Below are 57671 nucleotides of genomic sequence, written 5' to 3' on the forward strand. Positions count from 1 at the left end.
GAGAGGGGAAGGGTTCGGTGTCACAGTGGTCAAGGACAGGAACTACTTCGAATCCATATATCTCGGAGAACCCGGCAATGTCGTATTCGAGTTCGCGACGGACGGCCCCGGCTTCACTGCCGACGAAGATATGGAGTCACTCGGCTCGGCATTGAAGCTGCCGGAACAATACGAGCACAGGCGTCCGGAATACGAACGCTCGCTGCCGAAGCTGGAACTGTAATTTATGGACAGGATGCTCGATTTTTCCCCCGGGGAACTGACTGCGAAAGAGAAGAAGAAATTCCTGATCGGTTCGGTCATACCGAGACCCATTGCGCTGGTTTCCACCATGTCCGGTGACGGCATCGTCAATGTGGCGCCCTTCAGCTATTTCAACATCGTCACCTATGATCCGCCGATGCTGTCCGTGGCAGTGCAGCGGTCGGGCGGGAAAAGCAAAGATACCGCGAGGAATGCACTTGAAAGCAGGGAAGTGGTCGTCCAGATTGTGGACAGTGACAACGTCGCCATGGCGAATCTCGCTTCCGCGCCACTCGGGCCGGATGAGAGTGAACTCACAATATCCGGCTTCACCCGGACGGAGTCGGAAGCGGTACGCGTGCCCGGGGTCAGTGAGGCGAAAGTGAGATTCGAAACTGAACTCTATGATTCAATCCTCATCCTGGGCGATGACGGAGTGCCGACGACGGATATTTTATTGCTGAAAGTGAAGCACTATCATATTGATGAAGCGATATATAAGGACGGCTATATCGACCCGCTGAAACTCGGAGCCGTAAGTCGCCTTGCAGGCAATGACTATGCTGAAATAGGCAGGATGTTCACAGTGGACCGTCCTGAATAACCCAACGAATGGAGAGTGTAATCAATGGAACATATTTATAAAGAAAAGGAAAAAGGTGCACCGGTATTCGTACTGCTGCATGGCACAGGAGGCACGGAAAATGATCTCGTCCCGCTCGCGGAACTGCTGAATCCCCGGTACAACATCCTGGGAATCAGGGGAAATGTGCAGGAGAACGGCATGAACCGCTACTTCAAACGCCATGGTGAAGGGCAGTATGACTGGGAGGACCTGGATTTCCGCGGAAACGAACTTTATGAGTTCATCGTCAAGAAATCAGAAGAGTATGATTTCAAACTGGAAGATGTCGTATTCGTCGGATTCTCCAATGGTTCGAACATTGCGATACAGATGATGCTCCGGCAGCCTGGAACATTCAGGAAGGCGGCATTGTTCGCACCGCTCTATCCGGCTGATGTAAAAGAGAAACAGGACTTCAATGGGACGGAAGTATTCCTGTCACTCGGCAAGGGCGACCCGATCGTGCCCGAATCTGAGAGTGAGAGGGTCATCAGCCTCTTCGAAGACAGAGGCGCAGACGTCACGACCGCATGGGTGAACGGTCACAGCCTGACACAGGAAGTGGCTATGGAAGCTAAAAATTGGCTGAACAAGTAATATCACCAGATAAAGACTGAAATAGAAGCGACGCATAAATTTATATAAAGAGGAGTATATTGATATGATCCAATATTTACTGAATGCCTATGTAGGTAAAAGCATGATCGACGGCGGACTTGCCAAAGTGAAGAATGACGGACAGATGGGGGAAGAGTTTGAAAGTGAATTCAAGGTGGACAGCAACCAGATGAAGGTTGCCGGATATCTTGAGACGATCGGTTCAGCATTCCTGTTCGCTTCATTCCTGGGTAAGACATTCACCAGGATCGGGACAGTGATGATCAACACTGTACTGGGTGTGGCAATCTTCAAACACTATAAAGCAGGGCACGGTTATGAAGGCAGCAAAAATGCACTTAAATTCTTTGGTCTGAACACACTGAGCTTTGCAGAGACATTCCGCAGGAAGTAAGCGGAAACCGGTTGGATGAATGAAAATGCGCGGGGGCTTATTCTTTAAAGGGCATTAGACATGCAGATAAGGAAAAATGATTATATATATAGAAGCAGGGACCGGAAAATCCGGTCCCTGTTTTTTCGGTCATTCCGTCTTGAAACTGTACGACTTCGTCAGTTCGTTGTGGATCACAAGTTCATAATTTTCATCCCTGGCCACAGCGCCGCTCACGAGGAGATTGATCTCCTCGGTATGGAAATGATGCTGCATCAGTACCATTACGACAATGGCCGCCAGATGTATAACAAAGACAAGCAATAATGCAAGTTTGACGTTATTGTCCAGAAGTTGACTGATTGGGTTCATCGGAAAAATCGCTCCCATTTTGCAGTGAATTAAGTATGGTGATGAGTGTATCATAAGTGACTCTGTTCTCAAAAGCATACTGTGGCATTACCCGGGAAATATTTGAGAACCCCATGCGAACGCTTTCTTACTAAAGCTCTTCCGCTTCTATCTGTTTGCGCAGAGCACTGGTCTCTGCCCGCGACATTGGCTCAAGGTGGCCGTGGACATACGTGTCATAGTCTATCTGATCGACTTCATTGATGTAATGGTGGAAACGGTCGGAATCATATCCTCCGTCCAGTTTGTAGAAGTCTCCTGTGTCGGCATCACCTGCAAACAGCACTCTGTCTTCCCTGATGAAAGCGACGATGCCGTCATCTGAATGCGGGTTTGTGATGGGTGTTGCTTCCACGGTGACACCGCCCAGGTTGAAGGTGGCACTGCCATCGAATACAATGTCGGCCTGCACGACTCTGATCTCTGCGATGTCTCCGTATTCAATTTTGATATGGGTGTCACAGAATTCGCATTCTTCACCGGTGCGGAGGCGCTCAGCCATGGCTTCCTCTGTCCATTCCCATTCTGTCAGCGTGCCGAGTATACTGTCTGTCTTCTCGTGGGCAACGGTCAGCCCTGGGAACGCGTGCATCGCAAAAGTATGGTCCCAGTGCCAGTGGGTGATGAGGACAGCCTTGGGAGCAGGGAGGTCAGACGCACTGATTGCTCCAAGCATTGCCTTCAGATGGGCAGGTGAGTTGCCTGCATCAATCAGCATGCTGTAGTCCTCACCGTGGATATATCCAAGGTTCGGCCTGTCACGTTCTTCCTCAAAAGGCAGGATATGGACATGGGGAGAGATTTGAGAGAGCATATTTTTCACCACTTTTGTTTTATGTACATATTAACATACAGTGGGTAAAATATATCGTACTAAATTACTATAAATTCATTGACACATGCAGCCGTGATGATATATATTAAGCGGAACAACTTAATATTTCAGAATTTTCTTATCCAGAGAAGCGGAGGGACTGGCCCTTTGAAGCTTCGGCAGCAGACTTTTTAAGAACTGTGCCAATTCCAGTAGCGTATTGCTAGAAGATAGGAGGAAATCGGAGAATCTTATAATTCAGCCCTCTTTCTATCCATTGAAAGAGGGCTTTTTTATATCCAAAAACTTTTGACAGGAGGATTTATGATGACAAAAAAGCAGATTCACCTTAACGGATTCATCCAGAACTCGCCTTCGCCACATTCGACAGGATTATGGAAACATGACAAGGATAAGGGGACGGATCACAACAGGCTGGATTACTGGATAGATGCTGCAGAAACTCTTGAGCGCGGAAAATTTGATGCGATGTTCATAGCGGATGTGCTCGGCACATACAGCGTCTATGGTGGTACGCACGGGCCGGCTGCGAAACATGCTGTGCAGCTGCCCGCACACGATCCACTGCTCGTCATTCCTGCCATGGCTGCGGCAACAGACCATCTGGGATTCGCCCCGACGGTGTCAACTACCTATGCACAACCTTACTCATTGGCCCGTCAATTATCGACACTCGATCACCTGACGGAAGGCCGTCTGGCATGGAATGTTGTCACTTCGTATCTCGAGAGTGAAGCGGTGAATCTCGGTCTGGCTGAACGCCTGCCTAAAGAGATGCGGTATGACAGGGCGGACGAGTTTCTGAGAGTGGTCTACAGACTCTGGGAAGAGAGCTGGGATGACGGTGCAGTTTTGCATGACAGGGCGCACGATGCGTTTGCCGATCCAATGAAGGTGCATAAGATCAATCACGAAGGGAGGTTTTTCAATGTGCCCGGGCCTCACCTTGTCGAACCGTCCCCGCAGAGGACCCCGGTCATATTCCAGGCGGGCGCTTCTTCGCGCGGCCGGAATTTTGCCGCCAGGCATGCCGAGGCGGTGTTTACGAAAAACCATTCGCTCGAGGCACTGGCTTCCTATACTGAAGACCTGCGGCAACGTGTGGTTGCCCAGGGGAGGAATGCGGATGACGTGAAGGTATTCCCGATGATACTCCCGATAATCGGAGCGACGGAAGAAGCGGCTCACGCTAAATATGAGGAACTTCAGGAGAATGTGAGTTATGAAGGGACGGCAGCACTTCTCTCCGGGCACACCGGCATAGATTTTTCAGGCTACGACCCGGACCAGTATATCGAGGATATTGAGACGGAAGCCGTGCAGGGTAACCTGGATATGTATACAAAAGACCCCAACAGAAAATGGACACTCCGTGAAGCGGTCAAAAATCATGGTCTCGGCAACGGCACCGTAAAATTCATCGGCACGCCGGAAACGATTGCAGACATGATGGAAGACTGGGCAGTGCGCGGCGGAGCGGACGGCTTTAATATTGCGCAAAGCTATTCGCCGGGAACATTCCGGGAGTTCGTCGATCATGTCGTCCCCGAACTGCAGGCACGCGGCATCTACCGGACGGAATATGAAGGGAAGACGCTCCGTGAAAACATGTTCGGCCGCGGAAAGAATCTTATTGCGGAGAACCACCCGGCCAAAGCGGAAAGTACGGTTACAAAATTGACATGACGGAAAGGGGAATCATATGGAGCAGATTACGCTATATACATGGATAGGTTTTATCGCCTTCCTTCTGCTGATGCTTGTGATCGGCTACCTGAGCGCCCGCAGGATGAAGACCATCGCGGATTTTGCCACAGGTGGCGGAAAGCTGGGACCGTACGTACTCGGTCTGTCATTTGCGGCAACCTATCTGAGTGCGGCAACGTTTCTGGGCTACCCGGGATGGTCGTATGAATGGGGGTTTTCAAACCTGTGGCTGTTTCTCGCAATAATACTCGGCGGGCCGGTCGGTGTCCTGATGGTCGCGAAGAAGATCAGAAAGCTCAATACGACACAGAAATCCATATCCCTTCCCGACTGGCTGGGGGATTTCTACCAGAGTGATGTGCTGCGTGTCGGCACAGCCCTCATACTGCTGTTCAATATATTCTATATCGCCGCACAGTTCGTCGCCGGCGCCAAGATATTTGAATATCTTCTCGGCATGTCCTATACCGGCGGGCTCATCTTCATCACCGCAGTCGTCGTCGTATATGTGTTCGCAGGGGGAGCCATTGCGGACATCTACACGGATGCCATCCAGGTGGTCATCATGGCCGTTGCGGGGATTGCCGTCTTCGTATCCGGCATCGTCATCTTCTGGAAAGGCAGCATCACCGATACATTTTCGGGGATTTCAGCCAACCTTGCTGGACAGAATGAAAACCTCGTCGCCGTCTTCAATCCGGAATCACTGCATTTCTATTCCTTCGGTGCGGTCGTCGGCGCCATCACGATCCAGTGGGCATTCGCATCCGCCCCGCACTTGTTCAATAAGGTGCTCGGTCTCAGGAATGAGAAGGACCTCGGGAAAATGATAGCGACCTACGTGGCAGTCGCCACCCTGTGTGTCCTCGTATTGTTTGGCGGATTATACAGCAGGGCGGCACTTGGCGATTCCGCAGCTGCTGCCGATCTTGCGTTGATGGATTATATCATATGGGCATTTCCTGCCATTTTCGTAGCCATGTTCGGTGTGGTGATACTCGCAGCGGCAATGTCCACGACGGACGGGATCTTTGTGTCCATATCAACCGTCTTCGCCAACGACATTTTCCTGAAATTCCTGGTCAGACGCAAAATCGTGAAAGTGAGTGACGACAAAGCGCAGAAGATCGCCTTCAGGATCAGCAGGATGACAGTTCCCGTAATCGGACTTCTTGCATTTCTGCTTGTTCTTGAACCGCCGAAATATATGGGTGATGTCATGTGGATCGGCATATCCGGCATTGCAGCCGGGACGATGGGCCCGATACTGCAGGCGGTATACGCCAAAAGGAGGGCGCCGGCAAAAGCTGCCGAGCTGTCCATGTTCTGCGGCCTGGGGTCATATCTGCTGCTCTACTTCACAGGAGTGATACCGAGTACGATGACAGCAGGTGCGGTATCCACATTCATCGGCATTGCCACGATCAATATCGCCACGTGGGTCATCCGTCTGACTGACGGCAGGACCCATGCAGAGGAAGGGGGCGTATGATGTTTGTAAACGAAATGCTGACCATCTGGCTGTACGGGTCCATAGTTTCGCTTATGGTTATCAGCCTGTCACTCTGGAAGTGGTATTTTAAAGATTATTAGTATCCCATCTCAAATGGAGATGCCTCCCATCTTGTATAGTAATTTTACAACCCATATCTCCATGGAGTATGATTTCATTAACAGATGAAATGGAAGGGGAGGTAACATGAATAACCATTATGATGTAATTGTCGTCGGTGCAGGAGCGATGGGCATGGCTGCGGGATATTATCTGTCACAAAAGGGCATCGGGACACTGATGATCGATGCGTTCGATCCGCCGCATGAGAACGGGAGCCACAGCGGGGATACGCGCATCATCCGCCATGCATGCGGTGAAGGGCCCGAGTACGCGCCGCTCGGCCTGAGGTCACAGGAGCTTTGGGATGAACTGCAGGGGAAAACATCCGAATCGCTCTTCCGGAAGACGGGGGTACTGACGTTCGGCAAAAAGGGTTCTGAGTTTGTGGAGCAGGCGGTCACGTCCGGCCGCAGGTATGATATGAACATCGAAGCACTGTCGGCGGATGAGATCATGGGGCGTTGGCCCGGCATCACGCTGCCGGAGGATAATATCGGCTGCTACGAGCCTGATGCCGGGGTGCTCTTTGCCGGGAACTGCATCCGGGCGTTCCGCCGGCTTGCGCTCGAGAACGGTGCGGAACTCATGACGGATTCACCGGTGACGTCGATTGATGTCGAAACGGATTCTGTACGCATCTCAACCCGGGACGGTGTGTTCACTGCTGACAAACTCATCATCACCGCCGGCGCGTGGAATAAAAAAATACTCTCCTACCTGGACCTGGAAATAGCGATACAGCCGAGCAGGCGTGTCATCGGCTGGTTCGACTCCGAAGACCGGCTTTATGCAGCCGATAAATTCCCCGGTTTCATATGTGACATGCCGGGCGGGACATTTTACGGATTCCCGAGCATTGAGGGGACCGGCGTGAAAGTCGGCTGCTTTGATAACGGTGTGGACGGCGCGCCGGAGTATATGAACCGGGAATTCGGCGCATATGGGGAAGATGAGGCGGATCTCCGTTATTTCCTCGGTGAATATATGCCGCAGGCGAACGGGAAACTGAATGTCGGCAAAACGTGTATGTTCACCAACACACCGGATGAAGATTTTGTCATCGATCTGCACCCTGAATATGACCATATTGCGATTGCCGCCGGTTTTTCCGGACATGGCTACAAATTTTCCAGCGTGGTGGGGGAGATTCTGAGCGCACTTGTGACAAAAGGCGGAACCAGTCGGGACATCTCCTCGTTTTCAGCCGGGCGACAGGCGCTGTACCCGGATAAGAGCGGCATATGATATCCATCGGAGGCAGAGCTTTTCCATTGTGTTCCTGTGAAACACTACTGTATACTGACCTGAATGAAGATGACAGTAAAATCAGGGAGAAGGGGTATGATGGAGCTCAAGGACCTTCGGATATTCAAAAGCGTGGCTGCTGAGGGCAGCATCAGCAGGGCGGCCGCAGAACTGAATTTTGTACAATCCTATATTACAACGCGGATGAAGGCGCTGGAGGCGGAGCTTGATGCAGAGCTGCTTCTGCGTACCGCCCGGGGCACAGTGCTGAGCCCGGACGGTGAAAAACTGCTGAAACATGCTGATGGTATACTTGCTCGCGTCGATGCTCTGCACGAGGACTTTGATGACGGGTCGCAAAAAGGGAGCGTCACAGTGGGGACTGTCGAGACCATCACCAGACTCCCGGAAATATTGACGGCATACCAGCTCTGCAATCCTGAAGTAAATATATCCGTGTATACCGACGTGACAAAAAATATCACCCGCCAGATCATGAGCAGGGATATCGACTGTGCGTTTGTCGCTGATTTCACCGATCACCCGAATATCAACAAGATGGAAATACTGAGGGAGAGGCTGGTGCTGATATCGAATGCACCGGAAATTACGATGGCAGATCTAAAACAGAAACCCATGCTTGTTTTCAAAAAAGGCTGCAGCTACAGGGCGAAACTGGAAGAATGGCTGCTTGATGCGGGGATAGAGAAGACGAAGGTCAAGGAATTCGGAACGATGGAAACGATACTCGGCAGTGTAAGGGCAGGACTCGGCATAAGCCTGGTGCCGGAAGCGAGCGTTTCTGAACTCATTGAGACAGGCGCGCTCTACAGTTATGATATTCCAAAACATTACAATGACATCTCGACGGATTTCATCTGGCCCAGAGATTCCGGGAAGCGGGGAATGCTGGAAAGATTTGCTGAGACGGTACGGAAATTTAAAGATGCATGAAAATGCCTGTAATCTCCTTTTACACCAATATGTGTAAGAGGAGAATTTTTTTATTATCAGTTTAGAAATATACCTTGTGCTTTTCCGCCCAGTTTGGAATAATGGTCTAATAATTAGAAAATTGTAACAAAGAGGAAGGTGCACATGGAACACAAAAGCGCGAAGAAAGGGATATTCAATCGCTTTCTTGATGTCATTGAGCGGGTGGGTAATAAACTGCCTGACCCGATCGTACTTTTCATCATCCTGATGTTCACGATACTTGGGGCGTCTTTCATCGGCGGCATGATGAAATGGGAGGCGGTCAACCCGGCGGATGGTGAAACCATCCAGGCGGTGAACCTGCTCAATGGTGAAGGGATTGTACGTATCTTTACAGAAGCAATTACGAATTTCAGCGAATTTCCACCGCTCGGCATGGTGCTGGTCGTCATGATCGGTATCGGCATCGCCGAGAAATCAGGATACTTTGAAACGGCTATGAAACGCGCCATAGAAGTGTCTCCGCAGAAGCTCATACTGCCTGCCATCATCCTGGTCGGCATCATCGGCAATGTAGCGGGTGATGCAGCACCGATCATACTGCCGCCGCTTGCGGCGATGGTTGTGATGAAGCTCGGCTATCATCCATTCGTAGGACTGGTCATGGCGTACGCCGCCTCTCTCGGGGCATTCGCCGCGAATGTGATTCCGGGGATGACAGAGGCACTGGCGATAGCATTTACCGAGCCGGCTGCCCAGCTGATCGACCCGGAATACTCGGGTAACATATTGATGAACTACTATTTCACAGCAGTGGCTACATTCTTCCTGCTCTTCATCGTCTACTTCGTGACGAAAAAGATTACGATACCGAGGCTTGGTACATATGAAGGTGAAACTGCGGCCGACCAGGAACCGTTGAAAAAGGAGGAAATCACGGCCCTCAGATGGGCAAATATCTCAGCGGTGCTGACCTTCCTTGTTTTCATGGTATTTCTGATTCCGGAGAATGCGATTTTCCGTAATCCGGAAACGGGATCAATAATACAGGACTCCCCGTTCATGAATTCAATCATTTTCGTTCTGACGATACTCTTTTTCGTGCCTGGACTCGTCTATGGCCTGAAAGTGGGGACGATCAAGACGACAAGGGATTTCGGCAGCATGCTGGGTGATGCGATGGGCACGATGGGAAGCTATGTTGTCCTTGTGTTCTTCGCAGCCCAGATGCTGGCCTATTTCAACTGGAGTAACCTCGGTCCGATCATAGCCATAAAAGGTGCGAACGTACTTGAAGCTGTCAATGCCTCGGGGATCCCGCTGATCATCGGTTTCATACTGCTGGCCGGACTCATCAACCTGCTGATCGGCAGTGCATCGGCAAAATGGGCGATACTGGCGCCGGTCTTCGTACCGATGTTCATGCTGCTCGGTTATGATCCTGCATTTACGCAGATGCTCTACCGCATAGGTGATTCATTCACGAATCCTATTACTCCGATGCTGCCCTATCTGCCGCTGCTACTTGCGTTTGCACAGCGTTATGACAAAAATGCGGGGCTGGGCACACTGCTGTCGACGCTGCTCCCATATTCGATCGTACTCTTCTTTGCGTGGACAATCCTGCTTATCGTATGGTATCTGATCGGCATACCGCTCGGTGTCGAAGGGCCGATCTATCTGCCGGAATAATAAAATTTTGGAGGTATTATGAAAAATGAGTATAGAACAACAGATTGATAATGTGATGTCTGACGTTTTTGAATGGAGAAGGACGCTGCACAGGCATCCCGAGCTGTCATTCGAAGAGCATTGGACGAGTCAATATATCGAAGATGCGCTGAAGGAGATGGACGGCATCGAAATCAGCCGTCCGACCCCGACGAGTGTGCTGGGAATCATCAAAGGGGCGCATCCGGGGAAAAAGATCGGTCTCCGTGCGGATATCGATGCGCTTCCTGTAGAGGAAGAGCGGACGGACATTGATTTTGTGTCGGAAGTTTCCGGTAAGATGCATGCATGCGGGCATGACGGGCACACGGCGATACTGCTGGGTGCCGCGAAGATCCTGTCCGGTAATGCAGGCAGGCTGCATGGTGAAGTCTACCTTATATTCCAGCATGCCGAAGAGCTGATTCCCGGTGGTGCACAGGAGATGGTCGCAACAGGGCTGTTCGATGATCTGGATTTCATATACGGACAGCACTTGTTCACACCAGTGCCCGTGGGGAAAATCGGCATCACCAACGGGCCGGTCACTTCCAATTCGGACGGTTTCGAAATCATCATACAGGGCAGCGGCGGCCATGCATCCCAGCCTGAACTGACAGTCGATCCGGTCAATATCGGCGTGCAGATCATCAGCCAGTTCCAGGCAATCGTATCCCGCATCACATCGCCGCTCGATTCTGTCGTCATCTCGACCACGAATTTCCATGCCGGGAGCGCAAAAAATATCATTCCGGATACAGCAGAGCTGTCGGGCAGTGTCCGGACTATCAATGATGATACACGGCTGCTCGTCCGGGAAAAAATGGAGAAAGCTGTGAAAAATATCTGTGAAATGTACGGTGCGACATATGATTTCAACTTCCAGTTTGGTTATGCTGCCGTCGTGAATGATGACGGGATGACGGATAAAGTGAGGCAGATTGCGACAGAGAAGTTTGGGGACAAAGTATTTGATTTTCCGCTTGTCATGGGCGGGGAGGACTTCTCTTCGTTCTCAAGGCTTGTACCTTCGACCTATGCGATGATCGGGGTGAGAAACCCCGGGAAGGACATGGAGTATCCGCACCACCATCCGAAATTCGGCATGGACGAAGACGGATTCATCGACGGGGTGAAAATGATGGTGTACGTTGCGCTTGAAATGACGGAATGATATAAACATATTACTGTCTGCGATATTCAGGGCCATTATGCCCGCCAGGTTGTTCTTACGTTGTGCGGCTTCAGGGATGATGGATGCGCCGGCTTTCTGATCGAGTATCTGAGTGGTTTCATGACGCTCAATAAAGGGGATATCATACTGACGGGGCCCTCGTAAGCACACTCATATAAGGGAGGTCTTGGATGCCGCACTTGTATATCGAATACACGGATAACATCAAAGGGGAAGCGGATATTGCCGGTCTTCTGGAAAAGGTGAATCAGACACTGCTCGGTCACAGCGACATCATACCGGCTGCCGGACTCCGGACGCGGGCAATCCAGCTCAGCGATTATATTGTCGCTGATGGCACCGAGGATGATGCCTTCGTGCATGTCACTTTGAAGCTTGCCCCCGGCCGCACGGATGAACAGAAGAAAGCGGTATGCGATAATCTGTTCCAGACGATAAAGGGACACTTTGTGCATATTTTCGAATCGAGGTATATCGCGTTGTCCATGGAACTGTATGAGTTCCAAAACGAGACGTACAAGCACAATAATATCCACACGAGATATGAAAACTGAAAAACTCACTCCACCTCAGTGGAGTGAGTTTTTCTATGCCTTCAGCTTTCTCGGGAAGCCGGCGAGTATCGCGATGATGCCACAGATGAGAAGCATGGCCGGATAGATTGAGTAAGGGACGATGGCGACCGGTGAAATCGCCGCAATGCCCGCCGCTGCAAGCAGTTGTCCGCCGTACGGGATCAGACCCTGGAACGCTGCTGCGAAAATATCGAGCAGACTGGCGGATTTCCTCCGGTCAACGCCGTACTCATCCGCAATCTCTTTTGCAAGGGGGCCTGTGATGATGATTGAAATCGTGTTGTTGGCAGTGCTGACATCCGTCGCGCTGACCAGCGAGGCGATGCCGAATTCAGCACCTTTTCTGGAGCGGATGCGCCTTGTGATGAAATGGAGCAGATAGTCGATTCCGCCGTAATGCTGTATGAGCCCGATCATTCCGCCGATCAATATGGCGATGATGGAGATTTCCATCATGCTGGCAATGCCTTCGCCGGCAGTACCGGCAAAGGATGTGAAATTATACGAACCGTCGATGAATCCGATGATGCCGGCAAGCACCGTCCCGCCGACGAGGACAGTCAGTACATTGACGCCGCAGAGGGCGATTATGAGCACCGCCAGGTAGGGGATGACTTTAATCAGACTATATTCCATCCCTTCCCCGACATTTGTCGAGATCCCAGTCGATATGAAATAAAGGATGACAGCTGTTGCGATTGCGCCCGGGAGTATGATGAAGAAGTTCACTTTGAACTTGTCTGCCATCTTCACTTCCTGGGACTGTGTCGCAACAATCGTCGTATCGGAAATGACAGACAGGTTATCGCCGAACATGGCACCGCCGATGACCGTCGCCAGCGCAAGTGCCAGGCCGATTTCCGTCTGGTCGGAGATCCCGACCGCAATCGGGGCAAGAGCGACGACTGTGCCCGTGGAAGTCCCCATCGATATGGAGATGAAGCAGCAGATGATGAACAGACCGACGAGCAGCAGACTTCCCGGCAGCAGTGTCAGCCCGAGATTGACGGTGGAGTCCACAGCCCCCATGCCTTCGGCGACTTTTGAAAACGCTCCGGCCATAAGGAAGATGAGCACCATGAGCATGATGTTTTCCTTGCCGGCCCCCCTTGTGATGATGCCGATCTTTTCATTAAGACGGTCCTTGGGTTTGATGAGCAGCGCCGCGATGATTGCTATGACGAGTGCGACAGGAATCGGCATGGCTGTAAAGTCACCCGTAATGATGCCCGTGCCGATGAACAGCAGTACAAACACCAAGAGCGGCAGCAGCGCGACCGGATTCCCTTTGGATTGTTCAGATTTCATAATAATGCTCCTCTTTTAATGATTTTCAGGACGAAAAAAGGCCCCTTCAGATATGGAAGAGGCCACAAAAAAACTGTATCTCTTCTCATCTTTACAGCCTTTTGGCTGCTGGAATTGGCACTGGCTCACATGAGCTGTTGCCGAGGCTTCAAAGGGCCAGTCCCTCCACCTCTCTTGATAAGATCAATGTTCATTCAATATTCATTTAATTCATTTACTTTAACGCGTGAAACCTCCTGTGTCAATAGGGGTGTGCGAAACTCCACCCATATGCTATGATTTCATATGACAAAACCGGGAAGACACAGAATTATCTGATGTTTGACAAGAGATTCACATGTGAGTAGAATAGTGACATTCTAATATTTCCTGAAAAGGATGATTTCCATGTTCCGCACCATCAACATAAACATCTGGTATAGCTATCGCATGTAGACTTGTATTTACTCATCGTAAGTACAGGTCATCTTGTCTTGTACTTGCGATGGCTGAGGAATTGGAATCGGCCATCTGATCTCTTTGGATGGCACACTTTACCAGCCATCCGGACGGACCGGGTGGCTTTTTTTATTGGAATGGAAAATGACAGGTAAGGTGGTTCATACAATGAAAGAACAACAGGTACAATGGGGGTCCAGGCTCGGATTCATACTGGCTGCGGCGGGTTCGGCGGTAGGCCTCGGCGCCGTGTGGAAATTTCCATACATGGTAGCGCAGTTCGGCGGGGGCGCGTTCCTCCTGATATTCCTCATATTCACACTGCTCATCGGTCTGCCGATGCTGATGGTGGAATTCACACTCGGCCGCCTCGGCAGACGGCCGTCGATCGACACGTTCAAATTCCTGGGCGGACACCGTGCATACGGGCTGATCGGCCTGCTCGGCAATATCGCCGCCTTCATACTGCTCAGCTTCTACAGCGTAGTGGGCGGCTGGATCATGGTGTATTTTGTACTGGCGATCGGTGACATTTTCGGCATGGCGGATGTCACAGCACCCGGGCTGTTCGATGCGGTGACAGGCACGCCGTGGATGGTCATCACAGGCCAGGCCGCCTTCATGCTCATCACGGCATGGATTGTGACGGGAGGAATCGAGAAAGGGATAGAGCGTGCATCGAAAATCATGATGCCGATGCTGTTCCTGACATTCCTTCTGCTGATTGCGCGCAGCATGACACTGCCCGGTGCAATGGAGGGCGTGGAGTTCCTGCTCATGCCGGACTTCAGTGCGATTACAAGTGAAGCGGTGCTGTTCGCGCTCGGCCAGTCATTCTTCGCCCTGTCCATCGGGGCAATGGGGATGCTCACTTATGCATCCTATGTAAAAGATGATGTGAACCTTCCGCACAGTGCGGGATATATCGTCCTCACGACGATCATCATCACGATATTTGCAGGGCTCGCGGTCTTCCCGGCCGTGGCATCATTCGGCATGCAGGACGAGGCCCAGGGCCCGGGTCTCCTGTTCATCATACTGCCGAAGGTATTCGCTGAAATCGTAGGCGGTATCTGGTTCTACCTGCTGTTCATACTGCTGTTCCTCTTCGCGACGCTGACTTCATCCATTTCGATGATTGAGATCAATGTCAGCAACGTCATCAAAGGGCGTCAGGAAAAGCGGAATAAGGCCACATGGCTCTTTGCTGTGCTCATCTTCCTGTTCGGCATACCGAGCACCCTTTCCATGAGCGTGCTGTCGGATGTGGAGATCTTCTCAAGGTCCATATTCGACACCATGGACATGCTCGTATCCAACATATTCATGCCACTCGGAGCGCTGCTCGCCACACTCTTCCTCGGATGGAAAGTCGACCTCGACAGAGTCTCTGAGGCACTGAATGTGAAACAGGGATTGATATTCGGGACATGGGTGTTCATCATCAGATACCTGCTTCCTGTAATCATACTCTTCGTGTTCATAACAGCTTTGATATGATTGCTTTCTGCCGGGATAAGAATCCCGGCTTTTACTATGTGTGAAATAAAAAAAGACGCCCTTGGGCGCCTTCCTCATTCTATAAGGTTTACATCTTCTTCATGAGTTCCTTATTCTTCTCTGCAAAGACTTCGTTATGTGAAGATACCATGCCCTCAGCCAGGGCATCTTCATCGAGGAAGAGTTTTGCATGATTCGCCGCCTGGGCGGCTTCTGAGAAGCAGCCGGCGATGAGTCTGACTTTGTTGTCGTATTCGACCTGATCGCCGCATGCAAAGATGCCGGGTACCGGCGTGTCGACCATATGCTCGGTTTTCAGCATCTGATGCTCATTGAAATCGAACTGGTCTTCCATCGCTTCGAGAAAGGCGCAGTTGGAATCGTAGCCGTGGCTGACGAGGACATCATCGACTGCCACCTGGCTGCCGTCATCGAGCACGACGTATTCTATGCGGTCGCCTGCCTCGTTCGGTGTCAGGTGATCGATGCACTTGTTGAACTGTATGTCGATATCGCGGCGGTGGAGTTCCTCGGCCATCGCTTCGTGTCCGCGCATGGCGTCGCTCCGGCATATCATCGTGACGCTCGCGGCAATATTGGAAATCTCGGCTGCCCAGTCGATGGCGGTATTGCCGCCGCCCGAAATGAGCACATGCCGGTCCTTGAAGCGGGCGAAACGTTTGACTGTATAGTGGAGATTGGATATTTCGAATTTATCCGCGCCTTCGACTTTGAGACGCGTCGGGGTGAAAATGCCCCGGCCGGACGCGATGATGATGGTTTTACTGTAAAAGATACCGTTATCAGTGATAACCTCGAAATAGTCCTCATGTTTTGTGATTGTTTCACATGTTGTGGAAACAGAAATGCCGGGATTGAACGTCTTAGCCTGTTCAATCATGTCGTTCTTTATGTCCTGGGCCGGGGCGGGTGGAATGCCGCCGATGTCCCAGATGATCTTTTCCGGATATATATTGAGTTTGCCGCCAAGCTCCGGATGGTGTTCGATGATCTGGACACTCATGCCGCGGAGTCCGGCGTAGAAGCTTGCGTAAAGGCCCGCAGGGCCGCCGCCGATGATCAGCGTATCAGAAATTTTCATGCTCCATCCTCTTTTCTGTTGAAATTGGGTGGTTTCTCATTTATTATATAATCAATGATAATGATTATCAATGAGAAATATAATTTAGGAACAGGAAAGAGGCAGGAAAATGAAAAAGTACATATGGATGATTGCAACAATGATGGCTCTGATCCTCGCAGCGTGCGGCAATTCCGAGGATGCCGGGACTGAAGAGGCTTCCGGCGGGGAGCCGGAGATGGTGCCGTATACGACGGATGGCGGCGAAGAGATTGAAATTCCGAAAGACCCGCAGCGCATCGTCGTGCTGGCGTCGAGCTATTTCGGCAACCTGATGCAGCTTGATGCGAATGTGGCAGGCGTTTCAAACGATATTGAAGGCAGTGAAGTATTGAAGCCGATAGCCGAAGATGGTAATGTGGAATTGCTTGAAGTCGGCAACGTGGAGCAGGTCATGAATTTGGATCCCGACCTCATCATCACTTTCTCGACAGATGAAAATCTGGACAAGCTGAAAGAGATTGCCCCGACGATTCCGGTGGATTATGACAAGTGGAACTATCTGGATATCCATGAGGAAATGGGTCGGATAGTCGGCAAGGAAGAGGAAGCGGCTGAATGGGTTGAAGGCTTTGAGGCTGAACTTGCGGAAGACAAGAAGGCAGTAGAGGAAGCGGTTGGTGAAGACGTCACCGCAACAGTAATGGAACAATACGCAAAAGATATATATGTATATGGAACGAACTGGGGCCGCGGTACAGAGATACTGTATCAGGGTTTTGGACTTGGAGTACCGGAAGAAATTCAGAATGAAGTCGTGGAAACAGGATGGAAGAGCATATCAGCCGAAGAGATAGAAAAATATGCCGGTGACTTCATGTTCGTTGGAACCGGTGATTCCGGCGCAGATAATGCCTATAAGGATACAGAGGTATGGCAGGGTCTCGATGCAGTGGAGAACGACCGGGTGATTGAATTTGATTCGCCGACTTTCTACTACAATGACCCATATTCCCTCGAGCATCAGAAAGACTTTCTGGTCGATGCATTAACGAAATAAATCAGGCAGGTGTCTAACAATGACGAGTGTGGCGCTTAAAGATATAAAAGTGGAACTGAACGACAGAGCGATTTTACACAATATAAACATGGAACTGATGGAAGGCAGGGTGACTACGATCATCGGTCCGAACGGCTGCGGCAAGTCGACGATGCTGAAGACGATTTCCCGCATCATTTCAGCAAAAGAGGGCGGTGTCTACATCAATGACATCAACATCCGTCAGATGAAATCTAAGGAAGTCGCCAAAAAGGTCAGCATACTGTCACAGCGCAACAAGCTGCAGTATGATGTCAAAGTGGAGGATCTGGTCAGCTTCAGCAGATATCCGCATCTGAAGCGGTTCCAGAGTCTGAAGGAGCATGATATAGAGATCATCAACTGGGCGATGAGGGAAACCGGTGCGGATGAATTCCGCAAACGCATGATGAGCGAGCTTTCAGGCGGGCAGGCACAGCGTGTATGGATCAGTCTGCTGCTTGCACAGGAAGCGGATGTTTTGCTGCTCGATGAGCCGACGACCTATCTCGACATTCACCATCAGCTTGAAACATTGAATATAGTAAAAGAGCTCAATGAGCAGTCCCACCAGACGGTGGTCATGGTGCTGCATGACATCAACCATGCAATCAAGTACTCTGACAATCTTGTCGTCATGAAAGACGGGGATATCATCACCAGCGGCCACCCTGCAGAAGTCCTGACCAACGAAATCCTGAATGACGTTTTCAATATCAACGGAAAGATATCCATCGATCCCATCACTAAAAAGCCGATTCTTGCAGATTACGATCTGTTCTGTGAAACGGTGAAAGGCGTCAAATATGGATCGTAGATGGTATACACTGCCCATCATTGTGATGGGCGTTCTTATTTCTTTCATCCTTGCGATGATGTTCGGGGCAAGCAACTATGCCCCCGGTGAGGTATGGAGTGTCATAACCCGCCTTGATATGACAGACAAGACGCATCAGATCCTCTATGAAATCCGGATGCCCCGCGTACTTGCGGCGCTCGTATCAGGATTCATGATCAGCATTGCGGGTCTGGTGCTCCAGTCCGTGACGCATAATGATCTGAGTGAACCGAGCATCCTCGGCATAAATGCCGGAGCGAACCTTGCGATCATACTGGCGGCACTGCTTGTTCCGGCATTATCTTTCGTAGCCATCATGGTGAGCGGCTTTGTCGGCGGCATGCTGGTCGGCCTGGTCATCCTGTCGGTCACCCGTACACGGTCCCCGCTCCATCTGATTCTGGCAGGGGCGGGGATTTCACTGTTCCTGTATGCCATCACGGACTTCCTTGTGATTACAAATGACCTCGGGCAGTACATGACATTCTTCACCGCCGGCGGCGCCAGCGGCCAGTCCATAGGGAACCTCGTAATTGTCATTCCGCTGGCGGCCGTGCTCGTCGTCGCACTTTATATGATGGCAAAAGAACTGGATGTCCTTTTGTTCGGTGATGAAATGGCGGTCTCCCTCGGTCAGAACCGCGGACTGTACAAATGGCTGACGCTCGTCATTGCCGTCATGCTCTCAAGCATCGCTGTTGCGATGGTGGGCAACGTCGTATTCCTCGGTCTCCTGGTGCCGCACATCGTCAAGATGATATACGGCAATATGCACAAATACACAATCATCTATACCGGGCTGTTCGGCGCAATCATCTTTGCCCTGTCCGATATGTTCGCAAGGGTGTTCAATGAAGCGCCTGTCAATGCTGTCATCGCAATGATCGGTCTGCCTTTCTTCATCTACATCATCAAGAAGCGGGGTGGGCAGTATGCGTAATTCATATAAACTGGCCGCTGCGGTCATCCTGCTCATAGCTGTGGTCATTACAAGCCTTGTTACAGGTACATTCAACCTGACATTCCAGGATCTCGCGGCCCTCATGACGGGCAGCGCTGATGAGAATGTAATGACCGTCTTCTTTGATTTCAGGATGCCGAGGATCATCATCACGCTCGTCTGCGGGGCGGCGCTTGCTGTCAGCGGTCTCATACTGCAGGCGATCTCTAGGAATGCCCTGGCTGATCCTGGCATCATCGGAGTGAACGCCGGAAGCGGCTTTGGGGTGGTTTTATTCATCACCTTCATCAGCGGTTCATTGACCCAGCACCTGTACGCCCTGCCGATCATGAGTTTCGCAGGCGGGCTGCTCACGGTACTCATCATCTTCTCCCTGTCCTTCATGAGCGGGGAGTTCAAGAGCAATATCTTCATCCTGATCGGTATTGCGACCGCGATGGGTGTCACCGGTTTCGTCTATGTATTCACATCGATGTTCGATACCGAGCAGATGGAAATGCTCAACCGCTACTTCGCAGGGAATATATGGGGGGATACATGGGCCTTTGTCCTTGTCTCAGTCCCTTATATTTTGATCATACTGGTCATCGTCTACTCGAGGCTCCGTGAAATGGACATGCTCAATCTGGATGATGAGATGCTCACAGGGTTCGGCATGAATGTCAACAGGGAAAAGATCGTGCTCATCGTGCTGGCGGCGATGCTGTCGAGCCTTGCGGTCAGCGTATGCGGCGCCATCAGCTTCATCGGCCTCATCGCCCCGCACATTTCCCGAATGATGTTCGGGCATAACATGAAGCTTCTGTTCTTTGCATCGTTTGTGATGGGCGCACTGCTGCTCACCACAGCGGACCTCCTGGGCAAGCTCCTACTTGCACCGATGATCATACCGGCAGGCATCGTCGTCTCCCTGATCGGCGGACCGTACTTCGTATGGCTGCTGCTCCGGGCGGGAAAAGTCTGATAAATGATATATTCAATCTTAATAGGCAGTGGGACCTCACGGTTTCACTGCCTTTTTCGGCTTTACATCTGAAAATTCGGGTATTAGGGATAGTGGGGTGATGAGATGGGTCTTTCCATACAGTACATAACGAAAGATGACACTATAGAAAAAACGTCCCGCGGCGGGGATGTGCCGGGAGATGTGACATTCACGTGGTATGACTACAACAGTTTCGGGGATAAGGAGCAGCTGGTCGATGATTTCGGGTTTCGAGATATAAAGCTCGAAGATGAAATGGTTAAAAATTACCGGCCGGCCTATTTCAACAATGAGGATTACCAGCTCCTGATCTGCCATGTCATAGATCAGGAGACACTTGAGGCGCATGCGGTGAATATATGCGTCATGCAGGATATCATCATCACCTTTCATAACGGGGTCCTTGATGAATTCATCGATATCGCCAAAATCATAAAAAACAAACAGGACGATCTGGAAGTCGATATCGCCCTCCACATCCTGCTTGCGACAGTGGACCAATATTTTGATATCGTGCACGACATCGAAGATGAGGTTATATCTTTTGAGGAGAAGCATGCGGATGAGAAAAAGGGCAGGGATCTGACCTCGAAAATATTTGATGTGAAAAGGAAAGTGTTCCGGGTCAAACGTGTAATCATCCCGATGGAGGAATTGGCGGAGAAATTTGAGGAGCAGGATGATATTTTCAACAGCACGCAGAGCGGGGACCTTCTGGACAGGGTGAATTCCAAAATAGACAGGCAGAAGCTGATCATCCAGTTCTCAGAAGAGATGATAGATGAACTGAAGGATAATTATATATCCTATAATACCTACCGGATGAATAAGATTATCAGTGTCCTGACGCTCATTTCAGCGGTTTTTCTTCCGCTGACGCTGATTACCGGCATATACGGCATGAACTTCGAAATCATGCCGGAACTGAAATGGGATATCGGGTACTATCTCTCGTTGGCATTGATGCTGATCATCAGCGCATCCATGCTCGGATTCTTCAAATATAAAGGCTGGATGTGAATAATGGAGGCTTTTTTGAGGCGGTTTTCCAAAAACGGGCTTTTTATATGACAGTGAATTAATTGACTTTGTTTCTCAATAGCGATACGTTTGCTAAAAGGTTGTTCATATCATGACTGTTTTTTCTGACTCCGGGAAAAATATGAATATGAATCAGCAAAAAGAAAGAAGGGAATTTTATGAAAGGCAGCTCCCTCTGGAAGTTCGGTCTTGTTATCCTGGCTGTTCTCTTCCTTTCATTACTAACCGCAAACACAGAACAGGCATCAGCGAACAGCGCACTGGACAGCATGATCGATATCAGGTCGGATGACGGAGAGTATGACTCGGCGGAGGTCCAGGCGATGATTGACAGGCTCAGAAGAGTGGACGACCGCATATTGCAGCATACAAACAGTGCAGGGGTGAGCATCATACTTATGGACATGCCGCTCACAGAACTGTCTGAGTTCGATTATCTTTCCGGCAAGGTGCCGAGAGGCTGGGAAAACACAAATTCCACATGGGAGGAAGTGCCTGGGGCCGGCGGGCATACAACCGCTGCCAGAATCGGCTACAGCGACCCGGGAAACGGCCATTCTACGATCAATCTGGAGCTGCATGAATACGGTCACGCAGTCGATTCATATGCCGCCGGTTTCACCGTGAGCGGGTCGGATGAATTCCGCCAGATCATGAATCGCGAAAAGGACGCATTATTCGGCGACCATAAAGTGTCGGAGTATTTTGACGAACCGGGAGAATACTTTGCAGAAGTATTTGCGATGTACTACCTGGGCGGTGACGCACGAAGCAAACTCCAGAACCGTGCACCTGAGACATATGAATTTATCAGCCATTTCCACAACAGGCTGGTGACGGTCGATGAAGTGACCGGGAACACTGCAAAGGTTTCATGGGATGAGATGGACGGCGCAGCCAAGTATGAAATCTACCGGAATGATGAGAAAATCGATGAAACCACAAAGACAAGCTTCACGGATGAGGATCTCGAGACTTCCACAAACTATAACTACTATATCAAACCGGTGGATTCATCCGGCAACCCGCTTCTGACATCATACTTCCGCACGACGACCACCCAGGCGGAGGAGGATGCCCCGGAAGTGGACACGGCTGAACTGGAAAGTGTGATTGAATCAGCCGAAGCGGTCAGTGAAGCCGACCGCAGCCCTGGTCTGCAGTCTGCCCTTGAAAATGCCAGAAACATAATTGACAACGATGAAGCCGACCAGCAGCAGGTGGATGAAGCCGAGACAGCATTATCCTCTGCCCTTGAAGAAAACCGGGAAGAACTGGAAGCAGCCGAGGAAGAGTCGGCTGAGGAATCAACAGAAGAGAAGACAAGCGGGGAAGCGACGGAAGAGACTTCACAGGAAGAGGAAACAACTGAAGAACCCGCTTCAGAAGAGGCTGAAGAATCGACGGAAGAACAATCCGCAGAGGAAACCGAATCCCAGACGGACAGTTCACAGGCAGAAGCATCAAATGATAATATATTCATGATTCTGCTGTCCTCCGTACTGGTCATTCTGGCAATCATATCGGCAATACTGATATGGAAAAGGAAGAAATGATAAGCATGAGACAGAAGCTCTGACACTACTCAGGGCTTCTGTTTTTGCTTCAATGGCTACCTTTATGGATTCTTTTCAACTATCATGGAGGGTAGCAATCCAAATCTTTTCAAAGGAAGTTGAACATCATGGAACTATTGATGATTGTACTGCCGGTGTTCCTCATCTTCGGCATCGGCTACATCTCCCAGAAACTTTTGAAGATGGATATCAAATCGATATCGGCCATGTCCCTGTACATACTGCTTCCTCTTCTGACATTCGATACGTTCTACCGCAATGAACTGACGGTGGACTATCTCTATCTGTTCATATTCTCTGTGTTCATTACACTGATACTCATCGGAATCACCGTCCTCGCCGGATGGTTCATGAAATCCTCGAAAGAGGATGTTTCGGCCATTTTGCTCGGAACTTTGTTCCCCAACAGCGGGAACTACGGTGCGCCGGTCATGCTTTTTGCGCTCGGTGCAGTGGCTTTCGACTATGCCATCGTACTGATGGTGCTGCACGGCTTCATTATCAGTACAGTCGGCATCTTCATCGCATCGTTCGGCAGCGGGGGCACTATTTCCGTGAAAGATGCCATTTTGAGCATATTCAGGATACCGGTGATATACGGTGCCGCAGCAGGGCTGTTGTTCCAGCTGATGGGTATCACAATCGATGAAAAGCTGATGGACATCCTGCAGATGACGGGGAATGCCGCAATTCCGGTCGTCATGCTGATCCTCGGCATGCAGCTCGCCGAGATCAGGAAGGAGAATTTTGAACTGAGGAACATCAACGCTGTCGTCCTCATCCGTATGGTCGTTTCGCCGATTGCAGCGATGGTGCTCGTCATGTTCATGCCTGTGGACGAGACGATGAAGATGGTCTTCATCATACTGAACGCAATGCCTGTGGCCGCCAATTCCACGATGCTTGCTGTACAATTCAATGTAAAGCCGAATCTGGTATCATTCTCGACGCTGGTCACAACACTGCTGAGCCTTTTGACCATACCGTTCTTCCTGTACCTGATCGGCATATAGCATGTTGTGGACCGCCCAGCGTAATATTTTCAGGACGCTGATCGATATAACCAGTGAGGTGACGTTTACAAACCAGTCTGAAATCATAGACCAGCATGTTGAGATTGTCGAAGCACAATGGCGGCGCAGGATGTGAAAAGAGCCCAGATGCTTCTCAGGAAACATCTGGAGGAAGCATGTGGGCACTGCTGCAATGGGAAGAAACTACTTTAAAAGGGGATGTATCCAATGACGAACGAAAAAATCAAATGTGCAATTATCGGGTCCGGCAATATCGGAAAAGACTTGATGATCAAACTTTTAAGAAGTGAAAAGCTGGAAGTTACTGCCCTGATCGGCATAGATCCGGAATCTAACGGTTTGAAGCGGGCAGAAGAGAATGGACTTGTCGCAATATCGAACGGAATAGACGGTCTTGTGGAGCGTCCGGAGCTTGCGGATATTGTGTATGAGGCGACTTCTGCAAAAGCGCACCTGCATAATGCGAAGATTTTAAAGGATCTCGGAAAGAAAGCGATCGACCTGACACCGGCGGCAGTCGGTCCGTTCCTTGTTCCATCAGTGAACCTGAAAGAGAGAGATCCCAAAGCTTGATAATGTAAACATGGTCACCTGCGGCGGACAGGCGACGATTCCGATGGTCAAGGCAGTATCGGATGTACTGCCGGTCGGCTATGCCGAAATCGTAGCCTCAATATCAAGCAGAAGCGCAGGACCTGGGACAAGGCAGAATATCGACGAGTTCACTGTCACTACAGCCAATGCATTGAAAGAGGTCGGCGGGGCTAAAGAATCGAAGGCGATCATCACTCTGAACCCGGCGGATCCTCCGATTCTGATGAGGAATACGATCCATGTACAGACTGCGGGTGATGCACAAGCACACGCCGGGGCGATAAAGGATTCACTGGAAAGGATGCTTGGAAAAGTACAGGGATATGTACCGGGCTACAGATTCAAAGCGGATCCGGTCATCAAAGGAAATATCGTTACGGTATCTGTTGAAGTGGAAGGGAACGGGGATTTCCTGCCGGAATATGCAGGTAATCTAGACATCATAACTTCCGCAGCAGTCAGGACAGGGGGAAGTTATGGCAGAGAACATGCTAAAGGAAGGAGTGGCTGAATGATGAGCAAAAAAGTGATTATCAATGATGTGACTTTAAGGGACGGAATGCATGCAATCCGGCACCAGTATTCAACAGATCAGATCGCCAGGCTGACACGGGCGATCGATGATTCAGGCGCAGACATCATCGAAGCGACATACGGAGACGGTCTGGGGGGCAGTTCCATCCAGTACGGTTTTTCAAAGGAATCCGAGGAGGACATCATCAAAACAGCAGTTGCCAATGCAGAGAATGCCAAAGTCGGTGTACTGCTGCTTCCGGGAATCGGTGTGATCGAGCATCTTGAACGTGCACATGACTGGGGAGCGCGTGTCGCACGCGTGGCAACCCATTGTACAGAAGCGGATGTATCCGAACAGCACATCAAAAAAGCGGCAGAACTCGGCATGGATACGGTCGGCTTCCTCATGATGTCCCACCGGACGGAACCTGAAAACCTTCTTGAGGAAGCAAAGAAGATGGAATCCTACGGTGCACAGACCATCTATGTCGTCGATTCCGCCGGCGCGCTGACGATGGATGGTACAAGACGCAGAGTCTCCCTGTTTAAAGAGAATCTGAACAGCAAAATCCAGGTAGGTTTCCATGGACACAACAACCTGTCACTCGGTGTGGCGAATTCAATAGCCGCGATCGAGGAAGGCGCCGACAGGATCGATGCGAGTCTGGCAGGCATGGGCGCAGGTGCAGGAAATACCGCAACAGACCAGCTCGTGGCAGTGATGGACAGGATGAATATCGATCATAACCTGGATCTGTACAAGACGATGGACGCTGCTGAAAATTTGATGAAACCGATGATGGAACGACCGGTACAGATAGACCGACTCTCCCTGACACTTGGGTACACAGGCGTCTATTCCAGTTTCCTGCTTTTTGCAGAACGCGCAGGCAAGGAATACGGTGTGGATGCCAGGGACATACTGACAAGAATAGCCGAGATTGGCGCAGTCGGAGGCCAGGAAGACTGGATCATCGGTGTCGCCCAGGAACTGGCAAAAGAAAAGCAGTTGAACGCATAGGATAAATGATGGAGGATGAGCCCGGGACAGAGAGGTCCTGGTTTTTTTATTCTTTTCAATAATATATTTATCATATATAAAATTATAATAGAAATATTATTTACTTTGGTAGCGTTTTCCCATATACTGATTTTAAGGGAGTGACAATCTATGGGAACTGAGAACAGAAACGAAAAATCAAAGGAACTGGACTTGCTGGGTGTGGGTGAGATCATCACTCTCATGAACGAGGAGACGGCGTATGCCCTGGAAGCTGTGGAAGGGGAAAAGGAGAGTATAGAAAACCTGATTACTGGGATTATCGAACGAAATGCAGACAGGATCATCTATGCCGGAGCGGGGACGAGCGGCAGGCTCGGTGTTTTGGATGCATCCGAATGTCCCCCGACTTTCAATACGGACCCGGATGAATTCATTGGAATAATAGCCGGTGGTGATAAGGCGCTCAGGTTTGCGATTGAAGGGGCGGAAGATTCCGAAGGGCTCGGTGAAACGGATGTACTGGATCTAGAAGTGGGGCCCCGGGACTGCGTCATAGGCATTGCAGCGAGTGGCCGGACGCCCTATGTCAAAGGGGCGCTCCGGGCGGCGAAGGAAGCGGGGGCCCTGACCGGCAGCATCTCCAATAATAAGGGGAGTGACATATCGGATCTTGCCGATTTTCCGGTGGAAGTGGCTTCCGGTCCTGAAATACTGACGGGATCGACACGTCTGAAGGCAGGAACGGCGCAAAAGCTCGTCCTCAACATGATTTCGACAATCATCAACATCAAAAGGGGAAAGATTTACGGGAACTACATGGTGGATGTCAATCCGAGCAACTGGAAGCTTGAAAGGCGTGCAATCAATATGATCCGGGAAATAACAGAGGCGGATGAACGTACTGCCGCGGATGCACTGAGTGCATCAGGGAGGCGTGTCAAGACGGCGGTGCTGATGGTCATGCTGGATGTGGATAGGGAACAGGCGGAATCACTGCTGTCAGAGCAGCCGGATATCAGGAAAATACTGACTACAGACAAGGGGTAAATAGTATGTCTAAAATTTTGGCTTCACAGCTGCTCGATCTGATGGGCGGCAAAGAGAATATAGACAGCATATACAATTGCATGACACGCGTGAGGGTGGTGGCAAAAGATCACAGTAAGATCGATATGGAAAATATCAAGAGTCTCGACGGCGTCAATGGTGTGGTCGATGACGATGAATTCCAGATCATCCTGGGGCCCGGTGCCGCAGAGAAGACACGGCGGGAAATGGAAAAGCAGATGGGGGAGATTGGAACGGACGGTTCCGCGCCGAAGAAGAAGGGGATAAAGTATCTGCTCAAGAAAATCGGCAATATTTTCATCCCGCTGATCCCAGCTCTGGTTGCTTCCGGGCTGATCAACGGCGCCGTGAATTTTGCGATAAACTCAGGCGTGGACACTGAACTTGCCTGGGTCCAGGTGCTGCAGTTCATCGGGGGCGCATTTTTCACAATCATAGGTGTACTCGTCGGTTTCAACACGGCAAAGGAATTTGGCGGCACGCCCGCCCTCGGGGCAATCAGCGGTGCACTGATATTCAACCCTGCACTGGATGATATGGTACTGTTCGGTGAGTCGCTCGTGTCCGGGCGCGGAGGTTTATTCGCAGTGATGATGTCCGCATTCCTCATGGCCATATTGGAGCAGCAGATCAGGAAAGTGGTGCCGAATTCACTCGATCTGATTGTGACATCGACACTCACGGTGTTCATCGTCGGGCTCCTGACAGTCATCGGCCTGCAGCCGGTCGGTGCGGTACTGTCTGAAGGAATCATCGTGTCCATCAACTGGGTGCTTGAAATCGGCGGCATATTTGCAGGGGCAGTACTTGCAGCAACGTTCCTGCCACTGGTGCTGGTCGGGCTGCATCACGGTCTGACCCCGATCCATCTTGAATTCATACAGGATATCGGATATACACCGATATTCACCATCCTCGGCATGGCCGGGGCCGGACAGGTCGGGGCTGCCGTGGCGATTTTCGTCAAAACAAAATCAAAACGGCTGAAGAATATCATAAAAGGGACGCTTCCGGTCGGCTTTCTTGGCATCGGCGAACCGCTTCTCTACGGCGTGACCCTGCCGCTCGGCAGACCATTTCTGACCGCATGCCTCGGCGCAGCGTTCGGCGGTGCATACCAGGCACTGATGACAACAGGTGCCATCAACATCGGCGTATCCGGAATATCGCTCGTCCCGCTTATTGCTGACGGTAAATATATACATTATATCATCGGTCTGATACTCGGATATGCCGGCGGATTCATATTCACCTTTATGTTCGGCTTCAAGGAAAAGATGGTCGAGAACCTGGATAAATAATACCCAGGTATGATTGTAAATAAAATTTTAAAAAAACCGGAATCTTATGATTACAATTTGTACATGAGTATGCTAAAGTAAGAAATAAGTATAACAAAATTGTAAAATTGAACGGTTATGCGTTTGTATGGGGTCGGGCCAGAGTACACCGTCCAATTGAATGGGAGTAGATCATGTATTCAGTAACAAAACAAATCCGGGGTCAGATGGATGCTTTCAGCAGAAAAGAGAGATTGATTGCGAAATACATCCTTGAAAACAGTGAGGATTTTCTGACTGCGAGCATCGCCGAAAATGCAGACAGTATAGGGGTAAGTCAGGCCAGCATCACCAAGTTTTCAAAGAAGATCGGGCTGAAGGGCCTGAGGTCACTTAAAGTTGAACTTGCAAAAGAGCATACGAAGTCGGAGCAGGAAGTCTACAGTAAATCACTGTCTCCAAAAGACGATGTCAACGTCACGATGGACAAAGCGCTGAATAATACGGTAAGTGCATTGTACGGGACACACAAGACGGTAAACTATGGTGCGGTCGAGGAAGCGGCCGAGACGCTTGCCTCCGCCGATGAAGTCGTACTGTTCGGCATCGGAGCGTCAAGGATTCCAAGTGAGGACCTTTATCTCAAGCTCTCAAGAATCGGCATCAAGTCGGTCGTTCCGTTTGATAACCATGTACTGCTGACAAAGATTCCGGTGCTTAAAGAAGGATCTGTGGTTGTCCTCTTTTCAACATCAGGCAGGACAAAAGAGATCATCGACATTCTGAAGAAGTGCCGCAGCAAAGGTGTCAAGACCATACTCATCACGCAGTCCATCAGTTCGCCGGCGCGAAATATCGCAAGCATCGTCATGAGTACATCACTCGAAGAGAACAATATCCGAATTGGCACGATGACAGCAAGAATTTCACAGCTCTACCTGGTCGATGTGCTCTTCATGAGGACGGCGATCAAATCAGGTGACGATATTTTTGAGAAGATCAATGATACACATGAGGCGGTCCAGGATTACAAGATGGACTAGCCAGATACACAGAAATCCCGGGACTTCGGTCCCGGGATTTCTGTGTTTTGAGGGGTGCGGATACCGGACACGGCGGAGATTACGGTGTCCGTTAAAGTGGGATGCCGGACACGGCGGAATTTGCGGTGTCCGCCAAAGTGGGATGCCGGACATGGGGGAAGTTACGGTGTCCGCCAAAGAGGGATACCGGACACGGCGGAATTTACGGTGTCCGCCAAATATAAAAATTAACCATAAAGAAGTCCGGTGCCAGAACAGTGTCTGGTGCCGGACTCTCTTTTATTTCCCTGCCTTCAATTCCTTTTCTTCCCTGATGTCCTTTTTGTAATAGTGATCGGACTTGAAGTATTCATTTTTGAGTTCGATTATTTTCGGCGACATCAGTACAATTGCAATTATGTTCGGCAGGAGGATCATGAACAGCATGATGTCGAGGAAGGTCCAGAGTGTAGTGGCCCCTCCGATGGCACCGATTATGATTGAAATGACATACACTGTTTTCATCGCGGTGCCTGCCCACAAACCGAAGAGATACTCTGCCTGTCTTGAGCCGTAGAATACGACGACGGTGATTGTGGAGAACACGAACAGGATCAGGGCGAGGGATACCATTGTGCTGCCGGCGGGTCCGAATGCTTCACCGAATGCGCGGGCTGTGAGTGCTTCCCTCACACTTCCGTCTGCGGCATCTTCATGCTGCCATACGCCGGAAACGATGACGACAAGCGCTGTGACTGTACAGATGACCAGTGTATCCACGAGGACTTCAATGACGCCCCACAGCGCCTGCCTGACAGGGTGATCTGTCTTGGCTGCGGAATGGGCGATCGGTGATGTACCGAGCCCGGCTTCGTTGCTGTAGATGCCGCGTGCGAATCCCCAGCGTATGGTTTCTGCAAGCACGGCGCCTGCGCCGCCGCCGAGCGCTGCGGTCGGGTTGAATGCTTCTGTGAAGATCAGCGCGAATGCCGCAGGTATCGCCTGCACATTCATCAGTATGACGATGAGTCCGGCAATGATGTATAACAGCGCCATTGCAGGGACGAATATCGAGCTGACTGCGCCGATACGCTTGATGCCGCCGAATACGACAATCCCGACGAAGAATGCAACGGCGATACCCGTAACAAGCGGACTCAGAGCGAATGTGTCCTCAATCGTACTGGCAACCGAATTGCTCTGCACCATGATGCTCGGAATGAGTTCGAGGATCAGGAAGATGGCATACCAGCCGGCGAGTATTTTACCGATCAGCGGCCACTTTATGCCGTTCTTCATATAGTATGTCGGGCCGCCGACATATTCGCCGATCGCATTCTTCTCCCTGTAGTGGACACCTAGAGTGATCTCACCGAATTTTAGCCCCATACCGAGTATGGCGATGACCCACATCCAGAATACCGCACCCGGACCGCCGAGCATGATGGCTACAGGTACACCGACGATGTTGGCGGCGCCGATTGTCGAACTGAGGGCTGTGGTCAGCGTCTGGAAAGGGGTGATTGTGCCGTCCCCCCTGGTTTTCCTGCCGATCTGACCGACAGTCTGTTTGAATATGTGAACCGGGTATCTGAACTGGAAAAACTTCAGTTTGACAGTGAGGTATATACTTGTCAGGAGTAAGATGATTACAACCGGATATCCCCAGAGAAAATCTGATACTGCTGTGATAAATTCCATAATAAGTCCCCTTTACGATTTCAGTTGCTGATCCTGTCATGCTTCCCAAAAGAATTCTTTCAATATATTTTCAAGCAGCTCAGGTGTTACTTGGAAGGCGTTTTTCCTATGAAGCCGTTCTGTCAGCTTATGTGCGTCCTTTCCAAACGGACCGATGTTGATGAATGGCGCCTGGAGTTTCTGCATCTCCTCGAATGGAACCGTATATGTCCGGTCCCATACCGGCGTATTGTTCCGGTAGGTTTCCCAGCTGTCATCGTGGCTGTCGTACGTTACATAGCTGAGGTCGGATATGCCGTTGAAGTAGTGGACTTCAATCGGGTCGATCGAATGGTGCTCCGCCATATAGCTCTTTGTGTAACCGACGATATCCCTGATCAGGCCATCTTCGGAGGCATTCACTGAAGGATAGTAGGGCGGCGCGAATAAAGTTACGGCAAGCGGGACAAGTTCCTTGCAATGTGTGACCATCCGATTGGCAATCCTCATGGATTTTTCCCGGTCGTCCAAGTCGTCCCGGTCCACATAGATATCGAGGATGGCATCCGTCTTCTCAGCCCCGAGTTTTTTCAGTGTGTATTCGTAAAGCTCGCGGTAGCTCATCGTTCTGATCTGCCCGACCGGCCGGGTGTTCTCCCGACGGCAGATCGTTTCGTATTGCTCCTGGCATTCCTTCATGGCTTCTTTGGCCAGGAAGTCGTATTTGACGAAAATATCCTCTGCATTCTGCCTCATGGTAAAGACATTATACAGGGAAGCGACATGATGTGACGTCTGGGTGGAATAGTCTTCTTTCAGATCATAGCTTTTCAGTGTCAGGGGCAGCGGTGTCTTCTCACCGTATTCCTCCTCGGAGAAAGCATCCGTGAACTCCATCTTCTGATTGAGAAATGATGCCATATAATAGGCGTTCAAACCACGGAGCGGTTCCCCTGCGTGGGTCTCGATTCCATAGAAAAGTGCCGAAGGCATGATTTTCCCGATGGAGCCTGAGTATATATAGTAGTTTGGATCTTCCGGCCTCTGGGTGAAGCTCGGTTCACTGTTCAGGAAAAGGGATATATCCAGGCCGTGTTTTCTCTTTAATCCATCAAGCTTTTCAACAGCTGTCCGCATACCGGCGGAATCCACTTCCTCATCCGGCACTGTGAGGAGAAGAAGATTGACCGGCCATCTTTCCTGTATTGCCTTTTCAAGCAGGTGGATGTGGAGAGCGAGTCCCATCTTCATGTCCATCGTTCCACGTCCGAAAAGATAGTCGCCGGATTTTATATCTTCCTCCACTTCTCCGGAGAAGTCATTCATATTTTCCCGGAAGTGCTGGGTCAGTTCACGCGGTGAGAACGCGAACCGGCTTCTGGAACCGAACTCTTTCGTGTGTACAGTGTCAAAGTGGCTGATCAGTATAATCGTCCTGTCAGTCTGTCCGGACCTATAGAGCCCTGATAGGGCATTCCGTTCCCTGCCGGCATCATGGAGCTCAAGGAATCCAGGGTTATCCATAAAATAATCCAGCTTGAACAGTTCATCCTTCAGCTTATACGGGAAAAGGATCTCTCCTTCGGTGCCGGTCCTGCTGTCCCATGAAACCAGTTGGCATATAAGATCTTCCAGTTGACTCTCTGTATTCCAATTCATGATAAAAAATCTCCCCTTGATAAATCTATTGTTCCTATCCTTGATAATACTGCAGGAAGCGTTTTTCCACGTTGTTCAGATGCACTATCATCTTATCCCTGGATGCGGAAGCATCCTTTCTTTCGATGGCTTCCACAATTTCGCAGTGCTCCTGATAGGCATCTTCCGCGCTCTGTTCGACTGTCTTCGACAGGATCAGGAAGGCCCGGCTGAGGTCGGCATTGAGCTTTTCAACCATTCTTCTGAACTCGGAATTCATATTCGGGGTCGTCAGAGTAAGATGGAATTCCTTGTCATACTTCATGAATTCTGCATACCGGTTGTCATCAATCGCCTTTTTCTGCATTTCCAGATTCTTTTTAAGCCTGTTTATCAGCGTTTCATCCATCTTCATGATCACTTTTTCAATATTATGCACTTCGAGCAGGTTTCTCAGCTCCATATGCTCAAGGGACATTTCTCTGGTGAATGTGGCAACGACCGCGGGCGCCCCCGTCTCCTGGATGATGAGCCCTTCGGATGCAAGCCGGGCCAGCGTGTCCCTGAAGGGGGTCCGGCTGATACCCAGCTGCTTTGAATATTTCTCTTCATGCAGAGCGTCACCGCCTTTCAGCTCGCCAAGAAGTATGGATTCCTTCAGAATTTCATACGCCTGATCTGACAGGCTTGTGCTTTTTGGTATCTTCCGCATCATAAAATCAACTCCGTCCCGTCCAACTGATGGCACTCATGATTTCTGCCGTGCTATGAAACGCTCCATCCTGTCCATCCCTTTCGCCAGATTATCCAATGAACTGGCATAGGATATCCTGACATGGCTGTGGTCGTCCTTGGAAAATGTCGACCCCGGAACGACTGCAACATGCTCTTCGTCCAGCAGTTTTGCTGCGAATGAGACATCATCCATGCCGGTTGTGGAAATGTCCGGAAAAATATAGAAGGCCCCAGTGGGCTTTTTGGAAGGCAGCCCCATGTCCTCAAGACGCCTGTATGTATAGTCCCGGCGTTCAACGTACTGCATGTTCATTTCATGGGGAAACTCACGCGTGTGATCCAATGCTTCGATCGCTGCGTACTGGCTCGGGAGCGACGCGCAGATCGAGTTGTTGAGATGCACTTTAAGCACATGCTTCATGACTGTTTTCGGCCCGAGTACATAGCCGATCCTCCAGCCGGTCATGGCATGGGATTTCGACAGCCCGTGAATGATGAACAGTCTGCTGTGAATATTCTCAAAGAAGCCGAATGATATATGCTTATCCGCAAATGTGTTCTCACTGTATATTTCATCGGATATGATGAAGACCTCTTTCCCAGCGAGCATTTCTGCAAGCTTTTCCATCTGTCCGCAAGGCAGGGATACACCGGTCGGATTGGAGGGATAGTTGAATATGATCGCCTTGGTGTTGTCATTGATCAGAGCTGCGAGTGCATCCGGATCCGGCATGAAGCCGCTCTCCGAGGTATCAAGATGCACGGGTGTGCCGCCATTCAGCCGGATCAGCGGTTCGTATCCTGAGTAGCTCGGGGAGGGGAGTATGACTTCATCGCCCTCCACCATGATCGTCCGAAGAACAGAGTCCAGAGCCTCACTGGCTCCGTTGGTAATGACGATTTCGCTGCCGGGATCATAGCTGCATCCGTAGGCGTCCCTGAAAAACCCGGTGACACTTTCCCTTAGAGCGGGCAGGCCTGCATTGTGTGAGTACCCCGTCCTGTTCTCCCTGATGGCTGATATACCCGCCTCTTTGACATTCTCCGGGGTTGGGAAATCCGGCTGGCCGATCGTCAGGTTGATTCCGTCCTCAAATTCGGCGACCCTGTTGGCAAAAACCCGTATGCCGGGCACTGTCAGAGAAGCTGCTGTGGGGTTTATACGATGATCCAATTTCTGCACCTCATTTCCTGTATACAGTATACATAAAGCAATTATAAAACTGAAAATTCTAAAAATCAAACCATTGCTGGAAGTTTTTGCAAAGGAATCAGATTTGACTCATTTTTCTAATAATTTGTTGACGGCTGAAAATCGTTACCGTAGCCTTTGGTATACAGTATACATAAAATGTTCCGTTAATTGTATAGTAATTCATATATATTAATATTTATTTATAATTATGTTGACATAACTAAAGGCATACTGTAACCTTTTTGTATAAAATATACATATTCTTGAGAAAATGAAGGACGGGGATCTGATGAAGAAATGTTTGGCGCTGGCTGTATTCCTGGTTCTGACGATTGTTTTATCCGGATGCGGCAATGAAGAGCAGGCCGCCAGCCAGGAAACCGTAACGCTACAGCTGGGGCATGCGCTTTCTCCCGGCACCCCGGCTTCCGATAATATCGATGAACTTGCCCAGGTGATCGAAGAGAAGACAGAAGGCAGGGTCAAGTTCGAAATTTACGGCAACGGACAGCTGGGGTCCGAAACTGAAATGCTGGAACAGATGCAGATCGGCTCCATGCAGGCCGGAGCGATCATGGTGGGTTCCATGCAGTATCTCGACCTGAGGATGGCCATTGAAGACCTGCCCTACATGTGGAAGGATGTGAACCACGCAAGACAGGCGTATAAAGGGGAATTCGGAGACTATCTGGCAGACATAATGGCAGAGGAAGGCATGACCAGAATCGGCTATATGGAGTGGGGAAACCGTCATATCACTAATAATAAGGGGCCGATTGAAAAACCCGAAGACCTGGAAGGGATGAAGATCAGGGTGGCCGAAACGGCACTCAGGGTCGACGCCTTCGAACAGCTCGGGGCACTGCCGACTGTGATGGCTTTCAGTGAGGTGTACGGGGCACTGCAACAGGGCGCCCTTGATGCCCAGGAAAATCCGCTTGCAAATATAGTCGCTCCGAGACTCTATGAAGTCCAGGATTATCTATCCCTGACCGGCCATTTCTACAATACTGTAATGCTTGCGGTGGATACAGATGTATGGGAGCAGATTTCAGAAGCGGACAGGCAGCTCATCCTGGATGAAACAGAGAAAGCCTCGGATGAAGTGATTGAGGAAAATGATGCGGCTGAAGCGGAGTATCTGGCCGAACTCGAAGAGTACGGGGTACAGATCAACGATAATGTCGATACTGAAGCATTCAGGGAAGAGATGCTGCCCATTTATGAAGAATGGGAGAAGGAAGTATTCGGAGAGGAATTAATGGGAATCTATAATGATGCATCTGGTTGGGAAGAATGATCGTTCTTCCCTTCCTTTTAAAATAAGGAGAATCGTACATATGCAATTCACAAAAATACTTGTCAATATACTGACGTGGCTTTGTATCATCTCCATCACTCTGCTTACGGGGATTGTCCTGCTGCAGGTGATCTCAAGGGTATCGGACATCTTCGTGCCCGGTACAGAAGAGCTGGCCCGGCTGCTGATTGTATGGCTGACGTTTCTTGGCAGCAGTCTCGCAATACATGAAAAGATGCACCTTGCGGTCAATTATTTTGTAAGGAAAGTCGGGAAGGACAAAAGGAAATACGTCCATCTATTCGTCAATATACTGCTCTCCCTTTTTTACGCGGTTCTTACTGTGTACGGGTTCAGACTGGCGGCGGATTCCATGTCATCATCGTCGCCGGCACTGCAGCTGCCGATGGGCATTTTCTATCTCGCACTGCCTGTCAGTGGATTGTTCTCCCTTTATTTCATCCTGAGCGGTATGAAGAAATCTCCTACGGAAGATGAAGGAAGGGGAGCGGTATGATGATATTCGGGATACTGGTCGTATTTTTCGGACTGCTGTTTCTGGGGATGCCGATCGGCTATGTCATCGGCATCGTTGCCATAGCGATGCTGCTCATGGGCGGCGTACCGCTTGAGATACTGGTGCAGCGGATGTTCGCCGGCGTCAACAATTTCTCCTATCTGGCACTGCCGCTGTTCATACTTGCTGGAAACATCATGGGCAAAGGCGGACTGACCAGGCGACTGATGGCATTCTCCAGTGCCCTGGTCGGCAGGCTGGCCGGCGGTACGGCGATAACCACCGTCGTGACTACGGCATTATTCGGCGCGGTTTCAGGCTCGACAGTGGCGACAACATACGCTGTGGGCTCGGTGATGGTGCCGAGGCTGCAGGAGGAGAAATACAGCAATTCATTTATCGCCAGTATAATGGGGCCGGCCGGGGTGCTTGGACTGATCATCCCGCCGAGCATTACGATGGTCATACTGGGGATTACAGCAAACATTTCAATCGGCAGCCTGTTTATCGCCGGCGTCATTCCCGGAACACTGCTGACTGCAGCACTCTGCATCTACGTGGCATTCATGGCCAAAAGAGAAGGTTACGGGGAAATCAGAACAGAGAAGGTGACGGGGAGGGAAATATGGAGAACAGGGCGCGCGGCATTCTTCCCGCTCCTCACTCCGGTATTCATCATCGGCAGTATATTCAGCGGGCTTGCTACGGCAACAGAGGCCGCCGTCATTGCGGTGGCATATGGTCTGGTTCTGGCAATGCTCTACAGGGAGCTTGATTTCAGGAAATACAAGGACATCATGGTCACTTCGGCCGTGACATCAGCAACCATACTGATCATAATCTCCGCGGCAAATGCATTTACATACGTGTTGACGGTAAACCATATCCCGGCGATGATTACCGATTTCTTCCTCGGGTTTGCGAACTCGCCGCTCATGTTCCTGCTGATTGTATCATTGATACTGCTTATACTGGGCACACTCACCGAAGTAACGTCACTGATCATATTGCTCAGTCCGATATTCATGCCGATAGCCACAGAATTCGGCATCGACCCGATTCATTTCGGCATGGTGCTAATCATGAACTTTGCCCTGGCGAACATCACACCACCGGTCGGACTGTCCCTGATAGCAGGCTGCAGCATCACCGACAGGAAGATGGGGATAGAGGAAACACTGCCGTATGTGCTCCATGTCCTGGTCATCGTGGCAATCATGGTGCTGATCATCATATTCTTCCCGGCCATTTCCACATTCCTGCCAGGATTGTTCAAATAAGAGGTGTTCGAAATGATACTTAATATAGAAGAAACAGACAGATACTATGAGCTGCACGGCGGTGAAGGCGAGGTTACAATCAGCAGACTGCTTGATAAAGGGGTGGCCGAAGGGCTGGAACTTTTTGCGGTCGTCACCGTCCCAAAAGGTGCGAGCATCGGTTACCACACCCATCAGAGTGACTCGGAGGGATACTACATCCTGTCGGGGGACGCCGAATTCACCGATGCCGACGGCTCGGTGAAGACAGTCGGTGCCGGGGAGCTATGCCTGATAACGAAAGGGCAGTCGCACGGCATCAGGAACAGCGGAGATATGGAACTGAAATTTCTTGCCGTGGTGTTCTGAGATGATTTGTCTGCAAATAAAACAACTGTGTTATATTTAGAGTAAACGTCCCGGAGGTATTGATATGTCAGCTGTAAAAAAACTATATGATGCATATGCCAAAAATGAGCCTTTGAAGCGCGGAGTCATCGGGGTCACTGACCTGGAGGAAGCATACTCGGTCCAGGATGCGGTGCTGGACCTTAAAATAGAATCCGGAGAAGTACTGAGCGGCTATAAAATAAGTCTAACGAGCGAGGAAACACAAAAACTGTTCAAGAGTGACCAGCCACTCTACGGCGCAATGACCGACCGTACGATCCTGGATAGAGTGTCACTCGGAGATTTCAATATCCCGCTACTTGAGATGGAACTTGTATTCATCGTGGATGAAATCGTGTTTCCCGAAGATAATGTGGACGATATCATGAGGAAATGCAGGGTGGCGCCGGGGGCTGAAATTCCGGATGGTCGATACGAAGACTGGTTCCCGAACATCGACCTTTATGAAGTCGTTTCGGATGGGGCGGTGAACGGAGCCGTGATTTTCGGTGAACCCCGGAAGTTTGAGTATGATGACCTTGATGACATCAAAGGAACATTGTCGCATAACGGCGAAATCATCAAGGAAGGCCAGTCCACGGAAGTACTTGGACATCCTGCAAAAGCAGTGAAGTGGCTCGCCGAAGCACTGTCCGGGAGGAGCAGGACCCTGAACGCCGGCCTGTTCGTCTCTGCCGGAACTTTCAATATCCCGGTCGAACTTGAAGCGGGTAAATATACAGTAGAATATGAAAACATCGGCAAAGTGGAGTTTGAAGTGACGGAATAGGAATATATTATGCCCCATTTCATGGACAATGACAGTGGGGGCATAAAAATAACGCAGACAGTTGAACTGTCTGCGTTATTTTTGCTTTTACAGCCTGACGACCCAGCCGAATGGATCTTCTTTCCTGCCGTACTGGATGTCCGTCAGGTCATTGAACAGATCAAGCGACACTTCACCGACCTGGTTGTCGTTGACGATGTAATCGACGCCGTGGATGTTCAGCTTGCCGACAGGTGCGATGACTGCCGCTGTCCCTGCACCGAAGACTTCCGTGACTCTGCCGCCATGAATATCTTCCACAAGATCATCGATGTGGATCTTTTCCTCTTTTACTGTATAGCCTTTGTACTTGGCAAGTTCGATGATGGATTTCCGCGTGATGCCGGGCAGGATGGAACCGTTCAGCTGGGGTGTGACCAGTTCTCCGTCTCTCACGAAGAAGATGTTCATGCTGCCGACTTCCTCCACATATTTCTGTTCGACACCGTCCAGCCAGAGCACCTGCTCATAGCCGAGCTCATTTGCCTTCTTCTGTGCAAGCAGGCTGGCTGCATAGTTGCCACTCACTTTGGCGAAGCCTACGCCGCCGCGGACGGAGCGGACGAAATCGTCCTCCACATAGATGCTTGTCGGGTTGAGCTGTGTGGCACCGTAATAGCCGCCGACCGGGGAAAGGATGATGTTGAACTGATACGTTTCCGATGGCCTTACACCGAGGAACGGCTCATCGGCGAAAACGAACGGCCGGATATATAGGGACTGTCCTTCGCCATCCGGCACCCAGTCACGCTCCAATTTGAGCAGTTCGTACAGCGCATTCAGCGCGTTCTCTTCATTGATTTCCGGCATGGACAGCCGGGACAGTGACTCGTTCATCCGCTTGAAGTTCTGATCGGGGCGGAATAAAAGGATGTCATCCCCCTGCTTGTAGGCTTTCAGACCTTCGAATACGGACTGGCCGTAATGGATGGCCTGGGCGCTCGGTGACAGCTGCAGGTTCTGGTAGGGGACGATGGACGCACCGGACCATCCGTATTCAGGTGTATATCTGTTTGTGAACATGTAATCTGTGAAGACGGTCCCGAACTGTACCGTGGAAACATCCGGTTTATGCTTCAGTTCATTGGCTCTTTCGATTTGCAGTGTTTGTGACATGACGATTCCTCCTCGATTATTATCCTAATTGGGTGTTTTCTTTCAAGCTCCTTGATTTTTGTCGGAGTACGGCCCTTATATAGAGCACGGTTGTCACAGCGACAGGAATCATTCCAAGAGCGAGAGATATTTCATAGTTCATATTCAATGTCTCAGGTGCGTAGAAGAAGTAGGCTCCGACTGCACCGGTCATGAAGATTGCAGGCAGTCCCGAGATGAAATGGAACTTCCCTTCCTTGATGAGATAGGCCGTTGCGACCCAGAGCATTGTGGCAGCAACCATCTGGTTGGAGAATCCGAGATACCTCCACAGGAACATGTAATCTATGGTTGCGAGCAGGAATGCAGGGACGCCGACGCAGATTGTCATGATGAAGAGCTTGGGTCTTGCTCCCACTTTAACATAATCGCCGACGGCTTCGGTCAGAATCATCCTTGATGAACGGAGGGCAGTGTCCCCGGTAGTGATCGGCAGGATGACGGCGCCTAAAAATGCGAGCAGTGCACCGACAGAGCCGAGATAACCGATGGAAATGCTGTCCACGACGCCTGCCGGCCCGCCGTTTGCGAGTGCTGTGGCAAGGCCGCCGGTACCGCCGAAGAATGTCATGCCGGCAGTGGCCCAGATCAGGGCGAGGACGCCTTCTGCGATCATCGCACCGAAGAAGACCTTCCTGCCTTCGGATTCTTTCCTGACCGTCCTTGCGATGATCGGACTCTGTGTTGAATGGAACCCGGAAATGGCGCCGCATGAAATGGTGATCATGAGCAGCGGCCAGACCGGCAGTTCCTCAGGGTGTGCGCTTGTCAGTGTCAGGTTCGGTATTTTGGTCCCCGAGAACATCAGTCCTGCAAGTACAGCGGCGGCCATGATGATCAGGATGGCGCCGAAGACAGGATAGATCCTGCCGATGATCTTATTGATCGGCAGTATTGCAGCGATCACGAAATAGCTGAAGATGATGACGAGTGCGGCTGCAAATGGAATCGCCCCGCCTGTTTTAAGAGCGATAAGTTCAGCTGGTCCGGCAGTGAATGCCGCAGCGACCAGGATCATGAGTACCAAAGAAACCACGTAGACGAAGACTTTGACACTCTTTCCAAGATATTTTTCCACGAGGGCGGGGAATTGCGCACCGTTGTTGCGGATGCTCAGCATCCCCGAGAAATAATCGTGCACCGCCCCGGCAAAGATGCAGCCAAAAACAATCCAGATGAGTGCGACAGGTCCATATAATGCACCCGCCACCGCACCAAAGACCGGGCCGAGCCCTGCGATGTTAAGCAGCTGGATCAGCCAGCCCTTTACTGGATGCATTGGAATGTAATCAACACCATCTCCGCTTTTATAAGCCGGTGTTTCGTTGTTGTCATCGATGACAAAAATCTTCTCAATAATCTTTCCGTATACCATATAGCCTGCAATGAGCAGTATGATTGCGAAAATAAGTGTTAACATCCGAATGCCTCCTTTAATTAAAAATTGTTTATATCTTAACAATTTTAAGCACAGAAATCAATGTATTTTCAGATAATTTTGATTTCGTTTGTGTTACAAAATATGAACAATGTTTCAGATGGGTGTAAAATTTTTATTGTGACGGAGGAAAAATCATGTTCGGCATGATTAGAAACCCGTGATTTATGCTATCATGGAGACGAGAATAACGATATCGGATGTGATGGTAGTGGCACTGGCGAGGAAAAAAATATATGAAGAGATTGCGGATATCATACTGTCTGAAATCAAATCCGGAAAGCTGAAACCCGGAGACAAGCTGCCCGCGATTACGAAAATGGCGGAATCGTATCAGGTGTCGCAGGCATCCATACGGGAGGCGCTGAACAGTCTGAAAGTACTGGATGTCATCCATGTGAAGCACGGTCAGGGTTCTTTCATCAATGAGCAGATGCCCCTCGGCTTTGAGCAGAATTTCGAAATCATTACAAAAGCGGATATCGCCAATCTTCTGGATCTGAGGAAGATCATAGAAGTGGGCTGCGTGAGGGCAGCGTGTGAAAAAGCTGAAGCGCATCACCATGAAAGAATGGCAGAGGCGCTCGGCAAGATGTGGACTGCAGTGGAAAACAATGAGCTCGGTGAACAGGCCGACTACGATTTCCATATGGCGATCGCCGTCTCAACCGGAAACCCGCTGCTCGCCAACCTGCTCGAAGATGTGTCCGAGACGATGATCCGCACCATGAAGGAGACCAGACGGATATGGCTGTATGAGACGGAGAAATCCATCCAGAAGATCTATGATGAACACAAGCTCATTTTCGAAGCGATAAAAAATGAAGACGCGGAAGCGGCGGCAAAGAGCATGTACGACCATCTAAAGGGTGTGGAGGATGTACTGCTGACCAATTACTGAGGACTCCCTGAGAGGGGTCCTTTTTAATTTGCCAAAAATATTTGACATTTGGAAAGCGATTACATAAAATGGCTACATAACATTGAGTCATCAGATGACTATATGACTCGTATAATTTCTTTTCACACAAGGGGGCAGCATTTTGCTTATATTTTTAAGTCTTCTACCGATTCTTGCCATCTTTTTCTTTCTGGTCATACTCAGATGGTCGGCTAAAAGGGGGATGTTCTACAGTTTCATCATTACCATACTCATTGCGTTCTTCGGCTGGCAGATGGGGGCTGTTGAAATTACAGCCGCTTCCTTCAAAGGAGTGCTGACGGCACTCGAGGTGGGCGTCATCGTCTTCGGGGCGGTCCTGCTGCTCAATGTACTCAAGGAAAGCGGTGCGGTCGATACGATCCGTGCATCCTTCACCAGCATCTCCCCCGACAGGCGCGTGCAGGCAATCATCGTTGCATGGCTGTTCGGGACATTTCTGGAGGGTGCCGCCGGGTGGGGTGCGCCGGCAACGGTGATCGGACCGCTGCTTATCGCTCTCGGTTTCCCGGCACTCGCCGCGGTCATGATTGCATTGATGCTGCAATCGACACCGGTATCATACGGCGCCGTCGGCACACCGATACTGGTCGGAGTGAATACCAGCCTTGAAAATCAGCCAGTGGTGAACTCTTTCCTGGATTCCGAAGGGTTGAACATATCCGAGCTCGTATTTAGCATCGGCGGACAGGTATCCATTTTCCATGCCATGATCGGTTTATTCATACCGTTGTTCATGTCTGCGATGCTGACAAAATTCTTCGGAAGAAACCGCAGTTTCTCAGAAGGGCTCAAGGTCTGGCCGTTTGCGCTATTCGCCGGTCTTTCGTTCGTCATCCCATATTCACTGACCGCAAACTTCCTGGGACCTGAATTCCCTTCGCTCATCGGCGGTTTGGTGGGGCTTGTCATCGTCATACCACTGGCCAGGAAAGGGTTTCTCATGCCGAAGGAGACGTTCGATTTTGAACCCCGCTCCAGCTGGGACAGTTCATGGGTCAGCGAAATGTCGGGTGAGGCCCGGGCGCCGAAGGAGATATCGATGTTCAAGGCGTGGCTGCCGTACGTATTGGTTGCGGTCCTTCTGGTAATCACCCGTATCGAACTGCTGGGGCTGAATGCACTGATGTCTTCATGGACGATTACATTTGATGATATCCTTGGTACAGGCATAGAACACAGCCTGACCCCGCTCATGATTCCAGGGTTCGTATTCATAGTTGTGGCAGTGACTACAGGATGGATACACAAACTTGAGATGAAAGGGATGGGGGACGCATTCAGGGTGTCCTGGAAGACCATACTCTCTGCGATGGCAGCCCTGATCGTCTCCGTACCGCTCGTACAGGTGTTCATTAATTCTGGGATAAACGGTGCCGGCTATGATTCGATGCCGATTGTCCTGGCAAATGGTGCGGCAATATTGTTCGGGGACAGCTGGCCGCTGATCTCACCGACAATCGGGGCCATGGGGGCCTTCGCTGCAGGCAGCAACACGGTGAGCAACATGATGTTCGGACTGTTCCAGTTCGGTGTCGCCGAACAGATTAATATGAGTCCGCTTGTGATCGTGTCGCTCCAGGCAGTCGGTGGTGCAGCCGGCAACATGATCTGTGTGCATAACGTCGTCGCTGCGAGTGCGGCGGTCGGCATGGTCGGTAAAGAGGGTACGATCATTACAAAACTGCTCATACCGACTGCATTCTATCTTGTGTTTGCCGGTGCCATCGGCTTTGCGTGGGTGAACGGTTTAGGTTTCAATATCGGTTTCATCCTTGTCGTCCTCATACTGGCATTGATCCTGATCATGATCATCCGTTCATACAGACATAAGGAAGCAAATGCCGAAGGGTGACGGGCAGGCTTGAAATCATATAAAGAAAGACTGAATACAAATTTGGAAAGGCGGCCGTAAAATGGTCAACAAAAAATCAAAAGATGTGATTCTGATAGGTGCGGGTGTTTTAAGTACTACATTTGGTTCCCTGCTGAAAAATATAGAGCCGGGTTGGAATATCAAGCTTTTTGAAAGGATGGATAAGCCTGCGATAGAAAGCTCGAATGAAAAGAATAATGCTGGAACTGGGCATGCTGCACTGTGTGAGCTGAACTATACAGTTGAGCAGCAGGACGGCTCCATTGATATTGAAAAGGCGAAGGAAATAAATGAGCAGTTCGAGGAATCCAGGCAATTCTGGTCCTATCTCGTTAAAAACGGGGAGATAGAAAATCCGGGGGAATTCATCCGGCCATTGCCGCATATGAGCTTCGTCCAGGGCGCGGATAATGTGGATTTTCTGAAAAGGCGCTATGAAGCGATGCATCCGCTTGATATGTTCGAGGGAATGGAATATTCCGAGGATCCTGATGTGCTAGCGGAATGGATGCCGCTCATGATGGAGGGGCGTCCCCCAGGCATCCCGGTCGCAGCGAGCAGGATAGATTATGGTACGGATGTCAATTTTGGAGAACTCACACGGAAACTGGCAAAGAACATCAGCGAGCATGATAAGGCAGAAGTCCATTACAAGCACGAGGTTCTTGACTTCAAACAGCTGGAAGACAGCAGGTGGGAAGTCAAGGTACTCAACATCAGGGAAGGGAAGATTGAATACCATACCGCAGATTATATATTCATCGGGGCAGGCGGCAACGCGATTCCACTGCTGCAGAAGACCGGAATACCGGAGAGCAGGCAGCTTGGCGGGTTCCCGATCAGCGGTGCGTTCCTAGTATGCAACAACCCGGAAGTGGTAAGTATGCACGGTGCCAAAGTGTACGGGAAAGAGCCACCGAACACGCCTCCGATGACTGTGCCTCATCTGGACAGGCGATATATTCAGGGCGAGGAGAGCCTTCTGTTCGGGCCATTTGCGGCCATTGGTCCCAAGTTCCTGAAAAACGGATCCAACCTGGACCTCTTCAAGTCTATTAACCCGAGCAACGTATTGACCATGCTTTCGGCCGGTGTCAAGAATATGCCCCTGGTCAAATATTCCATCCAGCAGGTCATGATGAGGAAAGAGGACCGGATGGAAGAGTTGCGCAAGTTCGTCCCCGATGCCAAAGATGAGGATTGGGATCTCCTTGTCGCCGGCAAACGCGTGCAGGTGATCAAAGATACAAAAGAGTATGGCAAAGGGTTCATACAATTCGGGACAGAAGCCGTCAATTCAGAAGACCGCACTGTCATGGCGCTGCTCGGAGAATCACCGGGAGCCTCCACCTCCGTCTCCGTCGCCCTCGAGGTGCTGGAAAACAACTTCCCGCAGTATATGGAGGAATGGTCCCCGAAGATAAAAGAAATGATCCCTTCATTCGGCGAATCTTTGATAGAAGACAGCGAGCTGATGAAGAAGATAAGGAAAGAAACTTCCCGGGAGCTTGGGCTGGAGTAGAGACCCTGGGTGATAAGAGAGACACTGATGCTTAAACAGGGCACTCAGTGTCTTTTTTATACAGTGTTTAATTTGCTGGGATGTGACAGAAATACTTGTTTCCGAAACAATACTAGGCGCATAATGGTTATAATGATAAAATATTCAGGAAATTGGAAGGGGGCGGAACGATGTCCGAAGGCAGAACACGTCATCAGATCAGCAGATGGCTCATCCTTCTGTCTGCCACGGTCCTTTTCCTGGCAGTCCTCTTTTTATTGCCTGAGGGCATCGGATGGCCGGCGCGGAGCACGATTGCGATCATGGTGTATGCGCTGGTGCTGTGGGCGTTTGCACCGATTCCGATCGGCCTGACTGCTGTGTTCGTCCTGGTGCTCCTTCTGCTGCTGAAACCTGTTGATATCGAAACCATTTTCAGCGGCTTTGCCTCCCCGGCGATTTTCCTGATCATCGGCGGCATGATGATGGCAATAGGTGTGAATCACACGCTGCTAATCAGGCGGATGACGTATTCCCTGCTTGCTGTGATGGGGAAATCGGCAAAGGGCTTCTTATCATACTGATGCAGGTCCAGGCGTTCTTCATCCCGGCCACCGCTGTCCGTGCTACTCTGATAATGCCCATTGTGTCGAATATAATAGAAGAAACCGGTGCAGGCAAAAATTCGAATTTCAGCAGACTGCTGTATATCGGTTCCGCCTTCGGCGGCAATATAAGCGGGGTGGCGGTACTGACTGCTGCCATCGGGAACATACTTGCCGTCGAAATACTCAGGCTGTATGCGGATGTGTCGATTTCATATCTGCAGTGGTTCATCTATACAGCGCCGATGTGGATACTGCTGGTGGTGGTCATCATGTATATCGTCTGGAAGTGCTATCCGCCGGAGGTGGAATCATTCGAGAACCTCCATAAGGAAATGAAGCGTAAAAACAGGGAACTCGGGAAGTTCACCATGGATGAGAAAAAGTGTCTGGCGATACTGGTTTTCACCATCATCCTGTGGCTGACTGAATCACTCCATGGCTATCATCCAACGTTTGCGGCACTCTGTGCGGTTGTCCTGATGGCCATGCCGGGCACGGGCTTCATAGAGTGGAGGAGGCTTCTGGATGTTAATTTCGGTATGATCCTACTGCTCGGGGCGACGCTGTCCCTCGGCTACTCACTGATCGAATCCGGCGCAATCGACCTGCTCGAGACGCTGTTGTCGCCAGAGGGATTCATAGAGGTGTTCAGCAACCCGTGGCTTGCGATACCGATCGTGATCATTCTGTCCCAGGTCTATCACCTCGGCGTAACGAATGTCTCGACGGCGGTCATAACGATACTGCCTGTCCTCATCAGCGTTTCGGAACAGGCCGGTCTGGATCCTGCCGTCATGTCCGTGGCTTCGGCGGTCTCGCTGCTCCTCGGGTTCCTGCTTGTCGTGGAGACAATGCCGAACGTTGTCGCCCACAGCACCGGCCGGGTGACGCAGAAGGATTTCCTGTGGCCGGGCATATGGGCGACGCTTGCAAGTATCGTAATCATGACGCTGGTTGCGTATACTTACTGGAGATGGATCGGCTTCTGGCCGTAGAAAATATGAAAATTTTGGAGGATGCATATGAAGAACATAAAGCTTGCTGTAATACCCGGGGACGGAATCGGGAAGGAAGTGGTGCCCGCTTCCCTGAAGGTGCTGGATACGATCGCTGATATACACGGCGGAATGAAGTTTGAATATGAGCAGTTTGAGTATGGATGTGACTACTACCTGAAGCACGGCAGCATGATGGCTCCTGACGGCATGGAGCGGCTCGGTCAGTCGGACAGTGTATTCCTTGGAGCGGTGGGCGATGCATCGAAAGTGCCGGACCATATTTCCCTCTGGGGACTGCTCCTCAAGATCAGGAGGGAGTTCGAGCTTGAAATCAATGTGCGCCCTGCGAAGGTTTTCAGCGGCATCCGCTCACCGCTTGTCAACCCGAAGGATTTTGATATTATGGTCGTCCGTGAAAACAGCGAAGGGGAGTACAGTTCGGTCGGCGGCCGGATGTACCAGGGGGATGATGAGATTGCCATACAGAACAACGTGTTCTCGAAACGCGCGACGAAGCAGGCGATGGAACATGCCTTCAGGCTGGCCGGAGTGAGGCGGGGGCATGTGACCAGTGCAACGAAATCCAACGGCATATTCCATTCGATGCCATTCTGGGACGAAGTGTTCAAGGAGACGGCAGCGGGATTTGAAGGGATAGAGACGGCTTCAAGGCATATCGATGCCCTTGCAGCGTCCTTCGTCACCCATCCCGAACGTTATGATGTAGTGGTCGCAAGCAACCTGTTCGGAGATATCCTGACGGATGTCGGGGCGGCAATCATGGGGAGCATCGGCATCGCGCCTTCGGCGAACCTCAACCTGAACGGCAGGCATCCGTCGATGTTCGAACCGGTCCACGGCTCGGCGCCGGACATCGTCGGGCGCGGCATCGCCAACCCGATCGGCCAGATTTGGACGGCGAAGATGCTGCTCGATCACCACGGGGAGGAAGAGATGGGCAGACTGTTGCTTGAAACGATGGAAAGTGTGACGGCGGACGGTTTCCTCACACCGGACGTCGGAGGGACCAACACCATGGACGAAGTGACGGAACAGATAATAGGAAGATTGAAGAGATGATCCAAAAAAGGTGCGGCCAGTTCGAAACTGGCCCGCACCTTTTACTTGTTATTTGTCTGAGTTTCTACAGATCGACAGGCTCCGGCGCGTTGCCGCCGTCATTCATAATCCTGACTTCATCAATGTCAATGCGGATCGCCTGCATGTCATCTTCGCCTTTAAGTTTTTCATAAAGCTCTCCTGCTTTGGCCATGACTTCATCGATATCAGGGGTGACGTCTTCGGGCAGGCTCGCCTTGCCCTCTATTTCCACATAACGCTCACCAAGTCCTTCGCGTTCTTCGTAGCCGAGCAGGATATGGGTGTTCGGGTTCTTTTCGAGATCTTCCACTTTGTACGTCCCTTTTCTAGTATAGGTGTAAAGCGTGAGTCCGTCGTTATAGAAGTACATATAACGGCTCATCGGCTTATTATCCCTTACGGTCGCCATCGTGCCGATATTATTATCATCGAGTATCTTTTGGAGTTCTTTTGTGAAGTCTTCTCTGTTCATTGGATATTCCTCCTGTAAAGTCAATATGCTTTCCAAATACCCTCTGTAGAAATGCTTAATCATGAGAAGAGGGGGTCAGTCTGTATAGGAGGAATGCATCGACATGAACTCCTGCCTCAGCCGGCTGTACCATTTTACGACGAAGGGCTTTTCATTGTCCTTGTGCATGCTTGCGTACATCGGGTGCTTTATGTTCAGGTGCTTCAGGCTGTGCACAGTGAAATTCGGATAATTGTAGGTCAGCTGCCTGGCTTCATCACTCGTGACGATTGCAACGTATCCGTGGTCGATGAGGAGATGCTGGATGATTGAAAGGTCTTTGTAGTTGTGTATCCTGCTGTTTCTGAACAGGCGCTCCATCTCTATGACGGGATCGAAAGCCGCAAGGGGCAGCCCTTCCAGTTCACTGGATGAAGCCTGCACGGGAAGGTTGAGCCCGCCCTTCTGCCGGAATACATAATAATAGTTCTGCTCGAAGAGCAACGTGCTCCGGAGCTCTCCGTCATTGAATTTCTGCGGTGATATGACAAGGTCGAGGGATTCATCCAGCAGCTTTTCCCCGAGTGTTTCCTCTGATTCGGAATGGATGGTGAACTCGATCGCCCCGTCCTGCTTTATGAAGTGGTTGAATGACTGGAGCACTTTGCCCGTCATGTCCGACCGGGTGATGTGGATGTTGAATGTATGTTCCTTCCTGTCTGTTGCATCGATGAGTCTTTCCTTGGATTTTGCGATGGAATCGAGTATTTGCACCGCATCTTCATAAAATGATCTGCCGCCCTCTGTAAGTTTGATATTCCTGCCTTCCCTTCTGAACAATGCAATCCCCAGATCGCTCTCCAAAAGGCCGATCTGCCTGGAAAGGGCGGACTGGGCGACATTGAGTACCATGGCAGCTTCCGTCATATGCTCCTGTCTTGCGGTTTCCACGAAATATTTCAGCTGTTTTATCTCCATCCGCTCACAACCAATCTAATTATGATATCGATATTATATCATTGATATATTGATTATATCGAATCATGTATGGATAATATAGACTTACATAAATATTCTGAAAAAAAGAGGTGACTCAAAATGAGTTTATATCAATCGATCACACAAAAAGGTCTGTATAACTCTAAAAACGAACACGACGCATGTGGCATCGGTTTCTATGCAAATATGGATAACAGGCGCTCCCACAATATCGTCCAGAAATCCCTCGAAATGCTGGAGAGACTGGATCACCGCGGCGGCATCGGTTCTGACGGAGTGACAGGGGACGGCGCCGGCATCATGACCGAGATTCCCCATGATCTTTTAAAAGAAGTGTACCCGGAACTTCCCCGGTTCGGTGAATATTCAGTGGGTATGTATCTGATTGATGCAGACGCCTCTATTGAGTCATTCAAGGAAGTCGTGCAAAACACGGTGGATGAAGAAGGGCATGGACTGATCGCATTCAGGGAAGTCCCGGTCAATGTTGACGCGATTGCCTCCCATGTCCAGCAGACGATGCCGCAGTTCATCCAGGTGATTACGGACACGAGCGGTGCGCTCGACCTTTATTATATGAGGAAGATGATTGAACAGAATCTGGAATCAGCGGATGTGGGACATTATGTGGCATCTTTCTCCAGTGAAACCATCGTGTACAAAGGGTGGTTGCGTGCCGGCCAGATCAGGATGTTCTATGTGGATCTTAAGGATGAGCGTTACGTGTCGAAGTTCGGCTCGGTCCATTCAAGGTTTAGCACGAACACTTTTCCGAGCTGGGCCAGGGCGCATCCGAACAGGCTGCTGATGCACAACGGTGAAATCAACACGATCAAAGGGAATGCCAACTGGATGAAGGCGCGTACGAAGCAGTGGCTCACTGACACTTTCGGCGAGAAAGGCAGGAAAATAGAAAGTATCATCGACATGGACGGCAGTGACTCTGCGATGGTCGACAATGTGCTGGAATTCATGAGCCTTGTGATGACGCCGGAGCAGGCGGCGATGATCATGATTCCGGAACCGTGGAAGTACCAGTCCTACGACAATCCTGTCGTCAAGGATTTCTACGAGTTCTACAGCTATCTGATGGAACCGTGGGACGGTCCGACGATGATCAGTTTCTGCGACAACCATAAACTGGGGGCGCTGACAGACAGGAACGGTCTCAGGCCGGGACGCTACTATGTCACGAATGATAATGAAATCATCTATTCGTCTGAAGTCGGCGTAGTCGATGTTGAAGAGAATGATGTCATGTACAAAGGCCAGCTGAGTCCGGGCAAACTGCTGCTTGTCGATTTTGATGCTTCAAGGATCATCGAAAATGATGAATTGAAACACCGCATCGCAACGGACAGACCCTACAGTGAATGGATGGATCAGAAACGCAGCGGGTCTGTGGATCTGCCCCCCTTGAAGCGCAGACAGATCGAGCCAGAGACACTGCATAATGTACTTGTGCGCTTCGGTTATACGAAAGAGGACATTAAAAAGTACATGCAGCCGCTGACCAGTGCAGTGAAGGATCCGATCGGCGCGATGGGCTTTGACCAGCCGCTTGCTTTCCTGTCGGAACGTCCGAAACTGCTTTTCGACTATTTCAAGCAGCATTTCGCACAGGTGACGAATCCGCCGCTTGATTCCTACAGGGAAAAGATCGTGACGAGTGAAATCACCTATCTCGGCGGCGAAGGGCACCTGGTTGCGCCGGATATTTCCGCGCTGGACAGGGTGCAGATAGAACGTCCGGTCATTGATCACCGTACACTCGACCGTGAGGATGTACTGAAGCTCGGTGTTGCCGAAATCGACATCACGTATACAGGAACGCTTGAGGAGGCAGTCCGTCAGACCGCCGCTGAAGCGGTGGAAAAAGCAAAAACGCATGGCGTGCTGGTTCTCACGGATGAAAGGATACTTTCAGATGATGGTGTGTATGTCATGCCGTCCCTCCTCATAACGAGTGCAGTGCATCAGGCGCTGATCGGAGAGGAACTGAGGACAAGGACCAGCATCGTCATGAAGACTGCCGAGGTGAGGGAAGTGCACCATGTGGCTGCGCTGATCGGCTTTGGTGCGAATGCAGTCCTCCCATACATTGCACAGGAGACGATGGCGGGTGTATCCGGCGGGGATGATACAGCTGTCACCGACTACAATAAGGCCCTCACCGAAGGGTTGATCAAAGTGATGGCGAAAATGGGCATTTCTACAGTCCAGAGCTATCATGGTGCGCAGGTATTTGAAGCGGTCGGTCTCGGAAGATCGGTCATGGAGAAATACTTCGGTGGCGCAACGTCCAAAATCGGCGGGCTGTCCATCGGGGATATTGACATGAGGAATAAAAAGATGCAGGACGTGAGGCTCGAGTATCTTGAAGCGGGCAGCAAGTTCCAGTGGAGGCAGCAGGGCGACCATCATGTAATCAATCCGGAGTCCATACGCCTGCTGCAGAAGGCATGCCGTACAAATGACGGGGAGTCATACAGGGAGTACAGGGACTATATGCACGACAGCCACCATTCGAGCATCAGGCATCTACTCAAGTTTAAAGAGGGAAAATCGATTCCCATCAGCCAGGTGGAGCCGAAAGAGGAGATCGTCAAACGTTTCAAGACGGGGGCGATGAGCTACGGCTCACTTTCCCAGGAAGCACATGAAACGCTCGCCGAGGCGATGAATATGATCGGGGGCAAAAGCAACAGTGGTGAAGGCGGGGAGAATCCCGAACGTTTTGAAGCGGATGAAGATGGCAGAAATCTGAACAGCGCCATCAAACAGGTGGCATCCGGCCGTTTCGGAGTGAACAGCCAGTACCTGAACAGTGCCAAAGAGATACAGATCAAAGTTGCCCAGGGGGCAAAACCGGGCGAGGGCGGCCAGCTGCCCGGCCAGAAAGTGTATCCGTGGGTGGCGGAGATCCGGAACTCCACACCGGGAGTCGGGCTGATCTCACCGCCGCCGCACCATGATATTTACTCTATCGAAGATCTGGCACAGCTCATACATGACCTGAAGAACGCCAACAAGGACGCGGATATTTCAGTGAAACTGGTGGCAAAAGATGGTGTCGGTACGATTGCTGCAGGGGTGGCGAAGGCATATGCCGATAAGATCGTCATCAGCGGTTTCGACGGCGGTACGGGGGCATCACCGATCACGAGCATACAGCATGCCGGCCTGCCGTGGGAACTCGGCCTCACAGAAGCGCATCAGACGCTTCAACTTAACGGATTGAGGTCCCGTGTGAGCCTCGAAACGGATGGCAAGCTGATGACCGGTCGCGATGTCGCGGTGGCGTGTGCACTTGGCGCGGAAGAATTCGCATTCGCCACAGCACCGCTCGTCGTCCTCGGCTGCATCATGATGCGTGTGTGCCATAAGGACACATGTCCTGTCGGCATAGCGACGCAGAATGGCGACCTCAGAAAGCTGTTTACCGGAAAAGCGGAGCATGTCGTCAACTTCATGCACTTCATTGCTGAAGACATCAGGGAGATCCTCGCGGAACTCGGCCTGAAATCCATGGATGAACTTGTCGGTGCTGTTGAACATCTTGAGGTCGATACGGCCAAGACCGCGCAGCACCAGATGAGTGAGCTTGATCTCGCACCGCTGCTCATGCAGATCGAAGGGGACAGAAGGAAGACGAAGGGGCAGGAGCATCCGTTCGAATGGTCGCTCGATGATCTGACAATGCTGCCGGATTTCAAAGAACAGGTGGAAACGGGAGAAAGCCACGATGCGGCCTATCATGTGAGGAACAGGCACAGGAACATCGGTACGAGACTGGGAAGCCTCATCACCAATACGCACGGCATGGATACGCTCGGTCATGATCATTATAAGGTGAACACGTTCGGACACGGCGGTCAGAGTTACGGCGCCTTCATACCCAAGGGACTCACACTGCACCATACCGGGGATCTGAACGACTACGTCGGCAAGGGGATTTCCGGCGGGCGCATCATAGTACAGGCGCCGAATGTGAACCGCAGCCATGAAATCATCGCAGGCAATGTATGCCTGTACGGTGCCATAAGCGGCCAGGCTTTCATCAACGGCATGGCCGGAGAGCGCTTCTGTGTAAGGAACAGCGGTGCGGAAGTTGTCGTCGAGGGGATAGGAGACCACGGTCTTGAATATATGACCGGCGGGCGCGCTGTAATACTCGGGGAGATTGGTAAAAACTTTGCTGCGGGGATGAGCGGCGGCATTGCATATATCATCAATGAGAAATCCATTGCGGAAAACAAAGTGAATATGAACGGTGAAATGATTGAACTGGGACATGTCACAGATGCTGAGGAAAAAGAGAAGGTGAAGCATCTGCTGTATGGCCACAATTACTTCACCGGCAGTGATAAGGCACGGACGGCGCTCGCACGTATTGAGAGCGGTGAATTGGAGATCATCAAGGTGATTCCGGCAGAATACAGAAAGATGCAGCAGAAGATCCGTTTCGGACTGAGTGCGGAACAATCCAGAAAAGAGGCGGAACTGAATGCATTCAACAATGAAATGCAAGTAGCGGATGATGAACTTGAAAAGATGAATATCCATTAGAAAGGAGCACTGCCGCATGGGAGAATTCAAAGGGTTTTTAAAATATGACAGAAAGAAACAGGGCGAGGCGGACCTCAAGGAAAGGATCGGCAATTATGATGCTTTCCAGCACCGTTTCTGCAATGATGAGGCCAGTGAGCAGGGTGCACGCTGCATGGACTGCGGCACCCCGTTCTGCCAGACGGGCACCGGTGTCGGCAAAGAGACGATTGGCTGTCCGATCGGCAACTATATCCCTGAATGGAATGACCTCGTCCATCAGGGAGATTTCAGGGAAGCCTACCAGCGCCTGGCGGAGACGAATAACTTCCCTGAGTTTACAGGCAGTGTCTGCCCTGCACCGTGTGAATCTTCATGTGTCCTCGCCATCAACAGCGAACCGGTGGCAATCAAGGGGATAGAACGCACCATCATAGATGAGGCCTACGAACAGGACTGGGTGAAGCCGAGAAAACCGAAGCACCGTCTGGGCACCCGCATCGCCATCATCGGCAGCGGGCCGGCGGGTCTTACGGCCGCCGATGAAATGAATTCGTGGGGCCATGATGTGGATGTCTACGAGCGTGATGCGAAACCCGGCGGTCTGCTGAGGTACGGCATCCCGAACATGAAGCTGGATAAGGAAGTGGTGGAACGACGCATAAGCATCATGCAGGAAGCGGGCATCAGGTTCATCTGTGACGTGAATGTCGGTTCCGATGTCACTTACGACACTCTCGACACAGAATATGACGCCGTGATTGTCGCAGTGGGCGCCAGGAAACAGAGAGATCTGAAACTTGAGGGGCGCCAGAGCCGTGATATCCAGTTTGCTATGGATTACCTGACCGAGCAGACGAAATACCAGTTCGGTGAGATTGATGAGCCCGGGGTCACCGCCCAAGGGAAGCATGTCGTAGTCATCGGCGGCGGAGACACAGGAGCGGACTGCGTTGCCATGGCACTGCGTGAAGACTGCAAGTCCGTTTTCCAGTTCAATAAATACGACCGTCTGCCCGATGAAGTGAACGGCAATCCATTCTGGCCGCTCGAAAAGCAGACGTTCAAACTGGACTACGCGCATGCGGAGTACCAGGAGAAATTCGGCATCGAACCGCGTGCCTATGGTGTACAGACCATGGGGTATGATGTGGATATGATCGGTGATCTGAAAGGGGTCAATACCCAGGTGCTCGGTCAGGAATCACTGTCCGGGATGACACTTGAGGATCGGGAAAGGTATTTCAAGGCGGACCTCATCCTCCTTTCCATCGGCTTCGAAGGTGTGGAGAGTGAATTGCCGAAAGCCTTCAACCTTCATATGGAGCGAAACAAGATTGCTGCAGACGAAGAGAACTATAAGACGAACAGAAGGAAAGTATTCGCTGCAGGGGACGCAAGGCGCGGACAGAGTCTGGTCGTATGGGCCATCAAGGAAGGCCGCGGCGTTGCCAAAGCGGCCCATAAGTTCGCCGTGCAGAACAAGATGTTCCATAAGACAAGCTAAGGTTCAGAGGAACAGGATGCCCGGCGGGCATCCTGTTTTTGGGTTCTGGATGTGCTGTAAAGGGTAATGTTAAAGGAGACGGCATCTGGGAAGTGACATGAATCCGGATTATAACAGGTGATGAACATGAAGTTTAAAGGCAGGTTCAAGTCCCGGACGATGCACGCAGCAATAATTGCCGGCATCATCCTTTTTGCAATTTTTGCCCCGGATACCATTCTCCGTGATTTCAATCCGGAACAGCAGAGAACCGTTTCGCTCCTGCTGCTCGCTATTTATCTGTGGACCTTTTCGAAAATGCCGACCGGTGCGGCGAGCATACTGATACTTGCGGTGATAATAATCCTGAACCTGACAGACTCGGTGGAAGATGCCATGGCCGGGTTTCTTTCCTCTGCGCTCTATTTCATACTGATCCTTTCCATATTGAGCCAGGTGCTCATCAGGACGGATGCAGATAAAGTGATCTCTTCAAAAATACTGAGGTTTAAAAACATCACACCCCGTAAAATCGCACTGACTCTGCCGGTCTTCATGTCTTTGCTGCCGGTACTGATGCCTTCTGCATTCGCAAGGCTGAAAACAGTGCTGCCTTTTGTTGGCAGTATGAATGAGGCATTCGGTTTCCCGGAGGACAGTGTGTTCAAAAAATATGCTGTGTATGTCACAGGATTCGTCAATCAGAACAGCACGATGATCGTGTACACCGGCGGCGGCTATCCCGTACTTGCGGCCCAGCTGTTGAAAGATTATGAAATTGCCGACCTGGGATGGCTTGACTGGTTTTTGATCATCGCGCCGCCACTGTGGTGTGCACTCATCGTTGCAAGCATGTTTTCATGGATCTATCTGAAACTGTCCTATTCATCAGAAAGTGCGGAGGATTTCACCATGGAAAAAGATCCGCCCGGCACGGATTATCATGAATATAAGCCGACGAAGCGCTTCTGGTTCGTAATTCTGACATTCAGTCTGATGATACTGACCTGGATATTTACGGATCCGGAGAAAGTGCCGACGCTTCTGCCGCCGATGATCCTCCTAGTGCTGTATGCATTGCCGAAGATAGAGCTGATCACCAACGAGGATATACGTGCGTTCAACTGGGAAAACTTCCTGCTCATCGGTGCATCGCTGTCCATCGGCGTAATACTGGATCAGAATGGTACCGCGCGTGTGATTGCAGAGCAGCTGATCGTCCTGGTGCCGGAGAATGCCGGTACAGTCATCAATATCATTATAGTCGCAGTGATGATGTTTTTATTCCGCATGATTTTCATCGTGCCGACTTCAGCTGTCATCGTGATATTCCCTGTCATGATTTCATACGCGGATATGACCGGTGTACCGGCCCTCACCCTTGCCTTCATCGTCATCATGATAATCGGCGGTACGAATATACTGCCGATCCATTCCCCGACATTGTATTTCGCATTCAAAGAAGGTGTCCTGAGCAGAAAGAATCATTATGTGATGGCAGTGTTCTCAAGTCTTACATTCCTGGTCATGTCGATACTTGCGGCGCTCCTGTACTGGAATCTGTGGAGTTGAGTTGCATACCTCTCTAAAATTCATGGGAGTTATAAAGTGCAGT

General features: G+C 50.7%; 48 protein-coding genes, 2 pseudogenes and 2 riboswitches (1 of these 52 running past the window's edge). Of the genes and pseudogenes, 38 read left to right on the plus strand and 12 right to left on the minus strand.

From position 1 onward, the window contains the following. From WN59_RS05185 to WN59_RS05200, 4 genes are all read left to right on the plus strand, one after another. Positions 1–223, plus strand: partial view of a VOC family protein gene (locus WN59_RS05185; protein ID WP_046513690.1) — the final stretch only. The gene continues 671 nt to the left of window position 1, outside the view; only the last 223 of its 894 coding nucleotides appear in the window; its start codon lies off the left edge, out of view; its stop codon occupies positions 221–223. A gap of 3 nt (positions 224–226) precedes the next feature. Further along, a complete protein-coding gene (locus WN59_RS05190; RefSeq protein WP_331386408.1) occupies positions 227–847 on the plus strand; it encodes a flavin reductase family protein in 621 nt (206 codons plus the stop codon). Positions 848–871: 24 nt separating this feature from the next. Then, complete coding sequence (locus WN59_RS05195) at positions 872–1465, plus strand: alpha/beta hydrolase (protein ID WP_046513693.1); 594 nt, start codon at positions 872–874, stop codon at positions 1463–1465. A gap of 64 nt (positions 1466–1529) precedes the next feature. Continuing rightward, positions 1530–1880 carry a hypothetical protein gene (locus WN59_RS05200; RefSeq protein ID WP_046513697.1) on the plus strand — a complete coding sequence of 117 codons (351 nt, stop codon included), beginning with the start codon at positions 1530–1532 and terminating at the stop codon, positions 1878–1880. Positions 1881–2009: 129 nt separating this feature from the next. On the opposite strand, the gene WN59_RS05205 is transcribed toward WN59_RS05200, so the two are convergent. Together WN59_RS05205 and WN59_RS05210 are read right to left on the minus strand one after the other, a co-directional pair. Further along, positions 2010–2231: a hypothetical protein gene (locus WN59_RS05205; RefSeq protein WP_046513701.1), complete on the minus strand. Its 222-nt coding sequence runs from the start codon at positions 2229–2231 to the stop codon at positions 2010–2012. Between the two features lie 130 nt (positions 2232–2361). After that, positions 2362–3084 carry an MBL fold metallo-hydrolase gene (locus WN59_RS05210; protein ID WP_046513705.1) on the minus strand — a complete coding sequence of 241 codons (723 nt, stop codon included), beginning with the start codon at positions 3082–3084 and terminating at the stop codon, positions 2362–2364. 136 nt (positions 3085–3220) lie between these two features. Then, positions 3221–3321: riboswitch (SAM riboswitch) on the plus strand. Between the two features lie 90 nt (positions 3322–3411). Here WN59_RS05210 and WN59_RS05215 point away from each other — a divergent pair. The 7 genes from WN59_RS05215 (at position 3412) to WN59_RS05245 (ending at position 12067) form a co-directional block, all read left to right on the plus strand. After that, positions 3412–4791, plus strand: coding sequence for an LLM class flavin-dependent oxidoreductase (locus WN59_RS05215; protein ID WP_046513711.1), 1380 nt, complete (start codon positions 3412–3414; stop codon positions 4789–4791). Between the two features lie 16 nt (positions 4792–4807). Then, entirely contained in the window at positions 4808–6304 is a 1497-nt protein-coding gene (locus WN59_RS05220) for a sodium:solute symporter family protein (RefSeq protein WP_046513714.1), read from the plus strand. Positions 6305–6511: 207 nt separating this feature from the next. Continuing rightward, the gene (solA, locus tag WN59_RS05225) at positions 6512–7672 is read left to right on the plus strand and encodes an N-methyl-L-tryptophan oxidase (RefSeq protein ID WP_046513717.1); all 1161 of its coding nucleotides are present in this window, start codon (positions 6512–6514) and stop codon (positions 7670–7672) included. 96 nt (positions 7673–7768) lie between these two features. Continuing rightward, positions 7769–8626 carry a LysR family transcriptional regulator gene (locus WN59_RS05230; protein WP_231577122.1) on the plus strand — a complete coding sequence of 286 codons (858 nt, stop codon included), beginning with the start codon at positions 7769–7771 and terminating at the stop codon, positions 8624–8626. A gap of 144 nt (positions 8627–8770) precedes the next feature. Beyond that, complete coding sequence (locus WN59_RS05235; RefSeq protein WP_046513721.1) at positions 8771–10300, plus strand: AbgT family transporter; 1530 nt, start codon at positions 8771–8773, stop codon at positions 10298–10300. Between the two features lie 25 nt (positions 10301–10325). Then, positions 10326–11492: a M20 metallopeptidase family protein gene (locus tag WN59_RS05240; RefSeq protein ID WP_046513725.1), complete on the plus strand. Its 1167-nt coding sequence runs from the start codon at positions 10326–10328 to the stop codon at positions 11490–11492. A 191-nt stretch (positions 11493–11683) separates the two neighbouring features. Beyond that, positions 11684–12067 carry a 5-carboxymethyl-2-hydroxymuconate Delta-isomerase gene (locus WN59_RS05245; protein ID WP_046513730.1) on the plus strand — a complete coding sequence of 128 codons (384 nt, stop codon included), beginning with the start codon at positions 11684–11686 and terminating at the stop codon, positions 12065–12067. A 33-nt stretch (positions 12068–12100) separates the two neighbouring features. On the opposite strand, the gene WN59_RS05250 is transcribed toward WN59_RS05245, so the two are convergent. Next, a complete protein-coding gene (locus tag WN59_RS05250) occupies positions 12101–13396 on the minus strand; it encodes a Na+/H+ antiporter NhaC family protein (RefSeq protein WP_046513733.1) in 1296 nt (431 codons plus the stop codon). Positions 13397–13478: 82 nt separating this feature from the next. Continuing rightward, positions 13479–13580: riboswitch (SAM riboswitch) on the minus strand. A 422-nt stretch (positions 13581–14002) separates the two neighbouring features. Between WN59_RS05250 and WN59_RS05255 the strand changes: the two genes are divergently transcribed. After that, positions 14003–15334, plus strand: coding sequence for a sodium-dependent transporter (locus tag WN59_RS05255; RefSeq protein ID WP_046513737.1), 1332 nt, complete (start codon positions 14003–14005; stop codon positions 15332–15334). An 88-nt stretch (positions 15335–15422) separates the two neighbouring features. Here the strand turns inward: WN59_RS05255 and WN59_RS05260 are convergent, their stop codons facing one another. Continuing rightward, the gene (locus WN59_RS05260) at positions 15423–16436 is read right to left on the minus strand and encodes an NAD(P)/FAD-dependent oxidoreductase (RefSeq protein WP_046513740.1); all 1014 of its coding nucleotides are present in this window, start codon (positions 16434–16436) and stop codon (positions 15423–15425) included. Positions 16437–16545: 109 nt separating this feature from the next. Here WN59_RS05260 and WN59_RS05265 point away from each other — a divergent pair, with 109 nt between their 5' ends. The 13 genes and pseudogenes from WN59_RS05265 to WN59_RS05320 all read left to right on the plus strand — a co-directional run bounded on the left by WN59_RS05265 (position 16546) and on the right by WN59_RS05320 (position 29433). Beyond that, the gene (locus WN59_RS05265) at positions 16546–17475 is read left to right on the plus strand and encodes an ABC transporter substrate-binding protein (RefSeq protein WP_046513743.1); all 930 of its coding nucleotides are present in this window, start codon (positions 16546–16548) and stop codon (positions 17473–17475) included. 19 nt (positions 17476–17494) lie between these two features. Continuing rightward, a complete protein-coding gene (locus WN59_RS05270) occupies positions 17495–18310 on the plus strand; it encodes an ABC transporter ATP-binding protein (RefSeq protein WP_046513744.1) in 816 nt (271 codons plus the stop codon). Beyond that, positions 18300–19271: a FecCD family ABC transporter permease gene (locus tag WN59_RS05275; protein ID WP_046513748.1), complete on the plus strand. Its 972-nt coding sequence runs from the start codon at positions 18300–18302 to the stop codon at positions 19269–19271. Before WN59_RS05270 ends, WN59_RS05275 begins: the two co-directional genes overlap by 11 nt. Continuing rightward, positions 19264–20256 (plus strand): FecCD family ABC transporter permease, encoded by a 993-nt coding sequence (locus WN59_RS05280; protein WP_046513751.1) that lies wholly within the window; start codon positions 19264–19266, stop codon positions 20254–20256. The genes WN59_RS05275 and WN59_RS05280 overlap by 8 nt, the downstream gene beginning before the upstream one ends. A gap of 105 nt (positions 20257–20361) precedes the next feature. After that, a complete protein-coding gene (locus WN59_RS05285; RefSeq protein WP_046513753.1) occupies positions 20362–21297 on the plus strand; it encodes a CorA family divalent cation transporter in 936 nt (311 codons plus the stop codon). A 179-nt stretch (positions 21298–21476) separates the two neighbouring features. Then, positions 21477–22874 (plus strand): anthrax toxin lethal factor-related metalloendopeptidase, encoded by a 1398-nt coding sequence (locus WN59_RS05290; protein ID WP_046513756.1) that lies wholly within the window; start codon positions 21477–21479, stop codon positions 22872–22874. A gap of 128 nt (positions 22875–23002) precedes the next feature. Further along, positions 23003–23908: an AEC family transporter gene (locus WN59_RS05295; protein ID WP_046513759.1), complete on the plus strand. Its 906-nt coding sequence runs from the start codon at positions 23003–23005 to the stop codon at positions 23906–23908. Position 23909: 1 nt separating this feature from the next. Then, complete coding sequence (locus WN59_RS13885) at positions 23910–24044, plus strand: hypothetical protein (RefSeq protein WP_269430677.1); 135 nt, start codon at positions 23910–23912, stop codon at positions 24042–24044. A 92-nt stretch (positions 24045–24136) separates the two neighbouring features. Then, positions 24137–25034 (plus strand): annotated as a pseudogene (locus WN59_RS05300) (acetaldehyde dehydrogenase (acetylating)). Between the two features lie 3 nt (positions 25035–25037). After that, complete coding sequence (gene dmpG, locus WN59_RS05305) at positions 25038–26060, plus strand: 4-hydroxy-2-oxovalerate aldolase (protein WP_046514350.1); 1023 nt, start codon at positions 25038–25040, stop codon at positions 26058–26060. Between the two features lie 150 nt (positions 26061–26210). Further along, a complete protein-coding gene (gene murQ, locus WN59_RS05310) occupies positions 26211–27089 on the plus strand; it encodes an N-acetylmuramic acid 6-phosphate etherase (RefSeq protein WP_046513762.1) in 879 nt (292 codons plus the stop codon). Positions 27090–27094: 5 nt separating this feature from the next. Next, complete coding sequence (locus WN59_RS05315) at positions 27095–28411, plus strand: PTS transporter subunit EIIC (RefSeq protein WP_046513765.1); 1317 nt, start codon at positions 27095–27097, stop codon at positions 28409–28411. A 173-nt stretch (positions 28412–28584) separates the two neighbouring features. After that, on the plus strand, positions 28585–29433 hold the full coding sequence (locus WN59_RS05320; RefSeq protein ID WP_046513768.1) for a MurR/RpiR family transcriptional regulator: 849 nt from the start codon (positions 28585–28587) through the stop codon (positions 29431–29433). Between the two features lie 279 nt (positions 29434–29712). Here WN59_RS05320 and WN59_RS05325 read toward each other — a convergent pair whose 3' ends face one another. Genes WN59_RS05325 through WN59_RS05340 form a run of 4 tightly spaced genes read right to left on the minus strand, consistent with a single transcriptional unit; the run spans position 29713 to position 34648 of the window. After that, positions 29713–31113 (minus strand): alanine/glycine:cation symporter family protein, encoded by a 1401-nt coding sequence (locus tag WN59_RS05325; protein WP_046513771.1) that lies wholly within the window; start codon positions 31111–31113, stop codon positions 29713–29715. A 36-nt stretch (positions 31114–31149) separates the two neighbouring features. After that, a complete protein-coding gene (locus tag WN59_RS05330) occupies positions 31150–32751 on the minus strand; it encodes a M20/M25/M40 family metallo-hydrolase (protein WP_046513773.1) in 1602 nt (533 codons plus the stop codon). A 34-nt stretch (positions 32752–32785) separates the two neighbouring features. Beyond that, positions 32786–33445 carry a GntR family transcriptional regulator gene (locus WN59_RS05335; RefSeq protein WP_052747283.1) on the minus strand — a complete coding sequence of 220 codons (660 nt, stop codon included), beginning with the start codon at positions 33443–33445 and terminating at the stop codon, positions 32786–32788. 33 nt (positions 33446–33478) lie between these two features. Further along, the gene (locus WN59_RS05340; protein ID WP_408005389.1) at positions 33479–34648 is read right to left on the minus strand and encodes an aminotransferase class I/II-fold pyridoxal phosphate-dependent enzyme; all 1170 of its coding nucleotides are present in this window, start codon (positions 34646–34648) and stop codon (positions 33479–33481) included. Positions 34649–34949: 301 nt separating this feature from the next. On the opposite strand from WN59_RS05340, the gene WN59_RS05345 reads away from it, so the two are divergent. The 5 genes from WN59_RS05345 to WN59_RS05365 all read left to right on the plus strand — a co-directional run bounded on the left by WN59_RS05345 (position 34950) and on the right by WN59_RS05365 (position 38916). Further along, positions 34950–35960 (plus strand): DctP family TRAP transporter solute-binding subunit, encoded by a 1011-nt coding sequence (locus WN59_RS05345; RefSeq protein WP_046514356.1) that lies wholly within the window; start codon positions 34950–34952, stop codon positions 35958–35960. Between the two features lie 40 nt (positions 35961–36000). Further along, positions 36001–36477 (plus strand): TRAP transporter small permease, encoded by a 477-nt coding sequence (locus WN59_RS05350; RefSeq protein ID WP_046513779.1) that lies wholly within the window; start codon positions 36001–36003, stop codon positions 36475–36477. Further along, on the plus strand, positions 36477–37757 hold the full coding sequence (locus tag WN59_RS05355) for a TRAP transporter large permease (RefSeq protein ID WP_046514361.1): 1281 nt from the start codon (positions 36477–36479) through the stop codon (positions 37755–37757). The genes WN59_RS05350 and WN59_RS05355 overlap by 1 nt, the downstream gene beginning before the upstream one ends. A gap of 12 nt (positions 37758–37769) precedes the next feature. After that, entirely contained in the window at positions 37770–38105 is a 336-nt protein-coding gene (locus tag WN59_RS05360; RefSeq protein ID WP_046513782.1) for a cupin domain-containing protein, read from the plus strand. A gap of 64 nt (positions 38106–38169) precedes the next feature. Then, positions 38170–38916 (plus strand): 2-keto-4-pentenoate hydratase, encoded by a 747-nt coding sequence (locus tag WN59_RS05365; protein ID WP_046513785.1) that lies wholly within the window; start codon positions 38170–38172, stop codon positions 38914–38916. Between the two features lie 87 nt (positions 38917–39003). Here WN59_RS05365 and WN59_RS05370 read toward each other — a convergent pair whose 3' ends face one another. Together WN59_RS05370 and WN59_RS05375 are read right to left on the minus strand one after the other, a co-directional pair. Next, a complete protein-coding gene (locus WN59_RS05370) occupies positions 39004–40071 on the minus strand; it encodes a branched-chain amino acid aminotransferase (protein ID WP_046513788.1) in 1068 nt (355 codons plus the stop codon). Between the two features lie 19 nt (positions 40072–40090). After that, positions 40091–41530 carry a carbon starvation CstA family protein gene (locus WN59_RS05375; RefSeq protein ID WP_046513790.1) on the minus strand — a complete coding sequence of 480 codons (1440 nt, stop codon included), beginning with the start codon at positions 41528–41530 and terminating at the stop codon, positions 40091–40093. A gap of 193 nt (positions 41531–41723) precedes the next feature. Here WN59_RS05375 and WN59_RS05380 point away from each other — a divergent pair, with 193 nt between their 5' ends. From WN59_RS05380 to WN59_RS05400, 5 genes and pseudogenes are all read left to right on the plus strand, one after another. Further along, entirely contained in the window at positions 41724–42449 is a 726-nt protein-coding gene (locus WN59_RS05380; protein ID WP_231577124.1) for a FadR/GntR family transcriptional regulator, read from the plus strand. A gap of 142 nt (positions 42450–42591) precedes the next feature. Next, positions 42592–44343: an L-lactate permease gene (locus WN59_RS05385; protein ID WP_046513793.1), complete on the plus strand. Its 1752-nt coding sequence runs from the start codon at positions 42592–42594 to the stop codon at positions 44341–44343. 61 nt (positions 44344–44404) lie between these two features. Next, positions 44405–45886, plus strand: a complete 1482-nt coding sequence (gene mqo / locus WN59_RS05390; protein ID WP_046513795.1) for a malate dehydrogenase (quinone) — start codon at positions 44405–44407, stop codon at positions 45884–45886. A 266-nt stretch (positions 45887–46152) separates the two neighbouring features. Then, positions 46153–47468 (plus strand): annotated as a pseudogene (locus tag WN59_RS05395) (SLC13 family permease); the annotation flags it as partial. Between the two features lie 27 nt (positions 47469–47495). Beyond that, entirely contained in the window at positions 47496–48551 is a 1056-nt protein-coding gene (locus tag WN59_RS05400) for a tartrate dehydrogenase (protein WP_046513798.1), read from the plus strand. A gap of 64 nt (positions 48552–48615) precedes the next feature. Here the strand turns inward: WN59_RS05400 and WN59_RS05405 are convergent, their stop codons facing one another. Next, entirely contained in the window at positions 48616–49044 is a 429-nt protein-coding gene (locus tag WN59_RS05405) for a pyridoxamine 5'-phosphate oxidase family protein (protein ID WP_046513801.1), read from the minus strand. Between the two features lie 75 nt (positions 49045–49119). Beyond that, a complete protein-coding gene (locus tag WN59_RS05410) occupies positions 49120–50001 on the minus strand; it encodes a LysR family transcriptional regulator (protein WP_046513804.1) in 882 nt (293 codons plus the stop codon). 120 nt (positions 50002–50121) lie between these two features. Here WN59_RS05410 and gltB point away from each other — a divergent pair, with 120 nt between their 5' ends. The 3 genes from gltB (at position 50122) to WN59_RS05425 (ending at position 57628) form a co-directional block, all read left to right on the plus strand. After that, entirely contained in the window at positions 50122–54591 is a 4470-nt protein-coding gene (gltB, locus tag WN59_RS05415) for a glutamate synthase large subunit (protein WP_046513806.1), read from the plus strand. Between the two features lie 16 nt (positions 54592–54607). Continuing rightward, positions 54608–56077, plus strand: coding sequence for a glutamate synthase subunit beta (locus WN59_RS05420; RefSeq protein ID WP_046513809.1), 1470 nt, complete (start codon positions 54608–54610; stop codon positions 56075–56077). 126 nt (positions 56078–56203) lie between these two features. Further along, positions 56204–57628 (plus strand): SLC13 family permease, encoded by a 1425-nt coding sequence (locus WN59_RS05425; RefSeq protein WP_046513812.1) that lies wholly within the window; start codon positions 56204–56206, stop codon positions 57626–57628. Positions 57629–57671 lie beyond the last annotated feature (43 nt).

Source organism: Salinicoccus sediminis (assembly GCF_000986795.1).
GTDB lineage: Bacteria > Bacillota > Bacilli > Staphylococcales > Salinicoccaceae > Salinicoccus > Salinicoccus sediminis.

Coding starts and splice junctions, on each gene's coding strand:
- WN59_RS05190 (WP_331386408.1), top strand. CDS start 227: ATGGACAGGATGCTCGATTTTTCCCCCGGGGAACTGACTGCGAAAGAG.
- WN59_RS05195 (WP_046513693.1), top strand. CDS start 872: ATGGAACATATTTATAAAGAAAAGGAAAAAGGTGCACCGGTATTCGTA.
- WN59_RS05200 (WP_046513697.1), top strand. CDS start 1,530: ATGATCCAATATTTACTGAATGCCTATGTAGGTAAAAGCATGATCGAC.
- WN59_RS05205 (WP_046513701.1), bottom strand. CDS start 2,231: ATGAACCCAATCAGTCAACTTCTGGACAATAACGTCAAACTTGCATTA.
- WN59_RS05210 (WP_046513705.1), bottom strand. CDS start 3,084: ATGCTCTCTCAAATCTCTCCCCATGTCCATATCCTGCCTTTTGAGGAA.
- WN59_RS05215 (WP_046513711.1), top strand. CDS start 3,412: ATGACAAAAAAGCAGATTCACCTTAACGGATTCATCCAGAACTCGCCT.
- WN59_RS05220 (WP_046513714.1), top strand. CDS start 4,808: ATGGAGCAGATTACGCTATATACATGGATAGGTTTTATCGCCTTCCTT.
- solA (WP_046513717.1), top strand. CDS start 6,512: ATGAATAACCATTATGATGTAATTGTCGTCGGTGCAGGAGCGATGGGC.
- WN59_RS05230 (WP_231577122.1), top strand. CDS start 7,769: ATGATGGAGCTCAAGGACCTTCGGATATTCAAAAGCGTGGCTGCTGAG.
- WN59_RS05235 (WP_046513721.1), top strand. CDS start 8,771: ATGGAACACAAAAGCGCGAAGAAAGGGATATTCAATCGCTTTCTTGAT.
- WN59_RS05240 (WP_046513725.1), top strand. CDS start 10,326: ATGAGTATAGAACAACAGATTGATAATGTGATGTCTGACGTTTTTGAA.
- WN59_RS05245 (WP_046513730.1), top strand. CDS start 11,684: ATGCCGCACTTGTATATCGAATACACGGATAACATCAAAGGGGAAGCG.
- WN59_RS05250 (WP_046513733.1), bottom strand. CDS start 13,396: ATGAAATCTGAACAATCCAAAGGGAATCCGGTCGCGCTGCTGCCGCTC.
- WN59_RS05255 (WP_046513737.1), top strand. CDS start 14,003: ATGAAAGAACAACAGGTACAATGGGGGTCCAGGCTCGGATTCATACTG.
- WN59_RS05260 (WP_046513740.1), bottom strand. CDS start 16,436: ATGAAAATTTCTGATACGCTGATCATCGGCGGCGGCCCTGCGGGCCTT.
- WN59_RS05265 (WP_046513743.1), top strand. CDS start 16,546: ATGAAAAAGTACATATGGATGATTGCAACAATGATGGCTCTGATCCTC.
- WN59_RS05270 (WP_046513744.1), top strand. CDS start 17,495: ATGACGAGTGTGGCGCTTAAAGATATAAAAGTGGAACTGAACGACAGA.
- WN59_RS05275 (WP_046513748.1), top strand. CDS start 18,300: ATGGATCGTAGATGGTATACACTGCCCATCATTGTGATGGGCGTTCTT.
- WN59_RS05280 (WP_046513751.1), top strand. CDS start 19,264: ATGCGTAATTCATATAAACTGGCCGCTGCGGTCATCCTGCTCATAGCT.
- WN59_RS05285 (WP_046513753.1), top strand. CDS start 20,362: ATGGGTCTTTCCATACAGTACATAACGAAAGATGACACTATAGAAAAA.
- WN59_RS05290 (WP_046513756.1), top strand. CDS start 21,477: ATGAAAGGCAGCTCCCTCTGGAAGTTCGGTCTTGTTATCCTGGCTGTT.
- WN59_RS05295 (WP_046513759.1), top strand. CDS start 23,003: ATGGAACTATTGATGATTGTACTGCCGGTGTTCCTCATCTTCGGCATC.
- WN59_RS13885 (WP_269430677.1), top strand. CDS start 23,910: ATGTTGTGGACCGCCCAGCGTAATATTTTCAGGACGCTGATCGATATA.
- dmpG (WP_046514350.1), top strand. CDS start 25,038: ATGAGCAAAAAAGTGATTATCAATGATGTGACTTTAAGGGACGGAATG.
- murQ (WP_046513762.1), top strand. CDS start 26,211: ATGGGAACTGAGAACAGAAACGAAAAATCAAAGGAACTGGACTTGCTG.
- WN59_RS05315 (WP_046513765.1), top strand. CDS start 27,095: ATGTCTAAAATTTTGGCTTCACAGCTGCTCGATCTGATGGGCGGCAAA.
- WN59_RS05320 (WP_046513768.1), top strand. CDS start 28,585: ATGTATTCAGTAACAAAACAAATCCGGGGTCAGATGGATGCTTTCAGC.
- WN59_RS05325 (WP_046513771.1), bottom strand. CDS start 31,113: ATGGAATTTATCACAGCAGTATCAGATTTTCTCTGGGGATATCCGGTT.
- WN59_RS05330 (WP_046513773.1), bottom strand. CDS start 32,751: ATGAATTGGAATACAGAGAGTCAACTGGAAGATCTTATATGCCAACTG.
- WN59_RS05335 (WP_052747283.1), bottom strand. CDS start 33,445: ATGATGCGGAAGATACCAAAAAGCACAAGCCTGTCAGATCAGGCGTAT.
- WN59_RS05345 (WP_046514356.1), top strand. CDS start 34,950: ATGAAGAAATGTTTGGCGCTGGCTGTATTCCTGGTTCTGACGATTGTT.
- WN59_RS05350 (WP_046513779.1), top strand. CDS start 36,001: ATGCAATTCACAAAAATACTTGTCAATATACTGACGTGGCTTTGTATC.
- WN59_RS05355 (WP_046514361.1), top strand. CDS start 36,477: ATGATATTCGGGATACTGGTCGTATTTTTCGGACTGCTGTTTCTGGGG.
- WN59_RS05360 (WP_046513782.1), top strand. CDS start 37,770: ATGATACTTAATATAGAAGAAACAGACAGATACTATGAGCTGCACGGC.
- WN59_RS05365 (WP_046513785.1), top strand. CDS start 38,170: ATGTCAGCTGTAAAAAAACTATATGATGCATATGCCAAAAATGAGCCT.
- WN59_RS05370 (WP_046513788.1), bottom strand. CDS start 40,071: ATGTCACAAACACTGCAAATCGAAAGAGCCAATGAACTGAAGCATAAA.
- WN59_RS05375 (WP_046513790.1), bottom strand. CDS start 41,530: ATGTTAACACTTATTTTCGCAATCATACTGCTCATTGCAGGCTATATG.
- WN59_RS05380 (WP_231577124.1), top strand. CDS start 41,724: ATGGAGACGAGAATAACGATATCGGATGTGATGGTAGTGGCACTGGCG.
- mqo (WP_046513795.1), top strand. CDS start 44,405: ATGGTCAACAAAAAATCAAAAGATGTGATTCTGATAGGTGCGGGTGTT.
- WN59_RS05400 (WP_046513798.1), top strand. CDS start 47,496: ATGAAGAACATAAAGCTTGCTGTAATACCCGGGGACGGAATCGGGAAG.
- WN59_RS05405 (WP_046513801.1), bottom strand. CDS start 49,044: ATGAACAGAGAAGACTTCACAAAAGAACTCCAAAAGATACTCGATGAT.
- WN59_RS05410 (WP_046513804.1), bottom strand. CDS start 50,001: ATGGAGATAAAACAGCTGAAATATTTCGTGGAAACCGCAAGACAGGAG.
- gltB (WP_046513806.1), top strand. CDS start 50,122: ATGAGTTTATATCAATCGATCACACAAAAAGGTCTGTATAACTCTAAA.
- WN59_RS05420 (WP_046513809.1), top strand. CDS start 54,608: ATGGGAGAATTCAAAGGGTTTTTAAAATATGACAGAAAGAAACAGGGC.
- WN59_RS05425 (WP_046513812.1), top strand. CDS start 56,204: ATGAAGTTTAAAGGCAGGTTCAAGTCCCGGACGATGCACGCAGCAATA.